The 52,203-nt window shown below is 36.7% G+C and carries 32 protein-coding genes; 11 read left to right on the top strand and 21 right to left on the bottom strand.

All coding sequences use genetic code 11. From position 1 onward, the window contains the following. Nucleotides 1–677 precede the first annotated feature (677 nt). Both HHU12_RS20555 and sbcB read right to left on the bottom strand, forming a co-directional pair. Complete coding sequence (locus tag HHU12_RS20555) at nt 678–2,471, bottom strand: hypothetical protein (RefSeq protein ID WP_169658619.1); 1,794 nt, start codon at nt 2,469–2,471, stop codon at nt 678–680. Beyond that, a complete protein-coding gene (gene sbcB / locus HHU12_RS20550) occupies nt 2,471–3,934 on the bottom strand; it encodes an exodeoxyribonuclease I (protein ID WP_169658618.1) in 1,464 nt (487 codons plus the stop codon). The genes HHU12_RS20555 and sbcB overlap by 1 nt, the downstream gene beginning before the upstream one ends. Nucleotides 3,935–4,119: 185 nt before the next feature. Between sbcB and HHU12_RS20545 the strand changes: the two genes are divergently transcribed. Next, nucleotides 4,120–4,554 (top strand): plasmid mobilization protein, encoded by a 435-nt coding sequence (locus HHU12_RS20545; RefSeq protein ID WP_044209801.1) that lies wholly within the window; start codon nt 4,120–4,122, stop codon nt 4,552–4,554. A 504-nt stretch (nt 4,555–5,058) separates the two neighbouring features. On the opposite strand, the gene HHU12_RS20540 is transcribed toward HHU12_RS20545, so the two are convergent. Then, nucleotides 5,059–5,253: a hypothetical protein gene (locus tag HHU12_RS20540; RefSeq protein ID WP_169658617.1), complete on the bottom strand. Its 195-nt coding sequence runs from the start codon at nt 5,251–5,253 to the stop codon at nt 5,059–5,061. A 405-nt stretch (nt 5,254–5,658) separates the two neighbouring features. Between HHU12_RS20540 and HHU12_RS20535 the strand changes: the two genes are divergently transcribed. The 3 genes from HHU12_RS20535 to HHU12_RS20525 all read left to right on the top strand — a co-directional run bounded on the left by HHU12_RS20535 (nt 5,659) and on the right by HHU12_RS20525 (nt 8,219). Next, on the top strand, nt 5,659–5,829 hold the full coding sequence (locus tag HHU12_RS20535) for a hypothetical protein (protein ID WP_169658616.1): 171 nt from the start codon (nt 5,659–5,661) through the stop codon (nt 5,827–5,829). Nucleotides 5,830–5,965: 136 nt separating this feature from the next. Continuing rightward, on the top strand, nt 5,966–6,559 hold the full coding sequence (locus HHU12_RS20530) for a GNAT family N-acetyltransferase (RefSeq protein WP_169658615.1): 594 nt from the start codon (nt 5,966–5,968) through the stop codon (nt 6,557–6,559). A gap of 52 nt (nt 6,560–6,611) precedes the next feature. Then, the gene (locus tag HHU12_RS20525) at nt 6,612–8,219 is read left to right on the top strand and encodes an SDR family NAD(P)-dependent oxidoreductase (RefSeq protein WP_240971050.1); all 1,608 of its coding nucleotides are present in this window, start codon (nt 6,612–6,614) and stop codon (nt 8,217–8,219) included. A gap of 156 nt (nt 8,220–8,375) precedes the next feature. Here HHU12_RS20525 and HHU12_RS20520 read toward each other — a convergent pair whose 3' ends face one another. Continuing rightward, on the bottom strand, nt 8,376–10,151 hold the full coding sequence (locus HHU12_RS20520) for a DUF5060 domain-containing protein (RefSeq protein WP_169658614.1): 1,776 nt from the start codon (nt 10,149–10,151) through the stop codon (nt 8,376–8,378). A gap of 11 nt (nt 10,152–10,162) precedes the next feature. Beyond that, the gene (locus HHU12_RS20515) at nt 10,163–11,053 is read right to left on the bottom strand and encodes a family 16 glycosylhydrolase (protein WP_169658613.1); all 891 of its coding nucleotides are present in this window, start codon (nt 11,051–11,053) and stop codon (nt 10,163–10,165) included. 276 nt (nt 11,054–11,329) lie between these two features. On the opposite strand from HHU12_RS20515, the gene HHU12_RS20510 reads away from it, so the two are divergent. Next, a complete protein-coding gene (locus HHU12_RS20510) occupies nt 11,330–14,227 on the top strand; it encodes a carbohydrate-binding protein (protein ID WP_169658612.1) in 2,898 nt (965 codons plus the stop codon). Nucleotides 14,228–14,356: 129 nt separating this feature from the next. Here the strand turns inward: HHU12_RS20510 and HHU12_RS20505 are convergent, their stop codons facing one another. Beyond that, a complete protein-coding gene (locus HHU12_RS20505) occupies nt 14,357–15,082 on the bottom strand; it encodes a YARHG domain-containing protein (protein ID WP_169658611.1) in 726 nt (241 codons plus the stop codon). A gap of 657 nt (nt 15,083–15,739) precedes the next feature. Between HHU12_RS20505 and HHU12_RS20500 the strand changes: the two genes are divergently transcribed. Further along, the gene (locus HHU12_RS20500) at nt 15,740–17,293 is read left to right on the top strand and encodes a sulfatase family protein (RefSeq protein ID WP_169658610.1); all 1,554 of its coding nucleotides are present in this window, start codon (nt 15,740–15,742) and stop codon (nt 17,291–17,293) included. A 263-nt stretch (nt 17,294–17,556) separates the two neighbouring features. Here the strand turns inward: HHU12_RS20500 and HHU12_RS20495 are convergent, their stop codons facing one another. Next, nucleotides 17,557–20,739: a glycoside hydrolase family 2 TIM barrel-domain containing protein gene (locus HHU12_RS20495; RefSeq protein WP_169658609.1), complete on the bottom strand. Its 3,183-nt coding sequence runs from the start codon at nt 20,737–20,739 to the stop codon at nt 17,557–17,559. Nucleotides 20,740–21,229: 490 nt separating this feature from the next. On the opposite strand from HHU12_RS20495, the gene HHU12_RS20490 reads away from it, so the two are divergent. Both HHU12_RS20490 and HHU12_RS20485 read left to right on the top strand, forming a co-directional pair. Beyond that, nucleotides 21,230–22,660: a sulfatase gene (locus HHU12_RS20490; RefSeq protein ID WP_169658608.1), complete on the top strand. Its 1,431-nt coding sequence runs from the start codon at nt 21,230–21,232 to the stop codon at nt 22,658–22,660. Then, nucleotides 22,650–24,116, top strand: coding sequence for a right-handed parallel beta-helix repeat-containing protein (locus tag HHU12_RS20485; RefSeq protein ID WP_169658607.1), 1,467 nt, complete (start codon nt 22,650–22,652; stop codon nt 24,114–24,116). The genes HHU12_RS20490 and HHU12_RS20485 overlap by 11 nt, the downstream gene beginning before the upstream one ends. Before the next feature lie 246 nt (nt 24,117–24,362). Here the strand turns inward: HHU12_RS20485 and HHU12_RS20480 are convergent, their stop codons facing one another. The 14 genes from HHU12_RS20480 to HHU12_RS20415 all read right to left on the bottom strand — a co-directional run bounded on the left by HHU12_RS20480 (nt 24,363) and on the right by HHU12_RS20415 (nt 50,338). Further along, the gene (locus HHU12_RS20480) at nt 24,363–25,646 is read right to left on the bottom strand and encodes an LruC domain-containing protein (protein ID WP_169658606.1); all 1,284 of its coding nucleotides are present in this window, start codon (nt 25,644–25,646) and stop codon (nt 24,363–24,365) included. 327 nt (nt 25,647–25,973) lie between these two features. Further along, nucleotides 25,974–26,525 (bottom strand): YdcF family protein, encoded by a 552-nt coding sequence (locus HHU12_RS20475; protein ID WP_205959938.1) that lies wholly within the window; start codon nt 26,523–26,525, stop codon nt 25,974–25,976. 303 nt (nt 26,526–26,828) lie between these two features. Further along, nucleotides 26,829–29,063, bottom strand: coding sequence for a glycoside hydrolase family 3 N-terminal domain-containing protein (locus HHU12_RS20470; RefSeq protein ID WP_169658605.1), 2,235 nt, complete (start codon nt 29,061–29,063; stop codon nt 26,829–26,831). 308 nt (nt 29,064–29,371) lie between these two features. Next, on the bottom strand, nt 29,372–30,865 hold the full coding sequence (locus HHU12_RS20465; protein ID WP_169658604.1) for a sulfatase family protein: 1,494 nt from the start codon (nt 30,863–30,865) through the stop codon (nt 29,372–29,374). 3 nt (nt 30,866–30,868) lie between these two features. Then, nucleotides 30,869–32,878 carry a sulfatase-like hydrolase/transferase gene (locus HHU12_RS20460; RefSeq protein WP_169658603.1) on the bottom strand — a complete coding sequence of 670 codons (2,010 nt, stop codon included), beginning with the start codon at nt 32,876–32,878 and terminating at the stop codon, nt 30,869–30,871. A 40-nt stretch (nt 32,879–32,918) separates the two neighbouring features. Further along, a complete protein-coding gene (locus HHU12_RS20455; RefSeq protein ID WP_169658602.1) occupies nt 32,919–34,829 on the bottom strand; it encodes a 7TM diverse intracellular signaling domain-containing protein in 1,911 nt (636 codons plus the stop codon). Nucleotides 34,830–35,018: 189 nt separating this feature from the next. Then, nucleotides 35,019–36,419 carry a sulfatase family protein gene (locus HHU12_RS20450; RefSeq protein WP_169658601.1) on the bottom strand — a complete coding sequence of 467 codons (1,401 nt, stop codon included), beginning with the start codon at nt 36,417–36,419 and terminating at the stop codon, nt 35,019–35,021. Between the two features lie 367 nt (nt 36,420–36,786). Continuing rightward, a complete protein-coding gene (locus HHU12_RS20445) occupies nt 36,787–38,127 on the bottom strand; it encodes a hypothetical protein (protein WP_169658600.1) in 1,341 nt (446 codons plus the stop codon). Between the two features lie 18 nt (nt 38,128–38,145). Next, nucleotides 38,146–39,762: a RagB/SusD family nutrient uptake outer membrane protein gene (locus tag HHU12_RS20440; protein ID WP_169658599.1), complete on the bottom strand. Its 1,617-nt coding sequence runs from the start codon at nt 39,760–39,762 to the stop codon at nt 38,146–38,148. 11 nt (nt 39,763–39,773) lie between these two features. Then, on the bottom strand, nt 39,774–42,884 hold the full coding sequence (locus HHU12_RS20435) for a SusC/RagA family TonB-linked outer membrane protein (RefSeq protein ID WP_169658598.1): 3,111 nt from the start codon (nt 42,882–42,884) through the stop codon (nt 39,774–39,776). A gap of 26 nt (nt 42,885–42,910) precedes the next feature. Beyond that, nucleotides 42,911–44,269, bottom strand: coding sequence for a hypothetical protein (locus HHU12_RS20430; RefSeq protein WP_169658597.1), 1,359 nt, complete (start codon nt 44,267–44,269; stop codon nt 42,911–42,913). A 74-nt stretch (nt 44,270–44,343) separates the two neighbouring features. Beyond that, a complete protein-coding gene (bglX, locus tag HHU12_RS20425; RefSeq protein ID WP_169658596.1) occupies nt 44,344–46,596 on the bottom strand; it encodes a beta-glucosidase BglX in 2,253 nt (750 codons plus the stop codon). Between the two features lie 446 nt (nt 46,597–47,042). Next, the gene (locus HHU12_RS20420) at nt 47,043–48,674 is read right to left on the bottom strand and encodes a glucoamylase family protein (RefSeq protein ID WP_169658595.1); all 1,632 of its coding nucleotides are present in this window, start codon (nt 48,672–48,674) and stop codon (nt 47,043–47,045) included. Nucleotides 48,675–48,700: 26 nt separating this feature from the next. Further along, nucleotides 48,701–50,338 (bottom strand): sulfatase family protein, encoded by a 1,638-nt coding sequence (locus HHU12_RS20415; protein WP_169658594.1) that lies wholly within the window; start codon nt 50,336–50,338, stop codon nt 48,701–48,703. A 924-nt stretch (nt 50,339–51,262) separates the two neighbouring features. On the opposite strand from HHU12_RS20415, the gene HHU12_RS20410 reads away from it, so the two are divergent. The 3 genes from HHU12_RS20410 to HHU12_RS20400 are packed head-to-tail and all read left to right on the top strand — an operon-like array spanning nt 51,263 to nt 52,142. Beyond that, nucleotides 51,263–51,679 (top strand): DUF6896 domain-containing protein, encoded by a 417-nt coding sequence (locus HHU12_RS20410; RefSeq protein WP_169658593.1) that lies wholly within the window; start codon nt 51,263–51,265, stop codon nt 51,677–51,679. Between the two features lie 11 nt (nt 51,680–51,690). After that, nucleotides 51,691–51,930, top strand: a complete 240-nt coding sequence (locus tag HHU12_RS20405) for a hypothetical protein (RefSeq protein WP_169658592.1) — start codon at nt 51,691–51,693, stop codon at nt 51,928–51,930. Further along, nucleotides 51,927–52,142: a hypothetical protein gene (locus HHU12_RS20400; protein ID WP_169658591.1), complete on the top strand. Its 216-nt coding sequence runs from the start codon at nt 51,927–51,929 to the stop codon at nt 52,140–52,142. The genes HHU12_RS20405 and HHU12_RS20400 overlap by 4 nt, the downstream gene beginning before the upstream one ends. The last annotated feature ends 61 nt before the right edge of the window (nt 52,143–52,203 follow it).

The raw sequence follows: 52,203 nt of genomic DNA, 5'->3' as shown, positions 1-52,203 counted from the left end.
AAGAATTAACTGTAATTGGGATCCGCTTTCGCTGATCTTATAATTACTTTTTCATTACATCAAAAGAACGTCTGAACCGAAGTTCAATGATCTGTTTTTCAGATTTTTATTCCATTTAAACCGCTGTTTAAATGTGCTTCATTTTCCAGAAGCGAGTGCAAAGATAAGAACTTTTTATTTTAACTTCCAAATCTTTTTTTAAAAATTTTTGAAGTTTTTTTGTTGATTTTCTCAACGCTCAACACTCAGTATTTGTCACTTCAAAAGAGAAGTTTTAAAAGCCTTTCGTTAAAGGCGAGTGCAAAGGTAAGAAGAGAAATTTAATTTGCAATGCTTATTCTGTTTTATTTAGAAACTTAATTTACATCGCTGATTTTCAACTGAATCAAATACCTTTTCATTATATCAATTACCCTGAATCGGGTTATCACATAGGATAACCTCTACGTGTTTTTTTTAGTGCCTTCCTTCTGAAGACGGATGCAAAGGTAAGGCGAAGATTTAGATTTCCAAACTTTAGCTAAAAGTAATTTCTAAATGCACGTTAAGTTCATAGATTCTTCATTTTTATTCTTCATTAAATACCTAATCATCAAATAGATACACAAAAAGCACTTTATGAATCTTTTTTCAAGAAAACATAAAGTGCTTTTAAAGAACTACCAAATGGGTGTTCACTATTCGTTTTTATCTAATTCCTTTTTCAAAAAGGTTAGACCTTCTTTAAAGGACACATCTTCTAAAGAGGACTCTTTCATAAGGTCTTCCATTTCTTGATACAATTCTTTTTTATGCTTTAATGCCACCTCTTTTTTATAGTCAGCATATTTAGATTTTAAGAGTTTAATGATCCTAGGAGATAGAATACCTAAAACAATAAGTATAATTAATGCAATCCCTAAGACAATTTCCATTAGGTAATCCTTTAGAATTTCTGTCCAAGGCTGTTGGATTAATTCAATACTTGTAGTCGTGTTTGTTCCATATATATTTAATGAAAGCGTATCTACTTTGGTCTTATGAAAATTAATAGAATCATAAGGTGTCAAATAAATAGATACATACCCTTTCTGCCAAGGACGAACTCTTGGTGTACCATAATACATTTGTATGCCTTTTGGAAGTTGAAGCTCATTAATAAAGGTTTTGGGCGAAGGATATACCGCATTTTTTCCTGTATTCAAAAACGGAACCTTTATCTCAAAGGTATCCTTATGTGATGTAAACTGTAATTTCTCAGGTATATTATTCTGAACTTCCTTCATCAACTTTTCAAATGGCTTGTATTCAAATTTATGTGATGTGGAAGAAGAGTCCTCTTTTACTGTTACGGTGATCTCCCCTTCTAAATCTTTAGACAAATCATATGATTTTACCAAAGTCAATGGAATTTGTATGGCGTCCGCAGATCGAGGTTGAATGTTTTTTGCATTCCACTGATACTTTAAACTTGGTGGCAATTGAATATCAATCAAAGAATCTATAGTGAATAAAGTATCATAATCACTATCATTATAAAAGGAGGCATTCAACCATATCGTATCTAAAGGAGAATATAGCTTTTCTTTCTCAAAGGAGATATTTTTAGTCAGTACTGTCGTTGTATCTTTCCAAAATACTTCTCCTCGAATTTTTGAAACTCTACTAGTAATAAATACGTGCTGTTCAACATAGTTATTTTTAAGAATCAGCTCTCCATATTTATCTCCTAAAACAGTTGCTATTGGTAAAAAAGAAAGCACTAGGCTATCTGATGAAGGCACAATGGTTTGCTTAGTTGATGAATGAATAGTATCCCCTTCAATCATAAAAATAAAAGCAGAAGTGTCACCGGTGTATTCTATTTCTAAAGGCAATTCACCTAGTGTGGTGAAACTAAAATCTGTGAAACCGGTAGAATCAGCTTCCACTAAACCTAAATTCAAGTTGACATCTTCTCTATCTGAAGGAATTGCTTTCTTCGTGTTAGATTTTAAGGCAACACGATACAGTTGTTGATCTATTCTAAAAGCTAAAAATGATTTGTGCTGTCCTTTTTCTAAACTCTTTGCACGAATTTTTACCTTCAAGTCTTTAAGGGGGCGTTTTGTAAACTTCGTTTCATGAAATTTCTGCCAGACATTTTGAGTGGTATCAATATCAATCGAGAAAAAGTCAGTGTCACCCACATAGAACACTTCAATCTCTGCATCAGAAAAACCTCCTGTACAGAAAAGGTTTATTTCTTTTGATTGATTATCTATTACACCAAAATCAACCATCAAAGCATCTGTGATCAGACTATTAGACTTTGATGGTTTAGCTTCTGTAAAAATCACCTGCTTCCATCGGGAATTTTTATTACCGTTGGAGAGAAGCTTTGTTGTTATCTTTTCTGATTTGGCAGGTTTTTCAAATTTAAAAACCTGAGCGTTGACTTTCCCTAATGATAATAGGAATACAAAAACCAGACTGAGGTAAAAATATTTCATTATTTGCTTAATTCTTTTTCTAATAATTCAGCGTATTTCAAAAGTGATGTAAGAATACCCTTGTCAGTATTGCTATCAGAAGCATTGATCATATCAGATACCTTCTCTACATACTCCGACAAAGGTGTTCCGCCTCCTAACCCATCCATGACTTTTGCTCGACAATACGATTTGAAGACCTTTAGTTCGTCTCCTGAAAGTACATCATAATAGTTTCTGCCTTTATACCTGAAAAGCATTTCTTTTAAGCGGTCATCTCTGAAAGGAAAATACTCTAAGTTTAAATGCTTCGGATCTGTTTTCCCCATTGCTGTGATTCTATTTCCTAGTTTTTTATCATAGCCATCAATAAAACCATCGTAAAGCTGTCCGTCCACATCTTCATTTATAGGGTAAGGAGTATTATAAACCTCGTTGATTTTTTTGACAAAAGTTGGGTCTTCCTTAATGATTTCTTCCAATTCTTGCTGGTGCTTCTTGATCTTCTCCAAGTCAATCGATAATGCCTGTGCTCTTTGCGGTGTGAGCGTTTTAGGCGTTACGAACATAGAAGACTTATTGATGACCACTTGTCTTAATCCTGGGCGGTCTACTATTTTCTCTTCTCCTTCAGCTTTTTCGTATAATTTATCTCTGATTTCTTCAGCAGAAAGACCTTTTAACTGTAAAGGAGATGTAGAAATATCGATTCCATTGTAAGCATTATTGTTTTTTAAATCTTTTGACAATGGTACGAAAAAAGATAAATGTCCATTGACTAAAGGAACAAATGGTGTGATGAAAAGAACAGGTGAAATGGCATTCATATGCTCTTCAACAAGTTTTTGAGCGGTCTTTTTATCCCTCAAACCAAAAGCATACCTGAAAAGTTTTGGATTTACCTGTTCAACCAGCTTTGCCATATGAATTGTTGCCCACACATCTGCTAAGGCATCATGAGCATTTTCATGTTCTATACCATTTGCTTTGGATAAATTTTCAAGTTTCAGATTAATCGAACTATCTTCATTTTGAGGCCACTGGATTCCTTCAGGACGAAGCGCAAAAGTCATACGCATGATATCCAGTAAATCGAGGCGTGAATTTTGATCTGCCCATTCATGAGAATACGGATCTATGAAGTTTTTATAAAAGCCGAAACGAGAGAATTCATCATCAAATCGAATGTTGTTGTAACCAATATGACAGGTACCTTTCAACCCTAACTCATTTTTAATTCTACCCATAAACTCACATTCACTCACTCCTTGAGCTTCAGCAACTTGAGGAGTAATTCCAGTTACCAAACAAGCTTCTGGATCAGGGAGAAAATCTTTTGATGGTTTACAGTATAAAACAATTGGGTCGCCTATTGGGTTAAAAGATAAATCAGTTCTAATTCCAGCAAATTGAGCGATTTTGTCCTTCTTGGGATCTTTTCCAAAAGTCTCATAATCATAAAAGAAAAATGAAGTCGTATTCATATTAATTAACGTTCGATTATTGTGTGTTACGAAGCTATAAAAAGTATAGAATTATTGAAATAATTTAAGGTGAAGATATGAATATTAAACTTTTTTTTATGTATTCACAGAATTTTTTGCTGAATAGTTGGAAATGCAAAAAGAAATTATCTATTTGTATATAACGTATTACGAATATATCTCATATGGCAAAGTACATTTACTACAAAAAACCTTTTGAAGAGGTCGATAAACAGGCCAAAGAGTCTAATAAATCCATGAAAGAGTTTATGAAAGACGTGCCTGCCAGTGAAACGAAAAGCTTTGAAACGAGGAAGGCTTTCTTCCAAAGTTTTACATCTAAACGAAAAGCTTCATGGAAAGGCTCTGAGGAAGGTTCGATGATTTACGTGGACGGTGTTAAACCTTATGCATTATCAACAAGAGATTTTCTTGAAGAATATCGCATTGCTATCCAACATCGTGGGAGAAAACCTCGAAAGACAGGAGGTTCTAACAAGATTGTTACTTTCAGAATGTCAGAAGATGAATACGCTGCGCTGGAAGAACAAGCAAAAAAGAAAAGCATGAAAGTGTCGGATTATATCCGAAATTTGATTGAGTCTGATTTGATTCAATAATCGCTTTTAAAAAGACACCTAGGGAAATCTTGTTTTCGCACAAACACAAAAAAGACTGTTTTTCAGAAAAGCAGTCTTTTTTTATTTCAAAAAAATTGTTGCATCACAAAAAATGTAATGATTCTCTATTGATATTTAAGTACAAATTCAAAATTATCTAATACTAATTCTATTTATTGTTTTGCGATTACTTCCTTCAAAAAATTTCTAATAGAACCCTATTGATCTTAAACTAAAAAAGACTGAAAAATTAATTTCAGCCTTTTTTTAATAAAGTTTAAAAAATTGAATTGGTAAAAAACTAAAAACAATCACTAGTTGTACTTAACATTCCTCCGTTTTACTATATCAATATTTTTATGCTCTTAGTAATGCATAGTCTAATTAAGTACTGTGACAAAAGAAATGGAACCATAATTACGTGCACCATGACTGAAGTCATGGGCTGGTGATATTGACTCCAACAACACTAAAGTGTTATCTCCGTTACCAACCTTCAAGACTTTAGTCTTGATTAGGTTGCCCTATCAAATGCCCATAGTTTTGACTATGGTGCAATAAACACTCGTTTACGTTTGTCCTAGTACTTACTTTAGAAGACTTTGTTTTTATTGCTTCCTCCTCCACTGATGACAGTGAATAAACATCCATTAGATTTTCCATTTTCTCAAATCTAGTTATTTTTAATATCCTTTTCATTAGATAATATCATTTGTAAGAAAATGTCACCAAAAACAACAACAAGTCACTCTATTTAAGTACTTTATCTATCATTTCAAATAACAGCAGTAATACAAATTCAAAGATTCTCGTCATCGTTATTCTCATAAAAATTACCTATATTACAGTAAGTACTAAGACAAAATTATATAACGCTAATTCATATTATTTTTTCCGATTACTGCCTTTCAAAAACTTTAAATAGAACCACTATTTATACGTTTTTGAGCATTGTACTCACAAAAAATAAATAAGAATTAATTATCATTTGTTTTTGGCTTAATACTTATAAAAACCATAGAATACTATACTTCTGACATTGTACTATTAGAGCCTCAAAATTTGATTGTTCTAATGTCTTACACCTTTAAACAACACATAACTATGATTGCTAAAGTAAAATACACCGTATCCAAAAGAGAGGGAATACTCTCTGTGATTTGTAAACCTACTGACACCGTGAAAACCATTTTGAAAAAAGCGAAAACCATGCTTGTCAGATCTGGACATATTGCATCGAGTATTCAACAATTAAATTTCTTAAGCAGAGCTTAATTAAGTTTTAGACACCTCTGGTCAACGAGAAAATAAGGTGATACTATTTTAAAGTCCTATTCGTAAACACTCCGCTTCATTTTCTCGTTTTTGTTCCATCATTTCTTTAATTTCATTTTTCAACTAAATCGATAAAATGATGGATAATAAATGGCTAAATGAAATAACACTTCAAGGCAATACTGTTACTCTTATTCCTATACAAGAAAAGCATGAAGAGGCGCTTACTAAGGCCGCTAGAGATGGAAAGCTTTGGGAACTTTGGTTTACAAGTGTTCCTTCTGAGACTGAAGTGAGAAGTTATATATCAACGGCACTTCAACAGTATAAAGATGATAGTAGTTTACCTTTTGCTGTTCTTCATAATGAAACAGGTAGAATAATTGGTTCCACTCGTTTTCTTAATGCGAATTCAAAAGTGAAAAGAGTAGAGATTGGTTATACTTGGTATGCAAAATCTTTTCAGAGAACAGCTGTGAATACAGAATGTAAATATTTATTGCTTCAATATGCTTTTGAAACGCTAGAGTGTATTGCTGTTGAATTCAGAACTCACTTCCATAACCAAAAATCTAGACGAGCTATTGCTAACTTAGGAGCAAAACAAGATGGCATTCTTAGAAATCATACAATTGATAAAACAGGAAATATCCGAGATACTGTAGTTTTCTCTATTCTCAATACGGAATGGAAAGTTGTAAAAACAGCGTTAGAGCATAAATTAAGGTAATTCAAGTTTTAAGTAGCGTCTGTTATTGAAGTTGTTTTGAATTCTATTTGCTTTGAGCAAAGTTAAATTGAAGGGAAATCCTTATATTTGGCGATGTTTTTTAAGAAGTGAAAGTGTAATGGAGGAAGAGAAGAAAAAAATAAGTCTGGAAGAGGTTGAAAAGTGTACTTCTATTTTGGAAGATATTCTTGAAGATACCAATATGTTATATGAATTGCCTGAGGAAAAGCGTGTTGCGCTGATGAAAGCTGCAGGACGTTTAACTCGACCGAATCGTGAGGAATTCGATAACAGAAGAAAAGATAAAAAGCGCGCTGCAAAGCGTAAGCAACAGGAAAAAGATAAACACTCTAGAAAATTCACTGGAATTAGAAGTGCTAGAGAAAATCATATTTTTATTGCTCCAAAAATTTTAGAAGAGCAGGATATTCCTGTGGATATGCCAGAGTTGGAATCTCCAAGAAACTGCTATGTCTGTAAAAAGGAGTATACACAATTGCATCATTTTTATGATCAGATGTGTCCTGAATGTGGCGATTTTAATTACGCAAAACGTTTCCAAGAAGCTGATCTAACAGGTCAGATTGCTGTAGTTACGGGTTCTAGATTGAAGATTGGTTATCATATTACCTTAATCATGCTCCGTTCTGGGGCAACTGTCGTCGCTACAACTCGTTTCCCTGTTGACTCTGCCAAACGTTTTTCTAAAGAAGAGGATTACCATGTCTGGAAAGACCGTTTGAAAATTCATGGTTTGGATTTGAGACATATTCCAAGTGTGGAGATTTTCTGTAATTATATTGAGCAGAAATACGGACGTTTGGATATTCTCATCAACAATGCTGCTCAAACAGTAAGACGTCCTTCAGGGTTTTATGCTCATATGATGGAGGATGAAGAGAAGCCTTTTGCTGCATTAGATAGCGATACGCAACATCTTTTATCAGAACATCATTATTGTCTAGAACAGTTAGGTGAGCTTTCTGATGGAAGTTCTAGTGCTAAGAACAGAAGACTTCCTGTAAAGTGGAGTACAACTGAAGCTGGCATTGGTATCAGAGCATCGGCTAAGTTATCTCAGATCCCTTATAGTTTTGATAATTCTATCCAAACAAAAGAGGTATTCCCTGAAGGAAAATTGGATGTGGATTTACAGCAAGTTGATCTTCGAAAAACAAACAGCTGGCGCTTGAGAATTGGAGAAATTGAAACTCCAGAGATGGTGGAAGTACAATTAGTGAACTCTATTGCTCCTTTTGTACTTTGTAACCGATTATCAAAGTTGATGCAGAATGATAGTACTGGTAAGAAGCATATTATCAACGTATCAGCGATGGAGGGTAAATTCCACCGTTTCCATAAAGAAGACAGACATCCTCATACAAATATGGCAAAGGCTGCACTGAACATGTTAACACATACTTCTGCTGGTACACTTGCTAAGGAGGGCATATATATGAATGCTGTGGATACGGGTTGGGTGACGGATGAAGATCCTGCTCATATCTCTGCAAAGAAACAAGAAGTTCATGATTTCCAACCTCCTTTGGATATTGTGGATGGTGCCGCTAGGGTTTTAGATCCATTGATTGACGGTATCAACACAGGAAAGCATTGGTCGGGTAAATTCTTGAAGGATTACTTCCCTATAGATTGGTAGATCATTTGATCTTATAAATAGAAACAGCCTTTCAGATTTTTAGTTTGAAAGGCTGTTTTTTTGTGCACGTTTCTTTAAGTACGAGCTAGTATCATTTGCGTAGCAGGCTAAGCTACTACAAATACAAAGCCCCCTTGATCAATGGTAAGGAAGAGACTATGATTTTAATTTTCGAACTAAAACTACCCAATCTTCATTCAGTGTTGGTGAAGGGCCTAATGCTACCTTCTCGCCTGCATTGACTGTTTTGATTTTGGTTTTAATCAAGTTTCCTCCGCTTCTTGGATTGTACCAATGTACACTGAACTTACCTGAGTGTCCTTCTAAATTAAGTGTTGGCTGTCCTCCTTCTTTAAGATAAATACAATACGTATCGCCTTCTTTTGCAAACGTATAGCTGTCTTTTACATCGGCTAAAGTATTGTCTGCTTTCATTGTAGTGAAAGGAAGGTATTTCTGGAAGAAATCAGTAGCCACATAGGTCATTTTCCAAATACGATCTCTTGTATGCCAATCCTCACAGTTCAAATCATTGTGAGGGTATTTGTAGCCAAAGTAATGTTCAACTCCTGCTCCCCCTGCCATTAGGTTAGCCCAAATCACATCTTTTCTTACCGTATCTTGCTGTCCAGGATAATCATCTGGTAAAACACCCGCTTTTGCTGGACCTATTTCATCTAACCAAATTACCCATTTCTTCCCTGCCTTTTCTGATTCATTTCTCCAATGTAATGTGGTTTCATAAGTATGATGAAGGTCGTGGATTTGAAATGAGATACCATCCAGCGATTTATTGCCTAGTAGAGGTTTCACCGTATTTTCATGATCTTTTTTATTCGGTAAAGTATGAATAGCCACCATGTTACCATAAGGTTCCAATGCCTTCATATATTCAATCATGGCAATTCTCATTTTGGTAGTTTGCCCTACCGGAGACCAAGTTGTAATACCACTTTCCTCTCCCATATTCCAAATAATACCTGGGTGATGTGCAAAACGGGCCACTAATTCTCTGTAATATAACTTTCTTTGAATCCCTGTGTAACCAATGTCCAAAAGGTTTTCATTTTCCGTTTCCTGAGTGATCACATGTTTTACCAAACCCACTTTATCCATATGAGAAAAAAGTAATTCCCATTGCTCTAGCTTACTTACATCGAAACGGTAACGCTCATGTTCTTCAGTCCAAGGCCAAACGTTTTTACCGTCACCCATTACATTCATTGTAAGGAAATAAACCGCATTAATACCCGTAGAAGAAAGGTAGTTCATACCACCTACAATCCCTTTGCCTTTACCATTTTGCCATGTAGGATCCCCTTCTTTCCATTCTGGAATATGCTTTTCAAACTTGTGCTTTTTAGGTGTTCCATCAAATTCATGATAACCTAGTAAGTCTTCCGGACTGTTCGCCCCGCCTTTAATGTAATATTCTTTATTTCCTTCAAACTGAAGATAATGGGTATCCGTAGGCTTTAATCTACCTTTACCTCTCAAGTCCAAACCTGATTTATCAGAAGCAGTCACCTCAAAAGTTCCTGAAGTTCCGTCAGGGGATAGTTTTACGCCATCAGCACTATTTTCTGCTACCGCAATATTTTTACCTTTTACAAAAGAGGTTTTATACGTCCAAGTTCCTGTTGTATTTGGTGCAAAACGGACTTTCCATTTATTTCCTTTGTCTGCACTTGTTTCAGCCGCATTTCCATCTGCTGCGTAAAAGCCAGGAATTACGAACTTTTCTTGTCCGTTGGTAAAAGTGACGTCCAATCGATAATCAAGAAAAGGGTTTATAGGATCTTGTTCGTAAGTTTCCGGTCCGTCAAAAGTTAGTGTGACGGTATGCCATTCTTTTAGTTCACCTGTTATTTCTTGAGCGTGCAGTTGTTGTAAAAACAAACTACAGATTAGTAAAATTAGTTTTAGTTTCATTTGATATAGGTTTATTTGCCATTTGAAGCATTCTTTTTCTCCCAAACTCTGAAGTACTTCACATGAAATTCTCCATCCAATCGGTTATCATCAGGAAGTGCCCCAAACCATTTGTTAGATTCATTATTAAAATTCACTTCTAACGGTTGATGCCAATGTGTATTTTTGGCTTCTCTAAATAAAATACCATCAATATAGAATCTGATGTATTCTTCTGTCCATTCCAAACCCCATACATGATATCCTTTCTGAAGTTCTACCGGTATGTAATATTTTTTAGTTCTTGAAAAATGCTCTTTCACATTTCCCTGATCTTCAGGTGCTCTGAAAACGTGAATATTTGAATTCAAATCATTGCTATTGTAATGTAATCCAGGAGCGTTTTCACAAATATCGATTTCTGTCCACCAATCTTTACTGACATTCGTCATCCAAAAGCCAGAAACCCACGGTGCATCCATTAATTTCATTTCAGCTTCAAAATAGCCATAAAGGAATTTGTTTTTACTTTTAATAAAACCTGCCGTGTGAGTATAACCGTCTGGCAGTTCATCCTTTCCGTGTTTGTTGACTCTGAACACAGCTTCACCGTTCTCAAACGTTACATTTGATCCATGAAAATACGTTGGTTTTCTACCCTTCCATTTCGGGTTATTCGGGTACCATATTTTTTCATTGATCTTTCCCTTTTCAAACTCGTCAGAATATTTTTTCAGCAATTTCCATTCTCCGTTGTTGGTTTGATCCGATAATGGAAATTTATTATTGACTCTCTCTGCCGTTAAACTGACATCCACCGAATCGACATAATTTTTGGGTGGGATTGTCAAATTCTGTGCTTGAAGCATCTTGATTGAAAAAGATAAAATAATTATACCTATCAGTAAGAATTTAGATTTCATAAGTATGATGTTTTTTTGAAGTAAAGTTTATCATTCATTTCTGAGGCAATTTAGAGGGCTTTTGTCAGTTTTAGAGCAAAAAACTCCGCCAACTTGAGGGGGTAATTTTTCCATTTTAAAAATTTTCAATTAGTGTACAATTAACAAATAAAAAATTCCCCCCACTTATTTCTAATTTTTTTTGAACCTCATTCTTCAATTGTCAAAGTAGATTGGGTTTGAAAATGAAGGCAGATGACACCTATCTGTATTACTTATACTACCAATTAAATTCTTATGATTAAACATTATTTTAGACAACCAGTTTTTTTTACAACACTAATAGCAGCTACACTTTTAAGCCTGCTAGTCAATGAAGTAACCGCACAAACTACCGCAAGTATCAACCACAAAGTACAAAGGTATATCGGTGGCGTTTCGAACCTTGAACGAAACAAATTCTTCAATCTTCACTCCAATTGGCGTGACACTGAATTGAATCAATTCTATAGTGATTACAACGCTTTTCCAAGCCGAGGTTTTTGGGGGCCTTTTTCTTATTCAAAAAGTAAGGGTAATGCTGTTGGCACCTACCCTGCGGGTAAAACAGGGAATGATAATCTCAAAAATGTCACCCGTTTTGTAGGTACAGAACATCCTTATAACATCTTTAAGGATGGCTTGAACCCTACAGCAGCGGGCAATTGGGCGGCAGAATATTACAAAGACTTTGTCAGCGACAGCGAAAGGCCAGAGTATTTTGAGCCCATGAATGAGCCTTTTGTTCATGCCAAAGACTACTATTCTGGTGGATGGAACTTGGCAGAAGAAGATCGTATCAAATTACAAATGGCAGAGGTTTATGCTGCTATTGGTAAGAAAATTCATGATACTCCTGCTTTGGGTAACATGAAAGTGATTGGTTATTCTGCCGCATGGCCTTCTTTGGAAATCAACGATTTTGCTCATTGGGATGAAAACATGAAAATGTTTATGGATGTAGCCGGTGCGGATATGGATGCATTCTCTACTCACCTTTATGATGGCGTAAACGTAACGGGACAAAACAACAAACGTTCCGGCAGTAATTCAGAAGCTATTCTGGATTTGATTGAAACTTATTCTCATACAAAATGGGGTACTGTAAAACCGCATGCCATTACAGAATACGGTGCCATTGCAAGCGGTTATGGTGATAACTACTCAGACATTGAAAGTATTCAAACGGTGAGAGGTATCAACCATATGCTTTTCAATCTTCTAGATAGAGAGAATAAAATTGAAATCTCTATTCCGTTTATCACTGACAAGTCGACTTGGCACCTTACTGCGGCGAATAATTATCAGCCTTATGGCGCCGCGTTATTTATCCCTACTAACATAGGCCAACCGACTGTGGCAGGATGGAAATATGCACCAAAAATTCACTTCTTTGAATTATGGAAGAATGTAAAGGGAAAAAGAGTGCACGTAACGACTGACAACCCGGATGTGCAGGTACAAGGTTTTGCTGATGGTAATATGTTGTATGTTGCATTAAATAATTTGGATGATGCAAACCAAAATGTAACGCTTGATTTTGTGAGCGGTCTAGGCGGTTTGCAAAATGTGACGACTAAGTCATTGAAAATTTATGATAATTCGGCTCCAATTATGAATATTTCATCTTCTGGTGCTACTCCCGGTTCTCTAACTCTAATTCCGGGTGAGACAGTAGTTTTGGAATATCAATTCTCTAATGCGATCAGTTTTGATAATGCTATCCGTGACAGAAAATATTATACAAGCAAGCACCTACAAGCTATTAATGCAAATAGTGCTGTAAGTTTTAATTTTTATAATGTTGATACAGGAACCGGCCTCGCTTCTTTACAAATGGGAATTGGGAGAAAGCATGACCGATCTAAGAAGCCAGTCGTTAAAATTAATGGCACAACGGTTACTGTTCCTAACAACTGGAAGGGATCTGATCAAGCCAACCGAAGTGATTTCTTTGGGGTGATTGAAATTCCTTTCGATATCAGTCTTTTACAAGCTACAAATACCGTAACTGTAACTTTCCCGGATGGTGGTGGACATATCAGCTCAATGATTTTAGAAGTTAAAAAATATGATCAAGCAGTAATTGAAAATGAAGCTGTTAGTATTGTAAGCCCAACTTCCACTATCGAGAGTGATACACAAGTGAATGTAAGTCTATCTTACACAGCCAATACTACAAGAGATATTGTAGCTGAATTCTGGTCGTCTACATCTTGGTTAGGCCAAGCGGTGAAAACGGTAAATGCAGGAAGCAGAACTGAAACATTGACGTTAAGTCTTAACAACGCCCCTGCTACTGGAAGCGGTTATATTGTAAAAGCGAGCATTCGACCTGTAGGTACAAATTGGACATCAAATATCGATACGGATCAAAAAAACAACCTTAGTGTGATCCCTGCCGTGGTACAAGAAGCTTATGGAGGAACACCTCATAGCCTTCCTGGTAAAGTTGAAGCTGAAAATTATGATACTGGCGGTGAAGGTGTAGCTTACCATGATAGCAATACCAATAACCAAGGTGGTCAGTACAGAACTGATGGTGTAGATATTGAAACTTGCAGTGATACTGGAGGAGGTTATAATGTAGGCTGGATTGATGCTACAGAATGGTTAGAATATACTGTAAATGTCGGTGTTACTGACAATTATGATTTCTTCCCAAGGGTAGCAAGTAATTCTGCGAATGGCAAATTCAAATTGATGGTTGATGGTGTAGCGGTTACAGGTGATTTGAGTGTTCCTAACACTGGTAATTGGCAAACATTCCAAACGATGCATATCCGTAATATCGCTTTAACTGCCGGCCAACATGTGATACGTTGGGAAACTGTCAGCGGCGGTTATAATTTTAATAGCTGGGCGGCATGGCAATCTTCCACTTCTAGCAGTAGAAAATCAGGGATTGATGTGGCAAGCAGTGTGATGGTGTATCCAAATCCTGTAACAAATGATAAGGTTTTCATCAAAATACCTAATGCAGATGGAAATACCGTTAAAGTTGAAATTATCGACTTACAAGGTAGAACCGTTAAAGTGGATACGTTTACCAACAATCAACATAGTATTGATGTGAACGGTCTGATGAATGGAGTTTATATCATTAATATTACAACTCCTACACAACAGTTTACTAAGAAAGTTATACTTCAATAATGTAGTGAAGATTTGCTTTTAAAAAACAGGTTCAGTTCTTAAGATCAAATTCAGAGCTGGACCTGTTTTTTTAGTCTTCCTAACTTAAGTGACTATTTTAAATTACACTTTACAAATGCGAAAGAATACTTATCGATTCCCTTCATGTAATTTAATCAATTTAATGTTCATTTTTTCAAATTCAGTGAGCCATTTATCGACAGATTTATGTTGGGGTTTGTACCATTTTTGAGCTCTGAAATGCTGATCCATTTTTCCACCTTCAATAAACTTATAGCCATACCTTGCAAAAATTTCATTTCTCATGATCTTTAATTCCGCCGCAGAAAGATCCCATAGATCATCATCCGTTAGTTTTTTAGTAGAAGCTTGGGGATATTGCCCTGAAAAATAATCCTCCAATTTTCCCGACCGACTTCCAAACTCATAATCTTTGTGTATTTTTAATGAATCCAGCCTTTTAAAGCCTTCAACTCTATCTGTTCCCTCATCATAAATAGCAAACTGACCATTAAACTCATCCGCGAAAAACATATTTCCTTTGATATGTGTATAAGTGAGCGTTTCATAAGTTATCACCCAATCCGGAGGATTCTGTTCACTCCATCCTCCCTTTTTAATTTGCGCCACTACATCATTTCCATCTACCAAAATCACTAAAGAATATTCCCACTCAGAATACCCTAAACTATATATGCCTTGATATTCTGATTCACTTGAGGCATTCCACTCTGTAACTTTATTGTCATCAATTTCTTCCACACCGCCAATGGTCTGTGCCTTCAAATGTAATGAGAGGAAAGCAATAAGGGAGCAAAGTAGAGGAACAGTGTTTTTTATTTTTAATATCATCATTTTAGAAAAAAAAAGTCAGAATAAGGTACAATAAAATAGAAATCATGGAAAAAAGTTCTTAGCCTAAATTTACTAAACATTTTGGAGATACGACATTAAACACGAAAGTAGTAAAATGAGGATTTCAGTTCATATGCTTAAAAAAACCGATTGGCTAAATCGCCAAATAAACGCTAATTAATAATATAATTCCACTCATTATTCTTAATACTTTTAGATTGCTGATTTGGATTATTCTTGCTTTTGATTGAGACAGACATTTTCTGTATTGATAAACACATCCTGTTTCATAATGCAAATCTATATTCACGAAAAAGAACTTGGGTACACATTCATGTTTATAGCTTGACAGATCAATTTTGTAGTACTTTTAGTCACATTTATGCTGAAATTTGCATAAAATGGCTATGTAAATATCAAAATACACCTGTTGAATTCTTGATATATAAATTAACTTTGAATGGGATAAAAGTGAAAAGAAGGTCAAATTTTATATCAATGAAGTAGCATAATAATACATTTCCATGATGTGCTATTTTTTGAACTATTTATGTAATCACTAATTCTTTGGATATGGTAAGTTAGGGGTAAGAGAAAAATGAGACCTAAAAATCTCTGCTCCTATCAAATGAGAACATTACTTTTTTATATTTTGAAATGAGAAGATTCAGTTTATTTATTACTATTTTAAGTTTGCTGGCATTGATCGGATGTCAGAAGCAAACTACGGCCAACAACGAAACGCAAAAAGACTCGAAACCGAACATCATTTTTGTGTATCTTGATGACTTAGGATACGGTGATTTCAGTGCCAATGGTGCGAAAGGGTTTACTACTCCTAACATTGATTATTTAGCCAACAACGGTATCAACTTTTCGAATGGATACGCTTCATCGGCAACTTGTACTCCTTCGAGATATGCTGCTTTAACAGGCGTTTATCCTTGGAGAAATAATCTTAAAATTTTACCGGGTACAGCACCGCTTATTATCGATACAAAACAACCTACTGTACCTAAAATGTTGAAAGCTTCTGGCTACAATACGGCTATCATTGGTAAGTGGCATTTAGGTCTTGGTGCAGCAGACAAAAACTGGAATGAGCACATTGCTCCAGGTCCAAATGAAGTTGGTTTTGATTACTCTTACATCATGGCAGCAACGCAAGACCGTGTACCTACAGTGTACATCAAAGATGGTGATGTAGTAAATCTTGATAAGAACGATCCTATCGAGGTGAACTACAAAGAGAAATTTGAAGGAGAACCAAATGCTATCGACAATCCTGAGCTATTGACGATGGAATGGCATCACGGGCACAATCAAGCTGTAGTAAATGGAATTCCAAGAATCGGCTACATGAAAGGTGGTAAAGCCGCATTATGGAGCGATGTAGATATGGCGGACCATTTCCTTGCTGAAGTAAAAACTTACATTAAAGAAAAGGCTCAAGAGGAAAAGCCTTTCTTTTTAACCTATACAATGCAACAACCTCACGTGCCAAGAACGCCACACCCTCGTTTTGTAGGTAAATCAGGTAAAGGGCCAAGAGGTGACGTAATTTTAGAGGCAGATTGGTGTGTTGGTGAGTTATTGAAAACACTTCGTGAAGCGGGTATTGAGGAAAATACAATGATCATTTTCTCTTCTGACAATGGTCCTGTATTGAATGATGGCTATAATGATGATGCCGTTGAATTATTAGGTGATCACAGCCCAAGTGGTGGTTTAAGAGGTGGAAAATACTCTTTATATGACGCGGGTACTCACGTGCCATTTATCACTTACTGGAAAGGTAAAATCAAAGGAGGCAAGTCAAATGCTTTGGTAAGTCAATTGGATTTATTCAATTCATTAGCTGCTCTTGTAGGTAGCGAAGAAAGAACTAATGATTCTCAAGATGTACTTTCAGCTTTATTAGGTGAAAGCACTGAAGGCAGAAAGTCTATTATCTTAGAAGCTACAACTAGAACTTCTTACCGTAAAGGTGATTTTGTACTTATCCCTGCTTACAAAGGTGCTAAGCTGAACAAAAAAGTAAATATCGAATTGGGTAACCATGATGAGATTCAGTTATTCAACCTTAAGGAAGATCCTTTCCAGCAAAATAATATTGCACCTCAAAACCCTGACCTTGTAAAACAGTTATTAGGTGAGTTTGTACAGAAAAGAGGAGAGTTTAGTAAGACTCAAGAGTTGATTTTGAAATAATCAGAAACAACTTTTACTTTATGTACTAGGACATAAGAAAAGGGATAATTTTAGCTTGCTATTTTTTATTCTAATCAAGGCAGATTTGCAGAACATAGCCTTAGTTACGTGATAAAAATCTAACGAAGAGTAGGATAAAAAAGATAAGATAAAATGTCCATTTACTTTTGTCCTAGTACTTAAGAATGAAGAGTTAAGAAGCATTCTATTTAAAATACAAGAACCACTTCTTAACTCTTCTTTCTTAATTCTTAGCCCCTTCCCTATTTCATATCTTTTGCCTCATTCAATGCCTTTAATGTAAATGTGAACTTACATTTTGAAGGATCTAACTGATATTTCGACATGGCTAAACCTCTCTTCGACCATGAGTTTTCGCCACCTACACCTGCTTGTTTGTCATCAATACAGATATAAATGAAATCTCTTGGTTTGATGTCAGTAGTATGTCTTTGTGCTTTTTCATTTCCTGGATCAAAATCAGCTACAGGATTAAATAAAGCATTGAACTCTACTGTTTTTGCCGCATCTACTTCCAATCCGCTTCCGTTGACATCCATCCATTTTACAAAACGAACGTCAGTACGGTGTCCATTTTCTTGCGGACGGATATAAGGAACATATAAGTCTGCCACCTTAGTAGTGTATAAACCTACAAATGAGCCATTGTTACGGTCAATGTAGTTTTCCTCAGGTCCTCTACCGTAGTAATTTACAGTATCGTATTTCTTGTCAATAGCGAAGGTCATACCGTATCTTGGTATAAATTTCAATGCCTCCGGGTTTTCTGCTTTCAATTCACTTTCGATTTGAATATTACCATTAGACTGTACTACATAAGTCACTGTATTTTGAGCGTTGATTGCTTCCAATGCCACAGTGTATGTGATGCGGTATTGTCCCTCTTCTTTCTCTACTTTTCTGTCGATAACCTTTCCATTTTTGGCGTGGTCTCTCCATTCAAAGTAATATTGATCCTTCGCATTCTTTGCTTTCCATGCACCAAAGTCATTATCTGTCATTGCTCTCCAGAAATTCAATTTTGGTCTCTCTTTCAATAGCTCTTCACCATTGACAACATAAGAAGCCAAACCGATTTCATTTTGATCAAATACCACTTTGAAGCTTTCACCCTCCACAATTACTTCTTCTTTTTCTTCTTGTAATTTAAGTTTTGAAGAAACAACAGGTGATACTGAAGCCACAGTGTTAGCAGACTGCACTAGGAATTGATTAGAAGAAAGCACGTACTCTTTTTCTAATAAGCTTTCATAACCGTCATTTAGAATATAAAGGTTTACAAAATACTCCTTATCGGCTGTCATTTTATTTGTAAAATCAAGGTTGAAGTCTACCGTCTCCTGTGCTTTAACATTCAAGTTCATGATGATACCATTGTCCGCTAGAACACCATTTTCATACAGTTCCCATTTCACTTTTGTGTTTTTAAGATCTTTGAAAAAATTCTCATTATACAACTGGAATTTCTGATTTCCTTTATGGATAAAGTGCTGGTTCTGATAGATATGCTTGATTTCCTGAATTGCAGGGTGAGGTGCTCTGTCTGAACCGATGATACCGTTGGCACAGAAGTTTTCATCATTATGAATAGAATCTGGCTCATAGTCTCCACCGTAAGCATAATAGATCTCTCCATCTGCTGTTTTTTCTTCTAAACCTTGGTCTTGCCAATCCCAGATAAATCCACCTTGGATCGTTCTTTCTTCACGCACCCAATCCCAATATTCTTTGAAGTTACCATTGGAGTTACCCATTGCGTGACTGTACTCACACCAGATAAATGGACGTTGCTCCTCTAATGGTAATTGATTGTTTTTGTTTAAATATTTCTTTGTGATTTGATCCATACTCATGTACATCCATGAGATAATATCTGTAGTTCTTGGCTCTGATTTTTTGTAATCAGAACGCTCATAATGCACTACTCTTGTTGAATCAAATTCATGTGCCCAATCATAGGCCGCTTTGAAGTTGCTTCCGTTACCAGCTTCGTTACCCAATGACCAATAAACTACAGACGGGTGGTTGAAATCTCTTTTCACCATTCGTTGTACTCGGTCCACATGTTGTTCCTTGTACATTGGGTTGTTAGCAAGTGTCTCGTCCGCTTTGTAACCGTAACCGTGTGATTCAATGTTGGCTTCATTACAAACATAGATACCGTACTGATCACAAAGTTCGTAGAAATAAGGATCGTTAGGGTAGTGAGACGTTCTTACTGCATTGATATTATATTTCTTCAAATCAATGATATCCTGCAACATCAACTCTCTAGAAACCACATGACCGTTTACAGGATCGTGCTCATGACGGTTCACCCCTTTTAATAAAACAGGCTTTCCGTTTACCAAGAACTGACCATTTTTAACAGCAGTAGTTCTAAAACCAATCTTCTGATAAGAAGCATCCACTACATCACCTGACTTGTTTTTCAATACAATGTCCAACTGATATAAGTGAGGTGTTTCCGCAGACCAAACATCTACTTTACCGACTGCAATATTGTGCTTCGCAACTACTGACTCCGTTGATTTACCGATGTTTACCGCTTCAGAAGTTGTATACACTGTCTTACCGCTAGCATCTTTTAAAGCCAACTGCAACTCCAGTCCCTTTTGCTTTTTAGCTGATGAGTTTTGAATATCTATTGAATAAGACAACAAACCATCTGTATAATTTTCAGTATCTAAACTAGGATTCAGTTTGATATCTCTTACAAAAGTCTTCTCTGTTGCGAAAAGGAAAACGTCTCTTTCAATACCGCTTAATCTCCAGAAATCTTGATCTTCTAAATAAGAACCATCACACCAACGATACACTTCTACAGCAATATCATTGGCACCTGTTTTCACATACTCCGTCACATCAAACTCAATCCCCGTTTTAGACCCTTGAGCATACCCTACTTGCTTTCCATTGACCCAAACATAGAAGGCCGAGTTTACACCCGCAAAATGAAGGAATACGTTTTTCCCTTCCCATGCTTTATCTACTTTAAAAGTTCTCTTATAGCTTCCTACAGGATTATATTCATGTGGAATATAAGGTGCATTTTTAGGGTGAGGATAAATAATATTGGTATAAATCGGTGTGCCATATCCTCTTCTTTGCCAATCAGAAGGCACATCAATATCTTTCCATCCTGATACATCAAATGATGTTTGATGAAAATCTGCTGGGCGGTCTGCTGGCTTTTGGGACCAATTGAACTTCCAGCTTCCGTTGAGTGATTGATAATGGCTTAAGTCTTTTTGCTTTTTATCAAAATTAGTACCCTTATAATGTGTAAAAGTACTGTGTGTTGGCAATGTGTTTACACGGATTACTTCAGGATTTTCCCAGTTAGGCACTTCCTGTGCTAGTGTTGACAATGGTGCTAAACCCACTGCTGTCGCGATTAGAACGTCTTTTAATAATTTATTCATTTCTATTGTATAGTTGTCTGTTCAATTCAAAAAATTTATAAGCAATTACATTAAAGTGATCAAGGTGAGCTTTTGAATACTTTTATCCATTCTCAATTCCATACATTTTACTTTCAGTTTAACTTGAGTTCGATTTTAAAATTACAGCTATTTCAAAAGGGAAATGGAAACAAGGTATTTTATTAGCTGAAATACTTTGTGGCTAATATTTTTCAATTTTGTACTGTATCAAGTTAAATTCTAACCTACAATACAATTTTATAAAACCCTGAATACACTCATTTTCAATCAAAATCTTGTACTGCTTTTTTTTAGTATTGATGGTTTTATCTTTATCATCAATCTATAGAGCTAATTAATGACCAAAATATTTTCATTACAACAAATTAGTTTTCTTTGCAGAATTTGTTCAAGTTTTTGAATAATTTGCACCCACTATTTTACATTTTTTACTTCATATTAGTACTCATAAACAACAATCAAAAAAAGTATGAAAAAACGAATTATTTACTTTATACCCTTTTTGCTGTGTTTTAATCTTTACGCACAGGAAGAAGGAAGACCTAATATTTTATTTATTGCCTTTGATGATCTTAGACCTCAAATAGGCAGTTATGACGAACCGGAACCAATTACACCCAACATTGATCAACTGGCAAATGAGGCAGTACAATTTAACCGTGCTTATGTCAACTACCCGTTATGTCATCCTTCGAGAGCGTCGATGCTTACAGGTGTGCGTTTTGACAACAAGCGTTTGATAAAAGGAAAAGGGCAGTTTGAAGCTAAAATTGCAGTACAAGATACTTGGCCAAGAGTCTTGAGAGAAAACGGTTACTGGACGGCCACTTCTGGAAAGCTTTACCATGGCAATGTCCCTAAAAATGATGTGGACGCTTGGGATGTTCCGGGTAAATACTGGAAAGGGAAACACCATGATGGTGGCCCAGAAATTGAGAAAAGAATCGTAGAAATTGGTGGTCGTTATGATCAAATTGAGATTTACCGTCAGATGGGCAGAGGTCCAGGTTCATTGATGTATGCTTCTGTGGATGGTCCTGATGATATTCTGAACGATGGTAAAACCGCCAATGATGTGATCAAATTCATCAAGTCTGACCGAGATAAAAGCAAGCCTTTTATGATTTCATGTGGATTTGCCCGCCCTCATATGCCGTGGGTTGCTCCTAAAAAGTATTTTGATATGTATCCTGAGCATGCAGGCAAACTTGCTTATGCTCCAGAAAATGTAGACAAAGACCTTTCGAAAGATCCTTATCAAGGTAGACCGGGAAGTGAAATCTGGAATGAAGGCGTAGATGATGAAACCGCACAAAAGTTGATCAGAGGCTATATGGCCAGTACCACTTATGCTGATGCTCAAATGGGAAAAGTAATTGATGCTTTGAAAGAGGAAGGCCTTTATGAAAATACAATTATTATCGTTTGGGGCGATCACGGGTATCATTTAACGGATCATGGTAAGTGGAGAAAAAACACAGGGTATCATGTTTCTTTGCGTTGTCCTTTGATCGTAAAAGTGCCTCATTCGAAGAAAGGGAAAATGATGGAAAATATCGTTCAGAATATCGACATCTACCCTACATTGATGGAGCTTGCTGGAATTGAAGTTTCAGATAATATTCAATTGCATGGCAACAGTTTGGTACCTCTTCTCAAAGGCAAGGGTAAAAACTGGGAAAATATTACGTTCACTTGTGCCAAAAACTGCTATGGTGTAGTGACGGATCAATACCGCTTTACAATTATGCCTGATGGTCAGAAATTCCTTTTCGACCTGAAGAAAGACCCGCACGAATGGAACAACCTTGCGTCTAACAAAAAGTACCAAAAAATCATCGCATCGTTTGAAGCTAAAATGAAAAACGTTGTCTGGAATAAACCATCAAATGAACTCTAATATTATGCTGACATTCAACAAACAAACCTTTATCACATTACTATTCTTACTTTTTTCAACTTCACTTTTTGCCGAAACCTATTATGTGAACTCTAAAAAGGGTAACGATAAAAATAATGGTACCTCCAAAAAAACAGCATGGAAAACCCTTTGGAAAGTCAATCAACAAGAGTTCAAACCGGGTGATCAGATTCTCTTTGCCTCAGGTACTTCTTACACTGGACAATTAATGCCAAAAGGTTCGGGTACAGAAGAGGCTGTGATCAAAATTGACCGTTATGGCAAGGGTGAAAAACCTCAAATTGACGGTCAAGGGCTAAAGGAGTCTACTGTATATCTTTATAATGTGGAATACTGGGAAGTGAGAAACCTTAAAGTCACCAATAAAGGTGGAGAAGCTAAAGCAAAACGTAGAGGAGTAGTGGTAAGAGCAGAAGACTTTGGCGACTGCCATCACATTGTATTGGAAGGCTTAGAAATCTTTGATGTTAACGGTGTATTGGAGAAGAAAAAAGGTGGTGGGTCAGCTATCCTCTGGCAAAATAAAGGGAAAGTAAAAAAGACCCGCTTTATCAACCTTCAGATTTTGAACAACTATATGCACCACTGCGAAAGAAATGCCATCAATTCTAAAGGGAATATCCAAAGAACAAACTGGCACCCTAGTTTGGGTGTGGTGATCAGAGGCAACTTGATTGAAAATATCCCGGGCGACGGTATTGTGCCTATTGGGTGTGATGGTGCACTGATAGAGTACAATATTATTAGAAAAGGAATTGACTCTATGCCTATGGGCGATGCTGCCGCTGGTATTTGGCCTTGGAGTAGTGACAATACTTTAGTACAGTTTAATAGCGTTAGCGACCATAGAGCAAAATGGGATGGTCAAGGTTATGATTCAGATTTTAACTGCTTCAATACCACGTTCCAGTACAACCTAAGCTTTGACAACTGGGGCGGTTTTATTCTGATCTGTAATAATGGATTCACACTAGGAGAACCTATGAATAAGGGAACAGAAAATTCTATTGTCAAATATAACTTGAGTATCAATGATGGTATACGTCCTTATAAAGCACACAATAAACGCTTCTTTGCTCCCACTTTCCATATCACAGGTCCGGTAAATAACACCTCTATTCACCATAATATTGTGATCATTCCTGACAAGGAAAAAGCTGAAATGGAAAATCATGTAGTAGAATTTCAAGACTGGGGGAAGAGATTTCCTACTAAAACAATTTTCGAAAATAATCTTGTCAGAAATCAATCGGAAGCAAAAATTCTTGAAAAGGGGGCCAAAGGTTTTGTGAACCAAAATAATGATATTCAAAAGGAATTTGATTATTCTGAAAGAAACCCTCAGAAAATCCTTGAGCAATTACAAAACAATCCTCTTTTTGAAAATGATAAGGAGTTTATGAAACTGTATGAGTTTGTGAAGGGTTTTTTCTGATAAATGTTTCGTGATATATGACTTTTTATCACGAAACATTTTTTGATATCTATAATCACATGTAGAAGCGTAACCTGTTACGCTAAACCGTAAAGTTTGAAGTGATGGAAAGCATGAGATTATGAATGTGAAAATTCTAGCATCAATATTTGAATATTGATGCCCTGTTTATATGAAAGCTAACAAACCTTTTGAATAGGAATAATTGTGTTAAAACCTTCAATAAATGATTGTTTCACTACACTTTTATTCATGAAGATTATTTGAGTTTCTGTTCCCTTCTTGCATCGTATACCAATTCCCTTTAGATGTTCCACCAGAAGTTGCAAACTCTGAGAAGTTTAAGTAAGCATTCGTGATATCTACATTCTCTTTTGGTGGTGCAAAATGAATTGGGACATGTACTCCCCATGGGTAATTATCAACCGTTTTATAACCACCCACATCTTCACCTGCTCGAAGGTATGCATCATTGAATTTGGAAGTAGGTGTTTTACCTGATAGATGCACTTCACGCTCTCTTTCATTATTCACAAAAATGAAAGGATTGTAAGGAACATCTCCTAATGCTGATAATGCGATAGGATTACTCAAAGCCACTGTGATATAAATATGATCACTTGATTTCACAGGTCCATCGCCACTTAAAATATCTGTCGATTTATCAAAAACAACGACAACGGGCTTTGAGGCTACAATTCCACTTTCTAGTCCTTTACTCCCTGTAAATGCTACATTTCCTGTTAAAACTGAACCCGTTACATTACTGATTGAATCTGCGTGGAAAGGCAGTTCTATAGCAAAACCTGATGGTAATTCTGCTTCCACTGATTTAGCTACAAAATCCATGTCCAGCTCAACCACATTGTTATCAGCATTCGTGACCAAATTGATATTGTATTCGATTATGATATCATTAAAATCAAAATCACCTCTTTGGGGATATAAATCTTCAAAGGCTAAAGATGAATAAGCACCTGGTGATGGATAATAATTGTTGAAACCTTTATTAGCATCATTAGGATAATCATCTAATGCATCTACGATACCGTCATTATCCGAATCTGCTTCTTGTAAAGTCCTTGCGTTACTTGCACTCACTTTCTGAGAAAATTGTGTAAACTCAACTTTATGAATCATTGATATAAGTTGTACTACTTCATAATGATCTACTCCTTGACTGTGCCTTTTTATATATAGAGATTGGATATGTTTTGAGAAGTTCGTGTTGTATTCCAAATTACCTTCAGGGTCAGACATCGCTTTACCCCTCAATTGGTAATTGTTCCCTTCTTCTATAGTATATATACTATAAACAGCAGGTTCTGAGACATTTTCAGAAGAAATTTTTAGATTTATTTCCTGTGTAGTTTCATAGTTAAAGTTGTCTGGAATGTCAAAATCAGTTAGTGAAGTTTGACCATCTTGTACTGGGTCTTGATTACTTGGATCTTCGTCTTTAATAGAGCATCCAATTAATGCATACCCCAAAAATAAAACAAGGGATATAGTTCGAAAAAAACGGTTCATAAAGAAAGACTAATTAGGTTTAAAATTTAGGTTTCAACAGCATTTACATACATTAAGAATGATAAGTTCACGTTTATGAAGAAGTGTTAGAAAAATACAATAAAAACAAATGATTAGTCAATTTTAGATTTACAATGTGCAATTAAATGAAAAATTTGGCTGGAAATTTATAGTTAGAAAAAAGATCTTTGATTCTTTTTTTTTGTTTTTTAGATGATTTATTACATCATAAATCCATCCCAATGTAACCTTTTCTACACTGATAAATCAATGAAGAATAAAAACTTGAATAATCCATATTAAATATCCTAGTGTAGCATTAGTGTATTACATAAAACAGTATTTATAAAACCCAAAAAACTCTCTGAACAAACCATAAAAATCTCTTGCCTCAAAATAATCCGGGCTTGCACCTGAAACTTCTTCCAGTCCCACTTTTCTTAGGGCCAATTTTGATCTTGTGATATGATAGAACTGTGATACCACAACCACAGATTTACAATCAGGGAACTGCTCCTTAAAGTTCACTGCTGTAGCCCAAGAGGTATTTCCTTTATCATCAATAACAATATCTTTTTGGGGCACTCCTTTTCGAATTAAATATAACGCCATTCTCTGTCCTTCATAATGCCCTTCTTTCCCTAATCCACCACTGACAAATAACTTTGAAACTTTTTTAGCATTGTATAAATCCAACCCCTCTTTTACTCGGGCTTCTAACCGTGATGAAAGTGAACCGTCTTCATTTACAGTGTTTCCAAAAATAATGGCAAATTCACTTTTTTTAGGTTGAGAATAGATGCCATCTATAATAGTGTAAGCTTCATGTATGATGAACCATATGATACCTATATAGATTAGAAATTTGATTGTTTTCATGTCAGTAATCTTCAGCTGTTTTTTTGATAGGTTTAATTTAAGGGTTCTAGGGTTAGGAATCTAATTCTTCCTCCAACTTCATCATATACACAGGTGGGAATTTTTGACTTTTCATCTGTTCAAATGTAGCACCAAAACGAGTATTTTGAGTTGAAGCAGTCAAAAGAGGACTTGTTTTTTATGATTAACACTAGAGTCTCCAGAGGAGGGTTTGAATGTAATTTTAGTTGAGAGTTAAGAAAAATGGTTCAGTGGACGTTGTATTGCAACGTCCGCTGAACCACATCAAGAATCATTTCTTTTTTACATTAATTCAAAAGCTACAGGTTTTCCTCCTAATGCATGAGGAGCAGTCCAAACCTTAAAATCACCTTTTTCTAATACATATTCTAAATCTCTATTGTAGAACTTCAATTGATCTGTATGAAGCTTGAAAGTCACTTTCTTCTGCTCTCCTTTCTTAATTTCAACCTTCTTGTAATCTTTCAACTCTCTAACAGGTCGAGTAATAGAACCTACAACGTCTTGCACATAAAGTTGTACTGTCTCAACAGCGTCATAATCGCCTGTATTCTTAATACTCACCTCAACGGTTAACTCATCTCCTTCCTTGATTTTTTCAGAAGAGATTGTAGTCGCTGAATATTCAATAGTGGAATACGTCAAGCCATAGCCGAAAGGATATTCCGGTAGGTAGCCCGCGTCTAAATAATGTGATTCATTACCCAAAGAACTCTGCCATGCTCCCACAGGTATCTCATACATAGAAACAAACTTTTCTTCCATAGCTGGTCTACCTGTATTTTTATGATTATAGTAATACGGTAATTGTCCTGAGGTTTTCGGCCAAGTCACAGGTAAACGTCCTTCCGGTTGCATTTCTGCATAAAGCACTTCATTCAAAGCAGGACCGGCCATTGTTCCGCCATGCCAAGCCATCACAATACCATCTAGCTTGTCTTTTATTTTACCAATGGTAATCGGGCGCCCTGCCATAATGGTCAGTACAATAGGTTTTCCCAATTTAGACAATTCAAGAATCAACTCTTCTTGTACACCTGGAAGATCAATCTCTGCTCTACTGTGTGCTTCTCCTGAAAGAATCGCTTCTTCTCCTCCCACAAATAAAATTACATCAGCCTTTTTGGCTAAATCAATCGCTTTTTGGAATGACTTTTTATTTTTATCTCTACTGAAATCCAATGTCTTTTCAAAACCAATTACCTGACCCTTCAAGGCCATTAAAGGAGTATGTGAATGTTCTTTTTCACCATCAAAAGACCACGTTCCCATCTGATCTAAAGGTGCATCAGCTAATGGACCAATTAATGCTACTTTTTTGTTTTTAGTAAGTGGTAATACTTGATTTTCATTTTTCAATACCACAATACTTTTTGCTGCCGCAACTTTGGCTTTTTGAAGATGCTCATTTGCATAGAGGCCCCCATCATGGTTTTTGTCTCTGTAAGGGGTTTCAAAAAGACCCATTCTGATTTTGACTCTCAAGATATTCTTCACTAGAAAATCCAATTGCGTCAACGACAGTTTGCCTTCTTCCAGTAATTCTTTGATGTGCTTTTCATACGACTCACTGGTCATTTCCATGTCTACGCCTGCGTTAGTTCCCAACTCAGCCGCATGTTTTTCATCTTTGGCATAACCATGAGGAATCATCTCCGTCACCGAATTCCAATCACTCACCACAAAACCATCAAAATCCATTTTACCTCTCAACAGATCCATCATGATTTTTTTATCTCCCGATGCAGGCACTCCATTCAATTCATTAAAAGAAGACATAAACGTTTGTACATTTTCAGCAATTGCCGCTTTAAACGGTGGAATGTAGACATTGTACAACAAAGGATCATGAATAATGGCCGTATTGTAATCACGTCCGCCAATAGCCGCTCCATACCCCAAGAAATGTTTCGCACAAGCAATCATACTTGTTTTGCTCGTGAGGTCATCACCTTGGAAACCCTTCACATAAGCGGCTCCCATTAAACTACCCAACAATGGGTCTTCCCCTGGGGATTCAGCAATTCTTCCCCATCTGCTATCTCTAGCAATATCCAACATCGGTGCAAACGTCCAATTCACTCCTGAAGAGGTTCCTTCAAAAGCGGATACCCTACCTGTCTCTTCGGCTTGTTTAGGATCCCATGTTGCCGCTACAGCCAATGGAATAGGAAACATCGTTTTAAAACCATGAATCACATCCCTACCAAAAATCAATGGTATTTTATTCGGACTTTCCTCCACGGCAATTCTCTGCAGTTCATCTACATAATCCGTGTTCATGATATTCAGAAAAGCGCCGATCTCCCCTTTTCTGACGGCCTCTTTAAGAGACTCAGGCAAGTCCCCCTTTACCCTACTTGAGGTTCCCCTCAAAGCAGTTTGGCCAATTTTCTCTTCTATCGTCATTTTCGACAATAGTTCTTCTACTTTTTGTTCAACTGGATCGAGTTGTTGGTTGGTCGTACATCCAAAAAAAAGTGTAGTTAATAATAAAGAATAATAATACAGTTTCATTTAAAAAAAAGATTAGATTGTTTTAGTTAGTGGTATAACCTGAGTCGTTTGAACCCCGATTATACATTCATTTCATTTATAATTCTAAATATAAGGAGAGCTGTGTATTGATTTTTGTTTTTAGGAAACTTTATAAGTTATTGATGTATACGGTGTTGCATGTTTATCGACAAACGCAGACCCATAATTGAAATTATGGGCTTTTGGGATACACAACACACACCCCTCAAAAAAACAAAATCCCACCTAATAAAGATGGGATTTTAGTGTTCTCAAATAAGTCTATTCACTTGATTTATGATACTGATTTATTGCTGTTTTGCTTTCTTCAATGCTCTTCTCTCTTTCTTTCTCATATTCGCATCCTTTTGGATTTTTTGCGTTTCTTTGATCAGGAATTCTTCGTTGTCTCTTTGAGTGTACAGATTGATCATAGGATCTTTAGTGGCCTGCATACTTCTGATCATTTCCTCTTCCATTATTTTCTGTTGCTCTGCATATTCAGGATTTCCTGCTAAGTTGTTTAAAGCATGAGGATCCTTACTTAAATCATAAAACTCTGAAACAGTTCTAAAAAGACAGAAATTCACTCTTTCTTCACGTTCTATATCACCTTCAGCAGCGGCCTGCATAGCTTTAAATGATGTGCCATTAATAGAAGATGTTTTATATTGTCTTCCTCCCACAGCCCAAGGGTTGAAAATATAAAGGTAGTCCTTTGATTGAACCGCTCTCATAGTGTAAGCTCTGCTACCAATATTTTCATTGTAATGTGTAAATACATACTCTCGTTCGTTTTGCTTTTTCCCTTTCAATAGCGGGTAAAAACTTCTACCATCCAATTTCTTAGGTGCTTTGATTTTAGCAGCTTCCAATAAAGTAGGCATTAAGTCTACCATGGAAATAAGGTGTGTTTCATCTACTTTTCCACCTTTAAATCCTTTAGGCCATTTTACAATAAAGGGAGTTCTTGTTGATTGAACATAAACATTTGATTTGGCAAATGGGAAAGCCATTCCGTTGTCAGAAAGGAAAACAACGATAGTGTTATCAGCAACGCCTTCTTCTTCCAAGACTTCCATAAATGCACCCACTACATCATCACACCTTCTTACCGAAGAGTAATAAGCGGCCAACTCTTTTCTCACTTCAGGAAGATCTTCTAAAAATCCTGGTACTTCGATTTCATCTGTAGTATAAATTCTTGATGGACGCTTCTTTCCACCATTCTCATAGTTTGGTGTATCCTCAAAAAATGGTCTATGAGGGTCATGTGAGTTCGCCATCATAAAGAAAGGGGCATCACCTGCTTTTGCTTGCTGTACAAACTTCTGGAAATGATCTCTGTATAATTGTGTACCACGTCCGCTACCTAAATCTTTTGCATCTTGTTCGTAGTCCCAAATGTACTTATCTTTTGGAGTAGAGTGGCTTACTTTTCCTAAAATACCCACTTCATATCCTTTTTCTTTTTTAAGCTCTTCCGCTAAAGTTGGAACAGAGGCTTTTGTATTATAGAAACCTAAGATGCCACTGTTATTAGGGTATCTACCTGTACCGATTACACCTCTTGAAGGCTGACAAACAGCTACTGTTACGTGGGCATTGGTAAAACGAACACCTTCGTCAGCTAGCTTATCCAAATTGGGAGTGATGTCTTCTACCTTACTCCCATTAACTCCTAACGAATAATAATCCATATCATCCGCTGTGATTAATAAGATATTCGGTGTTTGTCCTTGTGCTACTCTTGCGCCAATGCAAATTGCTATCGCTATCGCAATTTTGTAAATCTTTTTCATGGTTTAGTTTATTTTTGAAGCTTTTACTTTGATGTCTTTCAATTGATAATCCACTGGCAATAGGTGGAAATGCTGATCTGCTGTACCAATCACCTCTTCATTATGGTAAATTGTATAGGCATTTACATTCGGAATAGGTTTCCAAACCAGTACTTGTTTGTCTTTCTGGAAAATACTTTTGTAAGCTTGAATATTCTCTACTCTTACCGTTTCGTTATTTTTGATTTCCTTCTTCTGAACATTCCACCAAATATCATCCAAATAGATATCTTCATTGTTCTCCAATCCTTCAAATGAAAGTTCGATACCTTTTGACTTCATTCCTTTCCAATCAGTGAAATCAAAAACTAAGTCTTGCCATTCATCATTACCATTATATTCTTTATGAGCGTAGGCAGAAACATTTCCTTTTTTGTCATCGATCATTGTCAAATTCAAACGGAAATTTTGTTTACTCTTCACCTTAATATGGGCTACCTTATTTCCTCTTTTCATCATAGGAGAATGACGGGCTCTTAAGAAGTATTTCTCATGATGCTGGTCTACTTTTAGATGTAAAACCTTGTTTGACGTATTGATTCCCGTTTTAGCTGGGTTTTCAACCACCATTACATCTGCGAATTCTTCACTTGCTAGTTTTTCAGAAATCAATTCTTCAAAAGTAAATTGATTTTCAGTTTTATACTTTCCAACTGCAGAAGGATTCCACCCCCATGAGAAAGACGAGTTTTGATAATCCCATTCCTGATAGGCTTTTGTTAAACGTTCCACTTGCTCAGGGTATTGATCGTATACATCTTCTTTTTCATAAGCATCTTCAGCTAAATGAAACAACCTTACCTTATCACTGTCTTGGTCATAGAATAATTTCCAATCCTGATCACGCACCCCCCATTTGTTGGCGTTTTTCCAATACAATTTATCATGTGGTTGTTTGGTGATTTCATTAGAGATGTAAGGCAATAAATTGACGCCTGATAATTTTTGTGTTGGCTTCGTATTAGCCAATGATAAGAAGGTCGGCATAATGTCAAGGCTACTCACCATCTCATCGTACTTTTCTCCCTCTTTAATCATCTTCGGGTAATACATGAAATAAGGCACCCTGATTCCACCATCAAATAGAGATCCCTTTGCCCCGTTCAATGGTAAGTTGTAAGACGCATTTTCATGTGGTTTTCCACCGTTGTCACTGATGAAAACAATCATTGTATTGTCCATCAAACCTTTCGTTTCCAAGGCATCAACAATTCTACCAATGTTTTGATCCATCACAAATTGCATGGCTACTAACTTCTGACGCTTAGGATCCTTGATATGTTTGAATTTTTCTAAAACCCCTTCGGGTGCTTGTAATGGAGAGTGAACAGCATTCGGCGCCCAATACATAAAAAATGGTTTTGCCTTATCTTGTTGTAAAATATATTCTACAGCTTTGTCCCCAAACAATGATGTCAAATAACGGTTTGGTGTTTGGATGGGTTGATCATTTTCTAAGAAAAATTGTGTTGCATGATCTTCAAAATAATACGAAGAAGCACCACCAAGGAAACCGTAGTAGTAGTCAAAACCTTTACCTGTGGGAATAAATGAGTTGTCTTCTTGTCCTCCTAAATGCCATTTTCCAATGGCCGCTGTATTGTAACCTACTTTCTTTAATTCCTGAGCGATAGTAGGATAATCATGACTGATTCCCGGTACAATCTCTGGAGAAGGACGGAAAGGACCTGGATTATCTTTAAACCCAAAACGCTGTTGATAGACACCCGTCAGCAACCCTGCTCTTGATGGAGCGCAAACCGGGGCTGTAACATATCCTTCCGAAAATTGCACTCCTTTGTTGGCTAATGCATCAATGTTAGGAGTAGGGATATCCGTACGCAGACCATGATAACCTACGTCCGAATAACCTAAGTCATCTGCAATAATGACGATAAAGTTGGGTGTTTGAGCCCATAAGTAACCGCTCCAAAGAAGCAGTACTATAGTACTTAGTAGTCTTGTATTTTTCATATCATTCAATTGGTTTTTAAGAGCATGTTTCAAACATCCTCTAGGCCATTTCAAACAACTCAAAAGTTGGTAGTAGTAATTTATTTTCGTTGGCAGACTTCACTTTAGTCTTAAATTTCGCAATTGTATTTCTTGACATATCAAGCTGTATTCCTAGCTCAATATTGGTAAATTCATTTTCGTGATAACGGAAGATATACGACAGGTAAAAAGCCTTTGTCAAATCAAACTTCACATGATGAAAGACTGTATTGCTTGTCACTGATTCTACATAACCACACTTAGAACAACGTCTTGAAAACTGTGCACTCCCCGAAGTGTTGTCATCATTACATTGCTTATGATTATGGCACTGTTTACAAGTAAAACCTTTCTCCCATTTCTGCTTGTCCAAATATCTTTTGCATGACACCTGATCTGGGAACAACTCCATAAACTCTTCCAAGCTGATGATTTTATGAATAAATCGCTTTTCCCTCTCCTTCTTAATCCCTTCTTTCAACTTACTATTATTGACATCAAGGGTTCTATTAATGAGATTTAAACGCTCCGATTTTTCTTCCAGTTTACGATATGCCTCCTTGAGTTTTTCTTCACTTTGCATTAAAGAGATCGTCCTTTCCCTTACTTTCTCTTCTAGTTCTTCGTTGACTTTATTTTTCAGGGAAACCGTTTTTTCTTGTTCTTCAATGACCTTCAGTTGCATCGCTTCTGTCTTTTTCTGATGCTCAATCACCTCATCTTTCGATCGTTGTTGCTCTTCTTTAATAAGGCGAAGTGAATCATAAAGTGCATAAGAGAAAAGAAGCATTTCTAAGAAAATAGAAAAACGTAATGTATACTGTGTAACCGGTGTTAACGGAACAACCCCAAAGATTTTCAACATCTGAAAAATAGCACCAAATAAAATGACCGCTAATCCATAAATATAGAAAGGGGAAACCTTTTTATTCTCAAACCTTAGTTTTGTAACAATTATCGACAACCCAACGAGTGTGACAATCAACATTGTATCACTTAACTGAGAATTAAAATGGAATAAATCTATGATCAAAACAAAGGTGACAATACCGACTAAGTAATTCAAATAATGAAAATACTTGACAGTTTTCGCCTCCTGCTTCATCATTTCTTTAATAAAAAAGATCAAGGATAGCGCCGCCGCATAACTCAATAACGTAATCACATAATTATTGATGCTTGGGTTATCACTCCATATAAATTGAAAGCCTGTTCCGTCAGTAGAAGCATTGAAAACACCTACAGTTAAAATATGTAATATGTAAATTAAATACTTTGATTCTTTGATACTCAACCAAAGCATAAAATTATAAAATGACATAATGAGGATCGCTCCATAATAGATACCAAACCAAAGATACTCCAGTGTAGCATGTTTAATCAAACGCTCTGTACTTCGGATATTGACGTGTAAATCCACTTTATGATTGGATTTGATATTAATATAGATTGGCTTAGTATAGTCTATATCGTTATTTAGTGGAATGATAAAGTTTTTATGAGAATAAATACGTTGATCAAAAAGGTAACTATCGCCCATAAACTCTTTTCTGATCTCGCCATTTTTCTGCGGTAGAAAGAAGACAATCTCATCAATGGATTGATCGTACAATTCCAAGGTCCAAGATTTACTATTATTCTTTTCTATATCAATATACAACTTCAACCAATAGGCTGAATTGACATTGTAAGATTCTTTAGAATATCTTTCAACGGTATTAAATACTGGCGATTTCAATATCATTTCTTCATACGTCATCAACCTTGAGGAATCTTCCCAAAAGGGGATTTTCTCCAAGTTCAATATTTGCTCTTCTAATGAATCATCCAAACGTACAGTAAGGTGGGTTTCATTTTCAGAAGCAAACGTAGTTAGAATTGATAATGCACAAAATAGAGTTAAGAAGTGCCTTTTTATCGTGATTCTCATGAAAGTAGTTTCAGTTCTTAGCACATGTTTGAGGCCTCATTTTAATGAAAACTCAAACATGTTCTTATAGTATAAAAATAGAAATTTTTTATCGAATTTAGTTCAATTATTAGGAAGTGTTTAGGTATGATTTCTGATCTCCATATCGCAAGTGTTAAGCCAATAAACTCAACACTTGAAATATGTATTTTATCTTCCTAACTCTTCCAAATACTTTTCGATTTTTGCTCTGTATTTTGGAGTTAAACCGTTATGGTTTGTGACTTTTGTATTCTTTTGATCCCACTCTTGAAAAAAGTGCAATAACTGCTTCACTTTTTCTGGATTACTAGATGCAATATCCTTCCATTCGCCCGGATCATTTTTCAAATCATACAACTCTACATCTCCACTACCTTGTTTATTATTGATGGATAATTTCCAGTCTTGATATCGTACCGCGATATCTCCATCTCTAGCCCAAAATAATGGTCTTTCTTCTTCCTCTTCAATTAATTCCAAAAGGTCTTTCCCTTCTAAATCATCACTTCCTAAACCTTTACCAATCTGGTTTAAGATGGTAGGCAATACATCCAAAGAGATTACAGGAACTTCAGAATGTTTATTTGCTGGAAAATGTTTTGGATAATGCGCGATAAAAGGAATTCGGATACCTCCTTCATAAGTAGATCCTTTGAATCCATTAAAAGGTCCTGGTGAAGACATGGTTGTTTCTCCTCTTTTCTTACGTCTTGGTTCTTTAAAACCTTGACCTGCGGGAGTTCCATTATCACTGATGAAAAATATGATGGTATTATCGTCGATGCCATTTTCTTTCAGTGCTTCACGAATCTGACCAATTCCCACATCCATAGCATAGACCATTCCTGCAAAATGTTTTCTTTCCTCTCCTACTTCAAGATGATCCAAAGCATCTACATATTTTTGAGGCACTTGCCAAGGGTGGTGCACCGCATTGTAAGCTAAATAAAGGCAGAAAGGATTTTCTTTATTTTTATCGATAAAAGAAATAGCCTTTTCTGTAAATAAGTCTGTTAAATACCCATTGTCATTTTGAATTGGAGGTTGTATTTCTCCATTTTCATAGATGGGTTTCAGCAAACTTCTTTTTACATTTTCATCTTTTGCTGATTTTGTATAATCATGTGATCCTCCTAAAAAACCATAGAAGTAATCTACTCCACGTTCGTTGGGCATTAATCTTCCTTCTCCCTCTCCAAGGTGCCACTTCCCAATGGAAGCTGTTTGGTACCCTTGTTCTTTTAAATAATGGAAAAGTAGTTTTTCTTCGTTTGGTATTCCATGCTTACTATTACCGAAACACCCAAAACGCTGTTGGTATTTTCCAGTGATCAATCCAGCTCTTGAAGGCCCACAAATTGAAGCAGTGACATAACCTTGTGAGAAGTAAACTCCTTCGTTTGCCAGCTGATCAATTTGAAGTGTATGGATTGTATTTACTCCATGATACCCTACATCTCCCCAACCCATATCGTCAACAAAAATCAAGACAACATTAGGTGGTGTTTTGGCTTCTGCAAATTGTAATATGCTCAGTAATATAAAACTTAGTAAAATCGACTTTTTCATAATTATTGTATCTATTGTGAGAGTGAAGAGGTGGCTTTTATTGTGCAAACTTTTATTTATAGGCTTATGACGTGCACCATGACTGAAGTCATGGGCTGGTGATACTGACTCCACCAACACTGAAGTGTTGCCTTCGTTTTCAATCTTCAAGACTTCAGTCTTGATAAGATTGCCTTATTATCTACCCATAGTTTTAACTATGGTGTACGAAACATCTCTATTATTCCTATGATTTATGATGCTAGATGAAAACCGGGATAGCTTCCCAAAAGCCCATGACTTCAGTCGTGGGTTGCTTGATGGTCGATTATGTAATATGTAAAAACAGGCCCCTATTTCATCTAGGGACCTGAATAAATAAACTACACTAATCGATTTCTAAAAATCTTCCTTTGATCTCTAATTCATCAATTCCCATAAAACCTCTGTTGACTGCTGAAGTCAATCCGTGAACTAGTACTACGACTACTCTAAGATCTTCTCCTTCGAAAAGGTTACTGTGTTCTGAAGAATTATGGATAAATAATTTCTTTTCGTCCGTTTGGAAATCAGCAGAGTTAAATGCTAATGTCCAGTTTTCGTAAACGTTGTTGATGTTTCCTGAAGTTAAAGCTTCTTGGTAAGCACTTTCGCTCACTACTCTTGCTTCAATTCTTTGCTCTCCTCCGACACCGGTGATGTTATTGAACATTGCTCCGATGTCAACGGTCATTACTTCCATACCTTCTGTTGATAATGAAGGCGATACAATCATGTGTTTTGCTGTCGAAATTCCGTCGTAATTTCTAGCATAGTTTCTTGTAATGAAGTTCTCTTTACGATCTGCATCAGGGTGGTTGTTTCTATCAATAGCAATGTTCCACCATGTCTGACCACTTGGCAATTCTGGACCTTCAATCTTCATGAAATCCATGCCTGCAAAAATGAATTCATCTTGATTATCTGGCTTTAAACCTTCTTCAATATTCATTACAAACATATCACGCTCTACAATTTTTAGCGTTTTCGTGTATAATGTGAATGAAGGGTTATTTTCAGATGCACCGTATTCGTTTTCAGCACTGATTGTGATTTCATAATCAACTTCTTCTAGGTTTCCTCTAATATTGAATCGGCCATTTGCATCAACCGTAATTGTAGTTGCAGAAGGCAATGCTGGTGATGTTGTGACATTGATATCTGACATAAATACGCCTTCTGCCATCACGCTGATACTTTCCAATTGAGTAGTAAGTGGAGTACCTGCTTCATCCATAAAAATGATGATGGAATCTTTCTTTGTCTCTAAAGAAAGTTCAGGGCGTTTGTCTACTAACATTACTCTGAAAGCATCTTCAAAAGTAGATGTTCCATATTCATTAGAAGCCATGACATTTACATGGTATTTCCCTAGAGCCGTTTCATCTGTAGGTTCTAATGATAATTGACCAGTTTCAATATCAATGGTAAAAGGATTCAATTCATCTGAAACATCGATTCTTACAGAATCCTCAAACCATGCCACACTTTCAATATCAAAAGTAGGCGTTCCTTGAGAAATCACTTCTGGAGCATCACCTTGTACACTTCTGTTGTGTGCTACGGTGAGGTCATTTCTGTGATATAATAGGTTTTCTGGAGCGACATTCGGCACATCAAAGTCCACTTCATGGTTGGTAAGGCAACTTGTGATGATGAATGCGAAAACGATATATATTAATTTTTTCATGATTCTAAGATTTATAGATTACCAAAGAGGGTGTTGTTTGATGTTGTAATTCAATTGTAATTCTTCCGTTGGAATAGGGAAAACTACGTGCTTCTCTTCACATCTTTCACCAGGGAAAGCCAAGTGCTCCTCGTTGTCTGGACGGAAATCTTTATTGGATCTCACGTTTCTACTTACCTCCTGCATTGTCTCTTCTAAAATTCCCCAACGCACTAGGTCAAAACGTCTATGTCCTTCAAAACACAACTCTCTTTTACGCTCTTCTTGAATCAACTTCATAAAGTCTTGATTGGCATCACTCAAACCTTGGCTTAATGAACCTGCATTGGCACGTGCACGAACCGCTTCAATATCTGCCGTAGCTTGTCCACCTGCGCCGTACAATAAGTAGCTTGCTTCTGCACGCATCAATAGGATATCACTGAAACGTAAGATTGGGAAATTAATCGATGTTCTATCCTTGATAATCACACCGTTTTCTAATGTTTCTACCGTTCCGTCTAGCTCACCGTTATGGTCTCTACCTCTGTCTAATCTTCTCCATTTACCAGGATACCAACGTAATTCATTGCCAATGTTTGTTACTACAAATTCATCGTTTCTGTAATTGAAACTGAAGTTGGCGCAGTTCCACTCATAACGTGTATCATCTGCTCCGTAAGTGCTTTTGTGCATTGATGGCGTGATATAAGCGTGACCAATACTGAATGGCATTGTACCTGTAGTCAGCTGAATTTGAACACCATTGAAGTTTCCAATTCTACCTCCTAAATCACGACCTTCAGTTACCGTAAAGTCAACTTCCCACATTACTTCTACATCTCTACGAATACCTTGAATCTGGTTCATGAAAACCTCTTTGTAATCGGGTAAAAGTGAGTGGTAACCAAATTCTGTTACTGCATTCGTATGCTCGATTACTTTTTGAAGACAAACATCACGACCAATATCTCCACCTTGGATTCTTGCTCCTGCCATTGTCAAGTAAACACGCGCGGCCAAACCGTGTGCAATCTGCTTACTTACTCTTCCGTATTCTTTTGGACGGTCATTTAAAAGTGTAATGGCTTTGTCCAAATCCTCAATGATCTGATTGTATACTTTTGGAGCTGGCGTGTTGGGTAAATTCAACATATCCAAGTTACCGTCAATATCCGTAAAGTGATCCAATCTTAATGGAATGTGCTCCCATACTCTTACCAAGTTAAAGTAGTATAACGCTCTCAACGTCAGACCTTCACCAATCATTAAATCATGATCGGCTCTTGATAAATTCTCAATAGTATCTCTTTCACTTAAGTTTTGAATCAAGTCATTGACTCTGTTTACACCTCTGTAACTTCTTGTCCAGATACGGTTCAAATCAACGTCTGATTCATTGTAAGACATCTTTGTCAATTCATGGTTGAATAAAGATCTTCTGTACAACATTTCATCCGTTCCCACATTGAACCAGATCGAGAAATCTTGATCGTAGATATCTCTTAATGATCCATAAGCACCTGATAGTGCGAGGTAAACTTGTTTGTCGTTTTTATAATAATCATCTCTACTGATTTCATCTTTTGGTTCCATCTCCAGGAAAGAACAAGACGAAATGAACAAGGCTATAAGTATTAATAAATTATTTTTCATGGTTGTAGCTATTAGAAAGAAACTTGGAAACCTGCAATAAATGATTGTGATGCTGGGTACGATGAGTAATCAATACCTCTGTACATCGCTTGATTTCTGACAGATACTTCAGGATCATAACCCGAGTAGTTTGTAAATACCCAAAGGTTGTCTACTGAAGCGTATACTCTCATTCTATCGATTCTCAGCTTTTTCAGTTTTTGCGGTTCAAATGTGTAACCCAATGTGATGTTCTTGATTCTTAAGAAAGAAGCATCTTCAATAAAGTAATCACTCATCTGATGACCACCGTACACTTGCTGATAAGTATATTCTTGTCCTGGACCTGGAGCACCCCAAACGCCATCACCGACAGGGTTATTCAATGTCCAACGGTCACCTACATCTTTCAGGTAGTTTCTACCTCTTTGGTTACCTACTACACCAAAATCAGCCATGTTACCATTGAATACATCTTGACCTACTGACCAAGTTAAAAGGATACTTAAGTCCCAGTTTTTATAGGTGAAGTTGTTGGTAAAACCACCGAAGTGTCTTGGGTTAGGGTTACCGATGATTTCTTTGTCATTTTCATCAATTACACCATCACCGTTTACGTCTCTGTATTTCGGCATACCCGGTCTTACTTGTCCTGTTTGTGAATCGAAACCAGGAACTCCATCTTTCAATACTAACTCACCATTTGAGTTTCTAACAAAATCATCCATCTGATAGATACCATCATAACGGTAACCGTACATCTGCGTCATTGGCATTCCTACGAAAAGACCGTAGTACAATTCACCCGCAAACATACCGCCTACGCTTGGATCATATAATCTGAAATCCTCACCGTAAGATAAGTTTTTGATTTCGTTGTCATTAAATGAAATGTTGAAGTTCGACGTCCACTTGAAGTTTTTCGTCTGTACGTTCACCGTATTGATACTCAATTCTACACCTCTGTTGACTACCGCACCAATGTTTTGTTTTACTTGCGTATAACCTGTTGATGGAGCCACTTTTGCATCGAAAAGAAGGTTGTCTGTTAAGTTGTAATAGTATTCAACATCCACTAATAAACGGTTGTTCAAGAAGCCCATTTCAGCACCAACGTTGAACTGTTGAGTAGTTTCCCACTTCAAGTCTGTATTGGCTAATTTTTCTTGGTAGAATGCTGAGTGATAATGTCCTCCGAAGTAGTATCCTGGACCTACAGCCATGGTAGGGATAAAGTCGAAATCACCTACTCTGTTGTTACCAGTAGTACCTAAACCTGCTTTAAATTTAAGGTCTGAAAATACGTCCCAATTTTGAATAAAGTCTTCGTCACCTGCTCTCCATGCCGCTGAAACCGATGGGAAAATACCAAAGCGGTTCCCTTCTTTAAATCTTGATGAACCATCCGCTCTTACTGAAGCTGTAAGGATATATTTTCCTTTGTAAGCATAGTTGATACGCCCTAAACCTGACATTAAGTTTTGTCCTGTTTGTGCCGAAGATGGCATCTTCGCTACGTTACCTAAACCGATGTTCCCCCATCCAAGATCATCCAATGGGAATTGAATTGCTGTAGCTTGGAATCTGTATCTGTTACTGCTTTGGAATGTGATACCTGTCAGTGCATTGATCTTATGACCGTTTTTCGACCAATCATATGATAATGTATTCTCGTTGATATAGTTTTGTGCTCTAATCTGTGAGACATGACCATTGATACCGTCACTACCTCTATCCGCTTGGTTGGTTCCTTCTCTAAAGAACGTTTTTACCTGCGTGTAGTTGATTTGGTAACCTAACTGTGAACGGAATTTCAAACCCTTTGCGAGCTCAACATCAAAGTTAATATTGGCTTGCATTACGTCTGAGATCTCCGAACGATCTGTATTTTCTAGTGTCTGTGTTGGAGGATAGAAACCTGCACTTAATTCATCATCATCATCCAAATCACCGTTCTTTGGCGTCATTGGTCTAAACATGATAGCTGATTTAATGGCCGATACACTTGCTGTAGAAGTCTTCTGTCCTTTATGTTCCGTATGAGCGTAGTTCACGTTCATACTCATATTTACTCTCTTACCTAATTTCTGATCTAGTTTGAAACGACCGTTGATACGCTCAAAACCAGTGTTCATCAATGTACCTGCTTGGTTGATATAACCTACTGAACCGAAGAATTTAGAAAGGTCAGAACCACCTCTCATCGATACATTGTAGTTTTGGAAAGGAGCAGTAGTGAAAATCTCATCTTGCCAGTTCGTCATATCCGCATCCGTGTAGTTTCCAACTTCACCCCAAGGGTCACCACCACCTAAATCGTGCTGTAATTGTACATACTCACGTGCGTTTAATGTTTCCATTCTTCTGTTCTGAGGAATTTGAGAAACACCTACTTTTGTATTAAAGGTAATGACTGGCTTACCACTCATACCTGCCTTCGTTGTGATCAAGATTACACCGTTCGAACCTCTTGAACCATAAATTGCTGTAGCAGAAGCATCTTTCAATACGTCAATTCTGTCAATATCAGCGGGGTCTAATGTAAACAATGAAGGGTCTTCTAATGGGAAACCATCCACTACATATAATGGAGCCGAACTACCTGTAATTGTGTTAGCACCACGAATTTCAAAGTTCATGGCTTGACCAGGTCCACCTTCACCAGCTGAAACCTGAACACCTGCCATACGACCTTGTAACATTTGATCAAATGATGCCGCTGGCATAGAGTTCACTTCCTCACCCATCACCATAGATTGGATGGAACCTGATACCTCTTTCGCGTCTTGCTTACCGTAACCAACTACCACTAGTTCGTCTAATTCCTCTACTTCGGCTAACAAGTGGATATCAATGATTTTTCTGCCATTTACTGGAATTTCTTGTGGCTGATAACCCACATAAGAAACCAATAATCGAGCATCAGGTTTTACTCTCAAAGAGTAGTTACCTTCAAAGTCTGTTGCAGTACCGTTGTGTGTACCTTTGATTCTGATACTCACACCAGGGATTGACTCTTCGTCATCACCCGTTACAGTACCTTTAATTTTTATATAATTTCCTTGTGCATAAACCAACGGAGTACAAAAGAATATACATCCAATTAGTAGCAAGGACAGTTTCATTTTAGTTAAGTCTTTCATTTCTTCAGGAAGTTTAGTTTGCTGAATTATTTTGCTCTTACTTGTAGTTGATAGATATAAAATCTTCTTGCTAAACCACCAACGGCAGGATTGAAGAAGTCTGCTCTTAAAGCCACTCTGATTTCTTCTCCTAAAAATTCAGCTGGAATAGCTACTTGATGATTTCCTTCTGCTTTTAGTTGCTTTTCATTGATAATGGCTGTGGTATACATCATTAGATGCTCCGAAATATCGTTTTCAAGCAACAACCAGTTCGATTGTTCTGGTGCCTCTTCGTTATAATCAGAAGCTTTACAAACCATTACCCCTAAATGTTGGTTGACATTTTGAGCACCACCTGTATATCTCCAGAATCCAGTTACGTCTACATAAGCTTCCTCATTGACCGTTGTCAGATCAATTACATCAGAAACTAAATCAGCTCTTGATTCCTGATTCCATGACCAGTACGCTTTTACAATTTTCTCTGAAACAAAACCTTCTTCGTTTTCAAAATCAAAAGCAACACCTGACCATGCTCTTCTCCATAAACCACCTGTGTAATTTGGTCCGTTATTTCCCTCTTCTAGTTCAGTGGAATACATTTCGCCATCAATTTCCTTTTCTACTACACCATAAGTGTTGGTATTGATTGCATTTTGCAAACCGTAAGAAGTGGGAGAACCTAAGAAAGAAATAGCGTTGTAGAATAGACGGCCTACATTTTTACCGATTACCTCAATAATCACCGCTGTTCTTTTAGATAAAGAACCTAACGCATTTTCAACATTAATGTCCAATGCAAATACTTCAATATCATCCTCTCCAATAGGATAAGTTTGTTGTAATTTTACTTTACCAATCTCCGTATCAATCGCAAAGACATCCGAAAAGTTAGAAAGTGTAAATTCGTAAGGGCCACCGCCTTTTACATTCGGACGGCTTGTGGCTACCTCCAAATCATCTCCATAGAATGAATAAATATTGGGCATGTAAATGATGTCTTGAGGGATCGATTGATCTGCTGTAAAATCAAGAACATCTGTGAAAGTCGTGCTTCCCATACTGTTTTTTACTTCTACATCTACTGTGTAGCGACCAACAGTGAGGTCGTTAAAATCTCTAATAGTAATAATTCCCGTTCCGCTATGAATTCTAAAGTTTTCAATTAAATTTTCACCTTTGTAATCGTCAGATTTTACATCAATAAGAGAGAATCTCACTTCTTCTCCACCGGAAAAAACTGACGGCTGATCTGTAGTAAATGGCTCACCACAAAAGTACTCTCCAATGCCGATATAGCGGAGGTCTTTTGGTGCACCCACGTACATAGTACTGTCTTCTTTTTGACAGGATGCCAATAGCAATGTCGCTATCGTTAAAAAAAAGAGCTGTCTGATCTTCATTTCATTTATAAATTTAGTGTATTAGTAAGAGGGCTGACAACTGGCTTTCACCAGTCATCAGCTTTGTTTAGTGCTTATTTTGATCCGATAGGATTATAGTTTGTAGATGCTTCGTAGTCTTTTGTCAGATTAAATGTTGCAGACTTCACATCATCAGAGTTTGTTCCGATATATACATTAAAATCACCTGCTTCAACTCCTTCAGACATATCCCATCTGAAGTATGTCAACGCTTCTTTTTCAATAGTGAAAGTGATTTTCTTCGTTTCGCCTTTCTTGATGAAAACCTTCTCAAATCCTTTTAATTCTTTTAAAGGACGAGTTGATTTTCCGATCACATCTTGGATGTACATTTGTACTACTTCCTCACCGTCATAGTCACCTGTGTTAGTTACTTCAATAGATGCAGTGATCGCCTCATCTGTCATTTTATCAGATGATAATGTGATCTCACCGTACTCAAAAGTAGTGTAGCTCAAACCGTAACCAAATGGGTACAGTGGACTGTTAGGTGCATCTAAATAATATGATTTATAACCTGAAGGTTGTGATGGATCAAATGGTCTACCTGTGTTCTTCGCATTGTAGTAGATTGGCACTTGACCTACGTTTCTTGGGAATGTCATTGGCAGTTTACCACCTGGGTTGTATTTACCAAAGATCACATCAGCGATAGCTGGACCTGCCATAGTACCTAAGTGCCATGTCTCAAGGATTGCATCCGCCAACTCATCTTCTTTCTCAAGTGCTAGTGGTCTACCGTTCATCAATACCACTACGATAGGCTTACCAGTTGCCTTTAAAGCCTCCAATAATTCCGTTTGAACACCTGGAATCGTGATGTCTGTTCTACTTTTTGCTTCACCAGAAATTGTTCTTGGCTCACCGATTGCCAATACTACAACGTCAGATTGGTTTGCTACTTCAATAGCTTCCACAAAACCGCTTTTGTCATCGCTCTTCATGTCACAACCTTTAGCGTAAAGTAATTCTGCTTTACCTTTAGTTGCTCCTTTCAAACCTTCAAATAATGACTTGGCATCTTTTGGAGAACCTTTCGCTTTCCAAGCACCTAATACGTCTTTTTTGCTTTTTACCAATGGACCGATCGCCGCAATCTTTGTTTGCTTCTCTAAGTCTAATGGTAAAACTTGATTATCGTTTTTCAATAATACGATTGACTTTCTAGCAATTTTTCTCGCCGCTTGTTTGTGCTCTTTTGACAACACTACACGTGCTTCTCTTTCCTCGTCAGAGTATCTGTATGGATCTTCGAAAAGACCTAATTTGTGCTTTAACGTTAAGATTCTTCTTACTGCAACGTTGATTTCCTCTTCTGTTACATCACCTTTCTCTACTGACTCTTTTAATGTCTCTAAGAAAACAGCACCTTCCATATCCATGTCGATACCTGCTTTTAATGCTTGAACACCTGCATGTGCTAAGTCTTTGGCAGTACCGTGAGGAACTAACTCATTGATAGCAGTATAATCCGTTACAACCATACCATCAAATCCCCATTGATCTCTTAAGATATCTTTGAATAAATAAGGATTAGCTGTACTTGGAACACCGTTGATTTCGTTGAATGAAGTCATGAATGTTTCTACACCTGCATCAACAGTCGCTTTGAATGGAGGTAAATACACTTCGTGCAATGTCTGTAATGACATATCCACTGTATTATAATCTCTACCGGCAATTGGAGCACCGTACGCTAAGAAGTGTTTCGCACAAGCAAGAATCGTATTTTCCTTAGATAAGTCATCGCCTTGGAAACCTTTCACTCTCGCTTTTGCTACTAAGTTGTTGTAGTAAGTATCTTCACCTGCACCTTCCATCACACGACCCCAACGTGGGTCTCTACTTACGTCCACCATTGGCGCGAATGTCCAGTGAATACCTTCAGCTGATGCTTCTACGGCCGCAATTCTTGCCGCTTCTTCCATCGCCTCCAAGTCAAATGAACTTGCCTCTCCTAGTGGAATGGGGAACAACGTTCTGTGACCGTGGATTACGTCATAACCGAATAATAAAGGAATACCTAAACGTGTTTCCTCTACGGCCATCTTTTGTAATTTTCTTGTATATGAAGCTTTAAAAGCATTGAATAATGAACCTACATTACCTGCTTTCACTTCTTTTTCTACATTTCCTCTTAGTGTAGGACCTGTAACGTCACCTGAAGAAGTAAACTGTGTCATCTGACCAATTTTCTCTTCTAGAGTCATTTCTTTTAATAAACTCTCTACCTTCTCCTCAATATTTTGAGCGTAAAGAGCACTGCCTAAAAATAAGGCTGTAAGTGTAAATAAAATTCTGTTCATATTCAATCTATTAGGTAGTTCTGTAATTCAATGTTGAAATGTTAGCGTAGACCTAGCAGTATTCAACTAGGTCTTTTGCAATGTATGTTTTGTGTTTATCCTGGGCTTTTATTGCCTTAAAATGTATTGTCTTGTAGTCCCATGACTGAAGTCATGGGCTGATGATGTCCCTGTTTCAAGTGTTAAGCGATAGCGTCACTTGGAACTGAACATTGTCTCCTGACTTCGAACTACATTATCAATGTTTCTTGTGATTCGTGCACCACGACTAAAGTCATGGGCAGGTGATACCGACTCCAACAACACTGAAGTGTTGTCTCCGTTATGAACCTTCAAGACTTTAGTCTTGGATAGGTTCAACTACCACTTGCCCATAGTTTTAACTATGGTGTACGCTCCACAAAGAGATCATCTTAAACAATAAAAGCGACCAATATAGATAGTAGTTAGAATAATTGAACTGGTAATTCAATTTCTTTTTTACCCATTTTCATGACTAAAATGCCTTTTGTACCAGCTAGAATATTATCTTTTTCGAACTGAAGTTGATGTAAACCTGCTTCAAACTTCTGTTCCGATTGGATCTCCAACTTCTTTTCTGCTTTAGTAGATTTCAAGTAGAATGAAATAGTTGCATCCTTGTCTGTGTAGAAATCAAGATGATACTTTTCTAAATCAGGATGACGATATAACTGAACTGATTTAGATGATTTCTCGATCACTGCTAACGGGAAGCCATTCTTATGTTTTGGAGATTTGATCCCCATCTTACCTAAAGCCACTTGTAATTCAGGAACTTTCTTAGACAATTCCCAGAAAAGACCACTTCTATAATTTTCCATCATAATCACTGTTCTCCCCTGATCCAAACCTAAGTAACGGTCAGAATACCAATCACGTTTCTTGCTGTAAGCATCTTTGAAACCGTATTCTCCCCAAAGTCCTTCTTTATGGTTTTCGTAGAAGTTTCTCAACGCCAACATCGACTGATAAGGAACATATGGGAATACACCCAATGCCGCCGAAGGTGCAATAACACCCTTGTCTTTTGGACCTGGCCCTGCCATGTTGTTATAACCACCGTCTTCTGATGGAGTTTGAGAAGCTGTTAAGCCCCAATCTTCCTTGTTGTATTGGAATTCTTTTGGAGCGAACTTACTGCAGTAGGTCCAGTTGATCAATGAGTGATTGATACTTCTCTTCCAATAGTAAGTATATTGGTCTTCCATGTCTCTTGGATCTAACGCCAAGAATGGAGTTTGAGCAAGGTACAATGGTCCACCTTTTGGCTTTCCAACATCCAATGTATAACCGTAGTATTCTTTACCGTTTACAAAGTTTTTACCTTCCACATAACCTCTATACGAACTCTTTTTGATTCCTTTTGAAGGATGACCCAATGCTAAAACATAACTTGTCATTGATTCAGTATACCCTTTCATCAACAACTTCAGGCCTTTGTTCTCTTTTTGCTGGTAAGAGTGATTCCACCACAACGCATTTTGGTGCTCATGCATAGTGTAATCTACCGCTTCCCATAATTTTGTAATTTCTTCTCTCAGTTGGTTTTCCTTTGGTGTATCTTGATCAAAATAAGCTCTCGCCATCAATAACCCCATCATTAAGTTGGACGTTTCTTGAACGTCCGCGCCATCTTGGCCACCAAAGTGAATCAACTCTCCCGTTTTACCGTGGATCAAGTGAGGGTAAACACCGTGGAAACGAACGGCCTTATTTTCTAAGAAATCCGTCATTTTCAACATACGGTTCAAGACTTGCTCTCTTGTTACCCAACCTCTATGTGCTCCAACAATAATTGCCTGAATACCAAAACCAGAAGCCCCGATACCAATTTCATACTTCTTGTTTTTCAATGACCTTCTTGGAGTGAGTCCTGATACCGGATGCCCTAATTCCCAGAAATAATCAAAAGAAGCTCTGTGCGTTTCTTCAAAGATTTTTCTATCCTTTTGAAAACGATCTTCTTCTTTTTCTAGACGGGTCACACTATACGTGTAACCCATTAGAATGAAAAGTAGTCCACATCCAAAAACTGATAATATAGTTTTCGTTTTCATAGTAGCTAAAACCATTATTGACAAAATTATTTACTATTGTTTTTTTGTTGAAGTCTCTTCTGCTTCATCATTTCCTTACGCTTTTTCAAACGTGCCTCTTTTCTGTAGTTCGTGTCTTTCCACTCTTCAAAATCAGGCTCATCTGCTTCTTTCATCAAACGTGCTAACTCTACTTTCAACTCACTGATTTGCTTTGCATAAGCAGGATCATTGATCACGTTGTTCATTTCTTGTGGATCTTTCTTTAGATCATAGAACTCATAGTCATCGTTATCAAAGTAGAAGTGAATCAATTTGTAATCTTGTGTTCTTACACCATACTGTCTTTTCACCTTGTGGAAACCAGGGTATTCATAGTAGTGGTAGTACACTGACTCTCTCCAGTCTTTTGGTGTTTTACCTTTCTTCGTGATTTCTCTTAAAGAAGTTCCTTGCATATCTTCCGGTACTTCTACCCCTGCAAAATCCAAGAAAGTTGGACCGTAGTCAATGTTTTGAACGAATGCTTCTGCTTCTTTACCAGCTTTGATCTCTTTAGGATAACGCATTACTAATGGCGTTTTGAAAGACTCTTCGTACATGAAACGCTTGTCGAACCATCCGTGCTCACCTAAGTAGAAACCTTGATCTGAAGTATAAACAATGATTGTATTTTCAGCTAAACCGTTCTCGTCTAAGTAATCTAAAACTCTACCAATGTTTTCGTCAACTGCTTTTACAGTACCGCAGTAGTCTTGAAGGTAACGTTGGTATTTCCAAAGTGCCAAATCCTTTTCAGAATAGTTTGCTTGGTGCATTTTGTCGTTTTTAGCTCTGTAAGCCTTGTGCCATCCTTCTTTTTGCTCAGGCGTTAAACGAGCAAATAAGTGAGGCCAGATATCTTTTCTCCATTCGTCGCTTCCTTCCTCTACAGACATTTTCAAATCATGTCCTTCTTGCATATCACGGTAAACGTTCATCTCTTGCGTAGATGCCGCTACTCTCCCTTCGTAGTCATCAAAATAAGTATCTGGAACAGGGAACTCCACATTGTCAAACTCATTCGCATATCTCAATGGAGGCATCCAGTTTCTGTGTGGTGCTTTGTGGTGAATCAATAAAGCAAATGGCTCATTCTTGTCTTTTTGCTCTTCTAACCACCCCAACGAGTAGTCAGTGATTAAATCAGTAGTATACCCTTCTACCATAGTAGTATCACCACCAGAAATGAAGTCAGGATTATAGTACTCACCTTGATCATTTAAAATATTCCAGTGATCAAATCCTTCTGGCGTACTTTTCAAGTGCCACTTACCAATAATAGCCGTTGCATAACCAACGTTGTTCAACTCTTTTACCCAAGTATTTTGAGAAGCATCAAACGTATCTGAGTTATGTCTGAAACCATTTTTGTGACTGTACTTACCCGTAAGCATCGTCGCTCTTGACGGCCCACATAAAGAGTTGGTCACAAAACTTTGATTGAACTGAATTCCTTCTTTCGCAATTCGATCAATGTTAGGCGTAGGTGCAACTTTTGAAATCTCATGCCCATAAGCACTGATGGCCTGCAACGCATGATCATCTGACATTATATAGATGATATTTGGACGTTGGTCTTTTTCTTGAGAAAAAGCTGTAGTAGTAATCAACAGTAGTAAACTGATCAAGTACAAGTTCTTCATTTCGTAATTCTAATAGGTATAATTGATTTTCTAATCGCAAGTAAAATAACACTTCAAGTATACTAGAAAGAGTTGCATCTGAACCGAATTTTGAGATAAACAAATGTAAAATTTAAGACTTTTTTACACTCCAAAAAAACGCATATGCACAGATTAAAAACAAGAAAAAACCGCATTTAAACACACATAAAGCAAGATTTTAAGATATGCGCACATCTTAATGACAACATTAAGTTTTTTGTGATTTTTGTCGTTTTTCAACGAAAAATTATTGGCATTGGATTTTAGAATGGTTTGATTTGTAACATTTGAAAATGGCAGTGCTTATTCTTTTTGTATTACCTAAGGGAAAATGCTGCTCTATTCAACACTTAATACAATGGTAGTTACTTCAATTTTATGGATGATATGGGGCTGTGGCTTTCTCTTAATTTTCTTCTGATGGAGATAAATTTGTGGAATTAGGTTAGGGTTTGGTTTCTTAAATACAAAGGTAAACTCTAGCCATTTCTTAGATAAAAATTATAGGAAGTAATGGAACCCTAATTTCAAATTTTCTAATAATAAGCAAATATAAACGTGTATAAACGATTACAACTCGGATAAATCTCAAGCATTTTGCAAATTTGATAATAAGACGCGTATTCACTTTAGTATTATATACAACTTCAAGTCTAAATAGAGGTTTTTCATGAGGATACATACATGATTGAATAAATATAGAAAAGCAGTTTTTACAAATTCTAAAGTCAATTTGTATTACATCTAAAAATAACAACATCAATTATTTGATAATTCATAGAGCAATGTTATTTTTAGTCTGTTAAAGTAAAAAATTTAATACTAATGGATAAACGTCATGGTGTTTAGCAAAATATAATATGACATGGTGGTGTTTATCAAATGTTGTGTGGTATTGAGAAAATGGAAAACCAGGAATTAATAAATGCTATTGAAGAATATAGACTCCTTTGTAGGAAGCTGATTTTCGAACTAGGAAATAAATTTGATTTCGATATCAGCAATAAAAACCAATTCGAAGATTTTATTTGGGTTAGAAATGAAAAAATTCCTAGAAGGGGACAAATGAATGATAGTTGGAAATATGCTTTTCACGGGACTCAATGTGGATTCTATAATAAAAATGGACTAACAGTAGAAGTGGAGTTAGCTGACCATCCTAACTTCAGAGTCGTTGAACCTTGGTTTTTGAAAGAGTTTATAGATTCGACACCCACATATAAAACTTCAATTGGGGAACTATCCTGGCAGATATTAAAGTCAAAATTGGAAGACTTATATACGTCAGGTCAGGTAATTGAAATAAAGAACGAATACTGAAAATAAGGCCAATGAAAGAGTCGAGAGCCACTAAAATTGAACTTCTTGCTGGAGATGGAAATTTAAGCGAATTGAAAAATCTTCTAAAGACAGATTATACTCAACTTGAAATTGATGTAGCTCTTGAAAACGCAATTGCATATTCCAAAATAGAAACTGCTGAATATTTAATTTCCCTTGTTCTGACCTTTCAAATTATGATTACCAAGGAACTTATTATGCGGTTCACAACAATGAATTTGAAGGATTGAAATTTGCCGTTGATAACGGAGTTGACATTAACGTAAATAAAGGACAACTTCTCAATACATCAATTGTAACTGCTTATAATGAGAAAGATGCAACTATTCTTAAATGTCTTCTAGACAAAGGAGCCGATATCACATATCTGTCAGATGATATAATGAGTGCCTTTGGAACTGACGAGTTGAAAGAAATTATAAAACACCACACAGTCGAGTAAGCTAGGGGAATCTCACCCCTAACTTCTCACAGAACCGTACGTGAACCTCTCAATTCATACG

The organism is Flammeovirga aprica JL-4, from assembly GCF_012844305.1.
GTDB lineage: Bacteria > Bacteroidota > Bacteroidia > Cytophagales > Flammeovirgaceae > Flammeovirga > Flammeovirga aprica.
This window is presented reverse-complemented; position numbering and strand designations above follow the sequence as displayed.

What these genes read in the sequence shown, in the direction of transcription:
- HHU12_RS20410 (WP_169658593.1), top strand. Translation starts at nt 51,263, where the DNA reads ATGGAAAACCAGGAATTAATAAATGCTATTGAAGAATATAGACTCCTT.
- HHU12_RS20460 (WP_169658603.1), bottom strand. Translation starts at nt 32,878, where the DNA reads ATGAAAAATACAAGACTACTAAGTACTATAGTACTGCTTCTTTGGAGC.
- HHU12_RS20515 (WP_169658613.1), bottom strand. Translation starts at nt 11,053, where the DNA reads ATGAAATCTAAATTCTTACTGATAGGTATAATTATTTTATCTTTTTCA.
- HHU12_RS20555 (WP_169658619.1), bottom strand. Translation starts at nt 2,471, where the DNA reads ATGAAATATTTTTACCTCAGTCTGGTTTTTGTATTCCTATTATCATTA.
- HHU12_RS20535 (WP_169658616.1), top strand. Translation starts at nt 5,659, where the DNA reads ATGATTGCTAAAGTAAAATACACCGTATCCAAAAGAGAGGGAATACTC.
- HHU12_RS20455 (WP_169658602.1), bottom strand. Translation starts at nt 34,829, where the DNA reads ATGAGAATCACGATAAAAAGGCACTTCTTAACTCTATTTTGTGCATTA.
- bglX (WP_169658596.1), bottom strand. Translation starts at nt 46,596, where the DNA reads ATGAACAGAATTTTATTTACACTTACAGCCTTATTTTTAGGCAGTGCT.
- HHU12_RS20465 (WP_169658604.1), bottom strand. Translation starts at nt 30,865, where the DNA reads ATGAAAAAGATTTACAAAATTGCGATAGCGATAGCAATTTGCATTGGC.
- HHU12_RS20415 (WP_169658594.1), bottom strand. Translation starts at nt 50,338, where the DNA reads ATGAAGAACTTGTACTTGATCAGTTTACTACTGTTGATTACTACTACA.
- HHU12_RS20450 (WP_169658601.1), bottom strand. Translation starts at nt 36,419, where the DNA reads ATGAAAAAGTCGATTTTACTAAGTTTTATATTACTGAGCATATTACAA.
- HHU12_RS20495 (WP_169658609.1), bottom strand. Translation starts at nt 20,739, where the DNA reads ATGAATAAATTATTAAAAGACGTTCTAATCGCGACAGCAGTGGGTTTA.
- HHU12_RS20445 (WP_169658600.1), bottom strand. Translation starts at nt 38,127, where the DNA reads ATGAAAAAATTAATATATATCGTTTTCGCATTCATCATCACAAGTTGC.
- HHU12_RS20430 (WP_169658597.1), bottom strand. Translation starts at nt 44,269, where the DNA reads ATGAAGATCAGACAGCTCTTTTTTTTAACGATAGCGACATTGCTATTG.
- HHU12_RS20520 (WP_169658614.1), bottom strand. Translation starts at nt 10,151, where the DNA reads ATGAAACTAAAACTAATTTTACTAATCTGTAGTTTGTTTTTACAACAA.
- HHU12_RS20505 (WP_169658611.1), bottom strand. Translation starts at nt 15,082, where the DNA reads ATGATGATATTAAAAATAAAAAACACTGTTCCTCTACTTTGCTCCCTT.
- sbcB (WP_169658618.1), bottom strand. Translation starts at nt 3,934, where the DNA reads ATGAATACGACTTCATTTTTCTTTTATGATTATGAGACTTTTGGAAAA.
- HHU12_RS20545 (WP_044209801.1), top strand. Translation starts at nt 4,120, where the DNA reads ATGGCAAAGTACATTTACTACAAAAAACCTTTTGAAGAGGTCGATAAA.
- HHU12_RS20490 (WP_169658608.1), top strand. Translation starts at nt 21,230, where the DNA reads ATGAAAAAACGAATTATTTACTTTATACCCTTTTTGCTGTGTTTTAAT.
- HHU12_RS20420 (WP_169658595.1), bottom strand. Translation starts at nt 48,674, where the DNA reads ATGAAAACGAAAACTATATTATCAGTTTTTGGATGTGGACTACTTTTC.
- HHU12_RS20540 (WP_169658617.1), bottom strand. Translation starts at nt 5,253, where the DNA reads ATGAAAAGGATATTAAAAATAACTAGATTTGAGAAAATGGAAAATCTA.
- HHU12_RS20405 (WP_169658592.1), top strand. Translation starts at nt 51,691, where the DNA reads ATGAAAGAGTCGAGAGCCACTAAAATTGAACTTCTTGCTGGAGATGGA.
- HHU12_RS20510 (WP_169658612.1), top strand. Translation starts at nt 11,330, where the DNA reads ATGATTAAACATTATTTTAGACAACCAGTTTTTTTTACAACACTAATA.
- HHU12_RS20500 (WP_169658610.1), top strand. Translation starts at nt 15,740, where the DNA reads ATGAGAAGATTCAGTTTATTTATTACTATTTTAAGTTTGCTGGCATTG.
- HHU12_RS20475 (WP_205959938.1), bottom strand. Translation starts at nt 26,525, where the DNA reads ATGAAAACAATCAAATTTCTAATCTATATAGGTATCATATGGTTCATC.
- HHU12_RS20485 (WP_169658607.1), top strand. Translation starts at nt 22,650, where the DNA reads ATGAACTCTAATATTATGCTGACATTCAACAAACAAACCTTTATCACA.
- HHU12_RS20530 (WP_169658615.1), top strand. Translation starts at nt 5,966, where the DNA reads ATGATGGATAATAAATGGCTAAATGAAATAACACTTCAAGGCAATACT.
- HHU12_RS20480 (WP_169658606.1), bottom strand. Translation starts at nt 25,646, where the DNA reads ATGAACCGTTTTTTTCGAACTATATCCCTTGTTTTATTTTTGGGGTAT.
- HHU12_RS20435 (WP_169658598.1), bottom strand. Translation starts at nt 42,884, where the DNA reads ATGAAAGACTTAACTAAAATGAAACTGTCCTTGCTACTAATTGGATGT.
- HHU12_RS20440 (WP_169658599.1), bottom strand. Translation starts at nt 39,762, where the DNA reads ATGAAAAATAATTTATTAATACTTATAGCCTTGTTCATTTCGTCTTGT.
- HHU12_RS20470 (WP_169658605.1), bottom strand. Translation starts at nt 29,063, where the DNA reads ATGAAACTGTATTATTATTCTTTATTATTAACTACACTTTTTTTTGGA.